40 protein-coding genes, 1 pseudogene and 1 riboswitch (2 of these 42 cut by a window edge) are annotated in these 57671 nt (G+C 75.2%); of the genes and pseudogenes, 19 read left to right on the top strand and 22 right to left on the bottom strand.

Features of this window, described 5'->3' with window-relative positions; all coding sequences use genetic code 11:
- Positions 1-1080, top strand: the 3' portion of a protein-coding gene (locus tag ACFVUY_RS04735; protein WP_380348387.1) for an acyl-CoA dehydrogenase family protein. It extends 198 nt beyond the left edge of the window; only the last 1080 of its 1278 coding nucleotides appear in the window; the start codon falls outside the window, past its left edge; it ends in the stop codon at positions 1078-1080.
- A 488-nt stretch (positions 1081-1568) separates the two neighbouring features.
- Entirely contained in the window at positions 1569-3308 is a 1740-nt protein-coding gene (locus tag ACFVUY_RS04730) for a sensor histidine kinase (protein ID WP_387727348.1), read from the top strand.
- A gap of 163 nt (positions 3309-3471) precedes the next feature.
- Here the strand turns inward: ACFVUY_RS04730 and ACFVUY_RS04725 are convergent, their stop codons facing one another.
- The 8 genes from ACFVUY_RS04725 to ACFVUY_RS04690 form a co-directional block, all read right to left on the bottom strand.
- Positions 3472-3930 carry a MarR family winged helix-turn-helix transcriptional regulator gene (locus ACFVUY_RS04725; RefSeq protein ID WP_387727346.1) on the bottom strand — a complete coding sequence of 153 codons (459 nt, stop codon included), beginning with the start codon at positions 3928-3930 and terminating at the stop codon, positions 3472-3474.
- A gap of 203 nt (positions 3931-4133) precedes the next feature.
- Complete coding sequence (locus ACFVUY_RS04720) at positions 4134-6110, bottom strand: hypothetical protein (RefSeq protein WP_387727344.1); 1977 nt, start codon at positions 6108-6110, stop codon at positions 4134-4136.
- Positions 6111-6112: 2 nt separating this feature from the next.
- Positions 6113-9745 (bottom strand): DUF5682 family protein, encoded by a 3633-nt coding sequence (locus ACFVUY_RS04715; RefSeq protein ID WP_387727342.1) that lies wholly within the window; start codon positions 9743-9745, stop codon positions 6113-6115.
- A gap of 4 nt (positions 9746-9749) precedes the next feature.
- Entirely contained in the window at positions 9750-10916 is a 1167-nt protein-coding gene (locus ACFVUY_RS04710) for an AAA family ATPase (RefSeq protein ID WP_387727340.1), read from the bottom strand.
- Positions 10913-16036 (bottom strand): hypothetical protein, encoded by a 5124-nt coding sequence (locus ACFVUY_RS04705; RefSeq protein WP_387727338.1) that lies wholly within the window; start codon positions 16034-16036, stop codon positions 10913-10915. The genes ACFVUY_RS04710 and ACFVUY_RS04705 overlap by 4 nt, the downstream gene beginning before the upstream one ends.
- A complete protein-coding gene (locus ACFVUY_RS04700; protein WP_387727336.1) occupies positions 16033-16890 on the bottom strand; it encodes a DUF4132 domain-containing protein in 858 nt (285 codons plus the stop codon). Before ACFVUY_RS04700 ends, ACFVUY_RS04705 begins: the two co-directional genes overlap by 4 nt.
- Before the next feature lie 224 nt (positions 16891-17114).
- Entirely contained in the window at positions 17115-17897 is a 783-nt protein-coding gene (locus ACFVUY_RS04695; protein WP_387727334.1) for an ABC transporter ATP-binding protein, read from the bottom strand.
- A 27-nt stretch (positions 17898-17924) separates the two neighbouring features.
- A complete protein-coding gene (locus ACFVUY_RS04690) occupies positions 17925-18956 on the bottom strand; it encodes an ABC transporter substrate-binding protein (RefSeq protein WP_387727332.1) in 1032 nt (343 codons plus the stop codon).
- A 107-nt stretch (positions 18957-19063) separates the two neighbouring features.
- Here ACFVUY_RS04690 and fhuB point away from each other — a divergent pair, with 107 nt between their 5' ends.
- The 5 genes from fhuB (at position 19064) to ACFVUY_RS04665 (ending at position 24424) form a co-directional block, all read left to right on the top strand.
- Complete coding sequence (gene fhuB, locus ACFVUY_RS04685; RefSeq protein WP_387727330.1) at positions 19064-21241, top strand: Fe(3+)-hydroxamate ABC transporter permease FhuB; 2178 nt, start codon at positions 19064-19066, stop codon at positions 21239-21241.
- A gap of 19 nt (positions 21242-21260) precedes the next feature.
- On the top strand, positions 21261-22385 hold the full coding sequence (gene fes / locus ACFVUY_RS04680; protein ID WP_387727328.1) for an enterochelin esterase: 1125 nt from the start codon (positions 21261-21263) through the stop codon (positions 22383-22385).
- A 67-nt stretch (positions 22386-22452) separates the two neighbouring features.
- The gene (locus ACFVUY_RS04675; RefSeq protein WP_387727326.1) at positions 22453-23268 is read left to right on the top strand and encodes a helix-turn-helix domain-containing protein; all 816 of its coding nucleotides are present in this window, start codon (positions 22453-22455) and stop codon (positions 23266-23268) included.
- On the top strand, positions 23265-23462 hold the full coding sequence (locus ACFVUY_RS04670; RefSeq protein WP_387727325.1) for a DUF397 domain-containing protein: 198 nt from the start codon (positions 23265-23267) through the stop codon (positions 23460-23462). Before ACFVUY_RS04675 ends, ACFVUY_RS04670 begins: the two co-directional genes overlap by 4 nt.
- A 25-nt stretch (positions 23463-23487) precedes the next feature.
- A riboswitch (guanidine-III (ykkC-III) riboswitch) is annotated at positions 23488-23555 on the top strand.
- 11 nt (positions 23556-23566) lie between these two features.
- The gene (locus ACFVUY_RS04665) at positions 23567-24424 is read left to right on the top strand and encodes an MBL fold metallo-hydrolase (protein ID WP_387727323.1); all 858 of its coding nucleotides are present in this window, start codon (positions 23567-23569) and stop codon (positions 24422-24424) included.
- Positions 24425-24456: 32 nt separating this feature from the next.
- Here ACFVUY_RS04665 and ACFVUY_RS04660 read toward each other — a convergent pair whose 3' ends face one another.
- The 4 genes from ACFVUY_RS04660 to ACFVUY_RS04645 form a co-directional block, all read right to left on the bottom strand.
- Positions 24457-25005, bottom strand: coding sequence for a Uma2 family endonuclease (locus ACFVUY_RS04660; RefSeq protein ID WP_387727321.1), 549 nt, complete (start codon positions 25003-25005; stop codon positions 24457-24459).
- A 70-nt stretch (positions 25006-25075) separates the two neighbouring features.
- Positions 25076-26479, bottom strand: coding sequence for a DHA2 family efflux MFS transporter permease subunit (locus ACFVUY_RS04655; protein ID WP_387727319.1), 1404 nt, complete (start codon positions 26477-26479; stop codon positions 25076-25078).
- Positions 26476-26661, bottom strand: a complete 186-nt coding sequence (locus tag ACFVUY_RS04650; RefSeq protein WP_359904308.1) for an MbtH family protein — start codon at positions 26659-26661, stop codon at positions 26476-26478. The genes ACFVUY_RS04655 and ACFVUY_RS04650 overlap by 4 nt, the downstream gene beginning before the upstream one ends.
- Positions 26658-34043, bottom strand: coding sequence for an amino acid adenylation domain-containing protein (locus ACFVUY_RS04645; RefSeq protein ID WP_387727317.1), 7386 nt, complete (start codon positions 34041-34043; stop codon positions 26658-26660). Before ACFVUY_RS04645 ends, ACFVUY_RS04650 begins: the two co-directional genes overlap by 4 nt.
- Positions 34044-34162: 119 nt before the next feature.
- Here ACFVUY_RS04645 and ACFVUY_RS04640 point away from each other — a divergent pair, with 119 nt between their 5' ends.
- On the top strand, positions 34163-35365 hold the full coding sequence (locus tag ACFVUY_RS04640) for a M20 family metallopeptidase (RefSeq protein ID WP_387727315.1): 1203 nt from the start codon (positions 34163-34165) through the stop codon (positions 35363-35365).
- Positions 35366-35509: 144 nt separating this feature from the next.
- Here the strand turns inward: ACFVUY_RS04640 and ACFVUY_RS04635 are convergent, their stop codons facing one another.
- From ACFVUY_RS04635 to ACFVUY_RS04605, 7 genes and pseudogenes are all read right to left on the bottom strand, one after another.
- A complete protein-coding gene (locus tag ACFVUY_RS04635) occupies positions 35510-36310 on the bottom strand; it encodes an AMP-binding protein (protein ID WP_387727313.1) in 801 nt (266 codons plus the stop codon).
- Between the two features lie 14 nt (positions 36311-36324).
- Complete coding sequence (locus ACFVUY_RS04630) at positions 36325-36558, bottom strand: phosphopantetheine-binding protein (RefSeq protein WP_387727311.1); 234 nt, start codon at positions 36556-36558, stop codon at positions 36325-36327.
- Between the two features lie 140 nt (positions 36559-36698).
- Positions 36699-37316, bottom strand: a pseudogene (locus ACFVUY_RS04625) (isochorismatase family protein); the annotation flags it as partial.
- 71 nt (positions 37317-37387) lie between these two features.
- The gene (locus ACFVUY_RS04620) at positions 37388-39067 is read right to left on the bottom strand and encodes a (2,3-dihydroxybenzoyl)adenylate synthase (protein ID WP_387727309.1); all 1680 of its coding nucleotides are present in this window, start codon (positions 39065-39067) and stop codon (positions 37388-37390) included.
- Entirely contained in the window at positions 39064-40275 is a 1212-nt protein-coding gene (dhbC, locus tag ACFVUY_RS04615; RefSeq protein ID WP_387727787.1) for an isochorismate synthase DhbC, read from the bottom strand. The genes ACFVUY_RS04620 and dhbC overlap by 4 nt, the downstream gene beginning before the upstream one ends.
- 192 nt (positions 40276-40467) lie before the next feature.
- A complete protein-coding gene (locus ACFVUY_RS04610; protein ID WP_387694520.1) occupies positions 40468-41214 on the bottom strand; it encodes a 2,3-dihydro-2,3-dihydroxybenzoate dehydrogenase in 747 nt (248 codons plus the stop codon).
- Between the two features lie 603 nt (positions 41215-41817).
- Entirely contained in the window at positions 41818-43056 is a 1239-nt protein-coding gene (locus ACFVUY_RS04605) for a CapA family protein (protein ID WP_387727307.1), read from the bottom strand.
- 383 nt (positions 43057-43439) lie between these two features.
- Between ACFVUY_RS04605 and ACFVUY_RS04600 the strand changes: the two genes are divergently transcribed.
- The 4 genes from ACFVUY_RS04600 to ACFVUY_RS04585 all read left to right on the top strand — a co-directional run bounded on the left by ACFVUY_RS04600 (position 43440) and on the right by ACFVUY_RS04585 (position 47582).
- Positions 43440-44222 carry a universal stress protein gene (locus ACFVUY_RS04600; protein ID WP_387727305.1) on the top strand — a complete coding sequence of 261 codons (783 nt, stop codon included), beginning with the start codon at positions 43440-43442 and terminating at the stop codon, positions 44220-44222.
- Positions 44223-44371: 149 nt separating this feature from the next.
- The gene (locus ACFVUY_RS04595) at positions 44372-45721 is read left to right on the top strand and encodes a M48 family metalloprotease (RefSeq protein ID WP_387727303.1); all 1350 of its coding nucleotides are present in this window, start codon (positions 44372-44374) and stop codon (positions 45719-45721) included.
- Between the two features lie 87 nt (positions 45722-45808).
- Positions 45809-46231, top strand: coding sequence for a MarR family transcriptional regulator (locus ACFVUY_RS04590; protein ID WP_359904334.1), 423 nt, complete (start codon positions 45809-45811; stop codon positions 46229-46231).
- Positions 46232-46421: 190 nt separating this feature from the next.
- Complete coding sequence (locus ACFVUY_RS04585) at positions 46422-47582, top strand: PP2C family protein-serine/threonine phosphatase (RefSeq protein ID WP_387694519.1); 1161 nt, start codon at positions 46422-46424, stop codon at positions 47580-47582.
- Between the two features lie 178 nt (positions 47583-47760).
- On the opposite strand, the gene ACFVUY_RS04580 is transcribed toward ACFVUY_RS04585, so the two are convergent.
- Together ACFVUY_RS04580 and ACFVUY_RS04575 are read right to left on the bottom strand one after the other, a co-directional pair.
- Positions 47761-49266 carry an ABC transporter substrate-binding protein gene (locus tag ACFVUY_RS04580; protein WP_387727301.1) on the bottom strand — a complete coding sequence of 502 codons (1506 nt, stop codon included), beginning with the start codon at positions 49264-49266 and terminating at the stop codon, positions 47761-47763.
- A 4-nt stretch (positions 49267-49270) separates the two neighbouring features.
- Positions 49271-49858: a hypothetical protein gene (locus ACFVUY_RS04575; RefSeq protein WP_387727299.1), complete on the bottom strand. Its 588-nt coding sequence runs from the start codon at positions 49856-49858 to the stop codon at positions 49271-49273.
- A gap of 108 nt (positions 49859-49966) precedes the next feature.
- Here ACFVUY_RS04575 and ACFVUY_RS04570 point away from each other — a divergent pair, with 108 nt between their 5' ends.
- The 7 genes from ACFVUY_RS04570 (at position 49967) to ACFVUY_RS04540 (ending at position 57209) form a co-directional block, all read left to right on the top strand.
- Positions 49967-50653 (top strand): hypothetical protein, encoded by a 687-nt coding sequence (locus ACFVUY_RS04570; protein WP_387727297.1) that lies wholly within the window; start codon positions 49967-49969, stop codon positions 50651-50653.
- A 6-nt stretch (positions 50654-50659) separates the two neighbouring features.
- A complete protein-coding gene (locus tag ACFVUY_RS04565; RefSeq protein WP_387727296.1) occupies positions 50660-52723 on the top strand; it encodes an ABC transporter permease in 2064 nt (687 codons plus the stop codon).
- Positions 52724-53475: 752 nt separating this feature from the next.
- Positions 53476-54279: an ABC transporter ATP-binding protein gene (locus tag ACFVUY_RS04560; protein WP_387727294.1), complete on the top strand. Its 804-nt coding sequence runs from the start codon at positions 53476-53478 to the stop codon at positions 54277-54279.
- Between the two features lie 31 nt (positions 54280-54310).
- Complete coding sequence (locus tag ACFVUY_RS04555; protein WP_387727292.1) at positions 54311-55009, top strand: ATP-binding cassette domain-containing protein; 699 nt, start codon at positions 54311-54313, stop codon at positions 55007-55009.
- 154 nt (positions 55010-55163) lie between these two features.
- Positions 55164-55496 (top strand): type VII secretion target, encoded by a 333-nt coding sequence (locus tag ACFVUY_RS04550; RefSeq protein WP_387727290.1) that lies wholly within the window; start codon positions 55164-55166, stop codon positions 55494-55496.
- Between the two features lie 2 nt (positions 55497-55498).
- Complete coding sequence (locus ACFVUY_RS04545; RefSeq protein WP_387727785.1) at positions 55499-56758, top strand: amidase domain-containing protein; 1260 nt, start codon at positions 55499-55501, stop codon at positions 56756-56758.
- Between the two features lie 4 nt (positions 56759-56762).
- Positions 56763-57209, top strand: a complete 447-nt coding sequence (locus tag ACFVUY_RS04540) for a hypothetical protein (RefSeq protein WP_387727288.1) — start codon at positions 56763-56765, stop codon at positions 57207-57209.
- A gap of 373 nt (positions 57210-57582) precedes the next feature.
- Here ACFVUY_RS04540 and ACFVUY_RS04535 read toward each other — a convergent pair whose 3' ends face one another.
- A protein-coding gene (locus tag ACFVUY_RS04535) for a GNAT family N-acetyltransferase (protein WP_387694466.1) crosses the window boundary here: on the bottom strand, positions 57583-57671 show its final stretch. 685 nt of this gene lie beyond the right edge of the window; only the last 89 of its 774 coding nucleotides appear in the window; the start codon falls outside the window, past its right edge; the stop codon is at positions 57583-57585.

Here is a 57671-nt window from a genome sequence, read left to right as displayed (position 1 = left end):
GGGCACGTCGCCAAGACCGTGATCATCGAGGAGCTGGCCCGGGTCAGCGGGGCCGCCGGCTCGATCGCGCAGGCCTCCCAGCTGGGCGTGGCCAAGGTCCTCCACTACGGCTCCCAGGCCCAACGCCGCAAGTGGCTACCGAAGTTCGCCTCCGGGGAGTGCCTGCCGACCATCGCCGTCACCGAACCGGAATCCGGCGGGCACGTGCTCGGGATGACCGGCACGGCGGTGCGCGACGGCGACGAGTACGTGCTCAACGGCCGCAAGTGGTTCGTCGGCAACTCCCACATCGGGGACGTGCACGGTGTGGTCCTGCGCACCGGCCAGGGCAGCCGGGGCCTGTCCGCCTTCCTGGTCGAGAGCGACCGGCCCGGGTTCCGCACCGGCTCCCCCGGGTCGCAGAGCGGGCTGCACGGCTTCAGCTTCGGCGAGATCCTCCTGGAGGACTGCCGCGTCCCGGCCGGCAACCGGCTCGGCCGGGAGGGGCAGGGGCTGGACGTCGCCTACTCCTCCTCCACCCTCTACGGCCGGATCAACCTCGCCGCCGTCGCGCTCGGCATCCACACCGCGATCGTCGAGGACACCGTCCGGTTCGCCGGAGGACGCGTCCTGTACGGCCAGCCGCTCAGCCAACTCCCGAACATCATGCTCAAGCTGGGCGAGATGCAGTCCCGGCTGATGACCGCCAGGCTCGCCGCCTACCACGCCTCCCACCTGCTCGACCACGGCCGCGCCTGCGACGCCGAGCTGATGAACGCCAAGCTCATCAACACCGAGTACGCGCTGGACTCCGCGCGCAACGCCATGGAGATCCACGCCGCCCGCGGCCTCCAGCCCGAGTTCGGCATCGAGCGCTACCTGCGGGACGCCACCCACGTCTACCCGCCGGCCGGCACCTCGGACGTCCAGCGGCTGCGGCTCGGGCAGTTCGCCTCGGGCACGTACGGCAAGCAGTGGTCGGCGGAGCTGTCCGACCTGACCAGCTGGGCCTGGAGCGAGCTCGCCGCCCAGCGGGAGGCCTCGGTGGAGAAGCCGCCGGGGAGGGGCGGACGGGTGCTGCCGATGCCACTGGCGGGCTGAGGCCCCGCCCGCCACGACGACACTTGACCTGTTCCTGGCGAATTCCTCGGAGGGTTGCCCTCGCCCTCCGGGAACCGTCGGCACCCTCGGGGCGAGGGCCGCGAGCTGCGGCGATGCACCGGAGGCCCCTCCGGCCCGAACCCCGTTCCGACGCCGGTCCGACGCCATCAGCCCCTCGGATCAGGCCAGTTGATATTGCGTCGACGCCGCCCGGGGCTGATAGCGTTCCGTGCCGTCGACGGCCGTGCTGCACCGCGCCGGAGCAGTGACAGCACGTCACCGGCTCCGGCACCCCCGGCCCCGACTCCCTGAAGCCCGGCCGCGCCGTACGGGATCGACCCCGCCGCTCGGACCCACCGGTCCGGACCGGCGTCCCGGTCCCGCGACTCGGCCCTGCAGCAAGGAATCAGATGCCAGGCATACCGGCCCCCCGCACGGGCCACCGAGCCGGCCGGTCCGGCTCGCTCCGCGGCCCGCTCCTCTCCCTCGTGCTGGTCCCCAGCCTGGGCCTCGCCGCCGCCTGGGGCTACGCCGTCCACCTGCTCCGCGACTCCGGACAGCGCACCGCACTGCTGGCCGGCAGCGCGGCCGTCGCCCTGGTGCTGCTGATCAGCCTGGTCCGTGGCATCCGGACCGCCTGGGCCCTGTCCGCGCGGCTGTCCGGGCTGCGGGCCGACACCTTCGCGCTCGCCCAGCAGGAGATCCCCGAGGTCGTCGGACGGCTGCGCGCCGGGGAACAGGTGCCCGCCCCGGCCGTCTGGGCACCGTCCCGGCGGGCCGGCGACGACGTCCAGCAGACCTCGGAGGGTCTCGCCGCCGTCCGCCAGGCCGCGATCGCCGCCATCGTCCACCAGGCCCAGGGGCGCGAAGGGACGAAGAAGGTCTTCCTCAACATCGCCCGGCGCACCCAGATCCTGATCCACCGGCAGATCAGCATGCTGGACGCGCTCGAACGCGAGCACGAGGACCCGGAACTGCTGCGCGAACTGTTCGCGGTCGACCACCTGGCCACCCGGATGCGGCGCAACGCCGAGAACCTGGTCATCCTCGGCGGCGCCCTGCCCGCCCGGCGCTGGCGCAATGCCGTGCCCATGGTCAACGTGCTGCGCAGCGCCGTCTCGGAGACCGAGAGCTACTCCCGGGTCGTCGTCCAGGGCGTGCCGCGCGTCTCGCTCGACGGGCAGGCCGTCGCCGACGTCATCCACCTGGTCGCCGAGCTGATCGAGAACGGCACCACCTTCTCCCCGCCCTACACCCAGGTGCAGGTCTCGGCGCAGGAGGTCACCGAGGGCCTGGCGGTCGAGGTCGAGGACCGCGGGCTCGGCATGACCGAGCAGGAGTACCAGCGGTTCAACGCGTACCTGGCCGACCCGCCCGAGCTGGACGTCTCCGCGCTCGGCGACGACCTGCGGCTCGGCCTGTTCGTCGTCGCGCGCCTCGCCTCCCGGCACGAGGTCCGGGTCTCGCTGCGGCCGTCCCCGTACGGCGGCACCCGGGCGGTGGTGCTGGTGCCCTCGGCACTGCTGGAGCAGGCCGGACACCCGGCCGCGGTGCCCGGGCTGCCGTCGGGGGCCCGGATCACCCGGGCTCCGGTGTCCGAGGGGCCTCCGGGGCAGGCGGGGCAGGCGGGGCAGGCGGGGGCCGAGGACGGCTCGGGTTCCGGTTCCGGTTCCGGCTCCGACGGCCAGTCCGGCTCCGGTTCAGGTCCCGGGCCCGACGGCCTCGGGCCGGGACCGTCGGACGCGGCGGCAGAGGGGCTCGGCGGGCCGCTGGGCGGGGTCCAGCAGGCTCCGGGGCCCTTCGGCCTCCCCGGGGCTCCCCCTGTCTCCTGCGCCACGGACGGCCCCCGCACGGACGCCGCAGGGCTCGGCGATGTCACCGGTGTTGCTGGTGTCCCCGGGGTCGCGGGTGTCGCCGGTGCCGTCCGCGCCGATGCGCCGCCCGCCAACGGGGGCCTGGCGGTCGGCGCCGAGATCCCCGGGCTGCCCGGCGCCGTGGTCGTGCCCCGGCCCGTACTGCCGCGCATGTACGACCTGTCGGGCAGCCCCACGGGGGGACACCCGGCCGGACTGCCCGCCGTCAGCCGCGCCGACGGCCCCGGGACCGGCCCGGGGACCGACCCGAAGGACGGCACGGGCGATGGCCCGGACCGCGGACCGCGCGCGCCCCGGATCCCGCCGCGGCGGGCCCTCGACACCGGGCCGGACGTGCCCCGGGGCGAACAGTGACGACGCGGCACATCGGACCCCTGCACGATCACCACCGGACGCCGAGCGGTCCCGCCGCCCTCCGGCTCACCCCGCTCCCGCGCACGAGACCCGGAGCCGCCGGACGGCGGCGAGGCCCCGGCCCGGGTGGCCCGCCGGCCCGAGCGAGCGGGCCGATTCGGCCTCAGGCCTTGGTGTGGACCGGGTGGAGCTCGGCGAGCGACCCGACCAGCGGGGCCAGCTCGGGGACCTCGGTGGCCTCGGTCAGCGTCGCCTCCAGGGCGGCGTCGTGCACCGGCCGGGCGGCCGTCAGCAGGTCACGGCCCTCGGCCGTCAGCTCGGTGTAGATGCCGCGCCGGTCGTCCGCGCAGAGGAAGCGGCTGAGCAGGCCCCGGTCCTCCAGGCGGCTCACCAGCCGGGTCGTCGCGCTGCTGCTCAGCGCCGCCGCGCGGGCCAGCTGCTGCATCCGCATGTGCCAGCCGTCCTGGCGGGAGAGCGCGTCCAGCACCGTGTACTCGACCACCGAGAGCTTGAACTCGGCCTGGAGCGCCTTCTCCAGTGCGGTGTCGATCATCCCGTGCAGCGCGGCGAGCGTCCGCCAGCCGCTGGCCCGGACCTCGGCCGCATCGTCGCGGATTCCCATGGCTCGCCCACCCTTCCGTCGCGCTGCTCGTGCCGTGTGCCGGACGAGGCCCCGTGCGAGGTCTCGTAGCGGCTCTCGTACGAGGTCTCGTCCTGTGTCTTCCTACGACAAGTATGCCAGTTGGCGCGGAATACCGGTCTGTGCAAATAGTTCGACTTATAGCCCGGCCGCCCCTCCCCTGCCCGCCTGCCGTGGAAGTCCCCTCACCCCTCCCCGGACCAGGCCGCCGCGCACAGCGCCGTGGCCAGCTCCTCGGTGTAGGAGGCCGCCGCCAGCCAGGCGGCGGCGAAGGCCTCGTGGTCGTCCGTGACGATCCGGCCGAAGACGTCGCGCTGCCGGTTGGCAGCGGTGGCCCGCAGAGCATCGAGGAGCTCGGCGGCCGTGGCCAGCCCGGCGGCGCGCAGCAGCGCGCGGTCGGCCGCCGCCGAGGCCTCGCTCGGGGCGAGGGCGTGCCGGCCGGTGGTGACCGTCTGCTCGACCCGGCGCCCGAGCACGTGGACGGGCGGGCCGGACGGCGCCGGGGCCGTCGGCCCGTCCGCCGGCCCACCGACCGGGCCGGGCCCCGCGAGGTCGGCGGTCTGGACGCGTTCGAGGCCGAGGTTGACCCGGCCCGCCCGGGCCGCGGGCAGGGCGAGTCGGTCCGGCGTGCCCGGGGGCGTGCCGATCGCGAGCAGGCGCAGCTCCGGACGGTCCGCGCGCTCCAATCGGCCGATCACCCGCAGCCGCAGGCCGGGCGCGGTGGCGAGCAGCGCGAGGTTCGCCCGGAACGGCAGGTCCGGGTGTTCGTGCGCCGGGCGCAGGACGATCACCGGACCGCTCGAGCCTCCCGGACCGCCGTCCGCCGGGCTGTCCTCTGCCGGGCTGCCCGCGGCCCCCTCGGCCGGACCGCCCGCCGTGCAGCGCGCCAGCAACTGGGGCGTCCCGCCCGGGCCGGTGGGGGCGGTGCCCAGCAGGGTGACGTCCAGGAACAGCAGGTCGCTCCCGGCCGGGCGGCTCTCGTACGGCCGTTCCTGCGCCGCGAGCGCCCGGGCCACCTGTGCGGGAGCCGGTTCGGACCAGAGCCGGGCGGCCGGCTCCGCCGTCCACGCCGCGCCCGCCGCACGCACCGCCCGTACCGAGGCACCGGCGCCCAGTCGGCCGCCGGTGGACCTGGTCGCGCCCTGGACGGCCAGCCCGGCCCGGCTCAACTCGCGGTGGCTGAGCGCGGCATCACCCAGGCGGACCGTCCGGTTGCCCGCCCCGACCGCCTGCGGGGCGGCGGCCGACATGTCGTCGTGCGGCATCACCTCGGCGATCGTGCTCAGGCGCCCGTTGGCATCCACCGCCCAGCTGACCGCGCCCGCGTGCGTCGCCGTCAGCACCGGCTCGGCGAACAGGCCGTAGAGCCGCAGACCCCCCGCTTCCCGGTAGGCCTGGCGCGCGGTGCCGCGCAACTCGGCAATCGGGGCGACGCCGGCGGCCAGGGCGGTGGTGAGGCCGAGCAGTTCGCGCAGGCCCGCCACCAGATCCACCAGGCGGTGGTCCGGCGCGCCGGAACGCGCCGCCCGGACCCTCGTCGCGACGGTGACCGCCGCCGAGGCCGGGCGGTGCAGGCCCGCGAGGCGTGCCCGGTGGGCGGCGCGCAGCAGCTCGGCCTGGGAGACGGCGCCCGCCCCGCTCACCCCGGCGGCCAGGACGGCGGCCGCGGCCGCGTGGAGGTGGCGGACGGCAGCGAGTTCGGCGGTGGTGAGCGGGGCGGGGGCCGGTTGACCGGTCGGCGCCCCGGGGGTCTCCGGGGCTCCTTCTCGGCCTTCCGCGGCCACCGACCCGGTGCCGCCCTCGGGCGCGGGCCCGGCCTCGACCTCGGGCTCGGGCTCGGGCTCGACCTGGGGCTCGGGCTCGGCCTCGGCGAGCGGGCAGAGGGTGACGGCGGCGGCCCGGTGCACGCAGGCCGGGGCCAGCAGGCAGCCGCAGCGGACGTCGGCCTCCACCGCGACCACCCCACCCGGAGCGTGCAGCACCAGCAGCGTCTCCTCGTCCACCTCCACCCGCCACTCGTCGCCCTCCCGGGCCACCGGCCGCTCCGCCAGCTTCGCCGCCGCACCGTCCAGCCGCTTCTGCAGCCGGGCGCTCAGCCCGGCCACCACCTCGGCGACCACCTCGGGCCGCACACCCGGCCAGTCGCTCGTCCGCGCCGTCACGCTCATCGCACCTTCTCCCCCACCCAGCGGGCCAGTTCCAGCGGGCTCAACGCCGCCACGGGCATTCCGGCCGCGACCAGTTGGCCCGCGACCGCCTTCGAGTAGCGGGCCGTCCCGGTGTCGTCCAGCGCCGCACAGCCGAGCAGGTGCACGCCGGAGTCCACCAGCGCCCGGGTCTGGGCCAGCAGCCCGCCGATCGGCCCGCCCTCCTCGAAGTCGCTGATCACCGCGATCAGCGTGCGGGACGGCACCGTCACCAGCTCCCGCGCGTAGCGCAGCCCGCTCGCGATGCTGGTGCCGCCGCCGACCCTCACCTCCAGCAGCAGGCTCAGCGGGTCGTCCACCCGTGCCGTGAGGTCCAGGACCTCGGTGGAGAAGGCCACGAAGTGGGTGCTCAGCGAGGGCACCCCGGCCAGGATCGAGGCCGTCAGTGCGGCCCACACCGTGGAGGCCTCCATCGACCCGGAGACGTCCACGACCAGGATCAGCCGCCAGTCGTTGGCCTGCCGCGCCCTGGTCCGGAAGACCGGGCGCTCGGGCACGATCAGGGTGCCGCCGTCCGGCCCGGGCCGGGCGGTCGCGAGGTTGGCCCGGATGGTCCGGTCCAGGTCCAGCCCGCCGCCCGGGCGGCGGGACGGGCGCGGCACGGCGATCCCGGTCAGCGCCGGGCGCAGCCTGGTGGCCAGCTCCCGGTTCAGCTCGTCCACCAGCCGCCGCACCAGCGGGCGCAGCCGGGCCACCCGGGCCTCGGGCAGACCGCCCGCGTGGTCCAGCACGGTGCGCAGCAGCTCGACGGACGGGCGGACGGCGGCGGGGTCGATCGTCTCCAGGACGTCGGTACGTCCCTGGGCGACAGCGGCGGCCAGCACCTCCTCGCGCACGCCGGGGCCGAACAGCGACTCCAGCTCCTCGGCCCACTCCCGCACGCCGGGGTACGGGGCCTCGCGGCCTCCCCTGCCGCCCCGGCTGTCCAGGCCCGGGCCGGAGCCCTCGCCGTGGCCGGTGCCGTACAACTCGTCCAGGGCCGCGGCGAGTCGGGCACCGCGACCGGTCAGGCCGCCGTCGCCGGGGCGGCCGAGGAGCAGCCGCCAGCGCTCGGCGGGGGCGAGGGCGCGGGGCCCGGTGGTCGTGGTGGTCGTGGCGGAAGTCGTGGTGGTCGTGGCGGCCATGGCGGGGAGCCTGGTGGGAGGCCGCTCCGCGGCCGTGGCCGGCGGCGCGACCGCCGGGGTGTCGGCCGCCGCCGGGGGCAGGAGGCCGCGGCGGGAGAGGGCCGCCCGTGCCGCGAGGTCCGCCCGCACCCAGTCGGCGAGCACGGCCGGGCCGGCCTCCTCGGGCAGCGCGGCGAGCCGGGCGCCCAGGCTCTCCTCGACCAGGGCCAGCAGCCGGTCGCGGGCGGCCGGACTGAGCGTGTCGAACCCGCCGCGCAGGGCGGGCAGCCGGTCCAGGAAGGCGTCGTCGGGCAGCGAGGTGACCCGCTCCAGCACCGGCTCCAGTGCCTGCGGCGCGGAGTCGAACAGCCCCTCCGCCGCCGTCAGCAGGCCGACCAGCGCCCGCCCGAGCGCCTGTCGCGTCTTCGGACCGGTCGCACCGTCCACCCAGGAGGCGGCCCGGCCGCCCAGCACCTCGGCCGGCTCCTGCCCGAGCAGCACCCGGACCGCACCGGCCGCGCCCCGTACCAACGGGCTCCCCCGCTCGGCGAGTTCGGCCAGCGTGTACGCCAGCCGCACTCCGCCGAGCCGGTCCGCCCGCCGCACCAGCTCCACCAGCGCCCGCGCGTCCTGCGGATCGTCCGACCCGCCCACGCCCTCCAGCTGCCGCACGGCGGCAGTGGTGAGCACCTCCCCGGCCGCGGCGAGCACGGGCCGACCCGCCGGAACGGCGGACGCGGGGGCGGACGTCTCCCCTCCGACCGGGGCGTAGCCGGGGAAGTGGCCCGCGGTCAGCCGGTCGACGAGCGCCAGGGCGTCGAGGAGGTCGGGCAGCGTGGCGGAGGCGGGGAGGACGGTGGTGAGTTGGGCGAGTCGGGTCTCGGCGAGGGCGGGGAGGGCGCAGGAGGCGGCGGCGGTGAGGCCGTCGATGATCTCGCGCGGGGTCGGCTGATCGGTGAGGCCGGCGCGCAGGGCGCCCTCGGCGGCCTGCGCGGGGGTGACGCCGCGGGTGCCGGCGACGGTGAGCATGGCGGCGCTGGCGGGCGTCCAGTGCAGGCGCCAGCGGGTGCCGAGGGTTTCGGTGCCGCCGGCGCCGGTGGTGGCGACGGACTCGGCGTAGGGGACCTCGCAGGCGGTGAGCCGGTGCAGGAGGATCTCGCGGCGGCGGTCGAGGTCACTGCGCAGCGGGTCGAGGCGCAGGTCCCGCGGGCCGGGGTCGGCGGGGCCGGGCAGGCCGAGGCCGGCGAGGAGCGTCTCGACGGCGGGGGCGAGTCCGCTGCGGGGGGCGGCGGGGGTGGGACGGCCGGTGCGGGTGCCGACCAGCACCTGTTCGAGGGCGCGGGCGACGGCCCGGCCGCGGCCCAGGGGTTCGCCCTGGGCGAGCACGGTCTGCACCGCTTCGACGAGTTCGCCGCGGCCGGGGGCGGCGTGGCCGCGCAGCCGGGCGAGGTCGCCGGCCAGGCGGACGATCTCGCGGGCGTCAGCCGGGCCGCTGGGGTGGTCCTGGCTGCGCAGGGCGGCGCAGATCCGGACGGCGGTGGTGGTGAGCGCCTCGGCGAGGCGTTCCGGGTCGCCGCCGGCGTCCAGGACGGTGTGCTGCCACTCAGGGTCGCGGATGCCCGCCGGGTAGCCGGAGCGGGCGTCGAGCAGCGGGTAGGTGTACGGGATCAGGGACAGGACGTGCCCGGGGTCGTCCGGGTGCGGCGGCTCCTCGGCGGCGAGGGGGCCGTCCAGCAGGGCGGGGGCGTGGAAGGCGCCGATCACGGCGGCGACCCGGCGCCCGCCGGCCGCGGCGTCCTGGATGCGGGCCCGCATCCAGGCCTCGCGGCGCAGGTCGTACGGGTCGACGCCGGGGCCGCTCTCGGCGTCCCGGCGCAGCGCCCAGCCGACCAGCAGGGCGGCGCGCCGGACGGCCTCCGGGGAGGAGCCGGGGGCGGCCGTCTCGACCAGACGGTCCCACAGGTCGTCGTCGGCGTCCCGGCCGGTGAGGCGGTGGCGCAGCGCGTCGGCGACGCCGGGCGCTTCCGGGCCCCCGTCGGTGCGCCTCGACTCCCCGGCCCGCTCGCCGGCCCGCGCGGCGGCGCGGTGGGCGAGCGGGAGGTCGCAGGCGATGGCCTCCACGCCGTTGTGCCGGGCCCAGCGCAGGGCGGCGAGTTCCGGGGAGAAGTCGGCGAACGGGTAGAAGGCGGGCCCGGCCGCCTCCTCGGGCCCGGTCGGGGCCGCCGCGAGGGCGACCGGGGCCAGGGTGGCCTCGTCGGCGAGCCGGCCGAGCCAGGGCTGGAACTCGGCGGGCAGCTCGACCAGGACGGCGTCCGGCCGGGCGGCGTCGAGCAGCGCGGGGACGACCGCGCTGAGGGACGGCGCGTGGTGGCGCACACCGATCAGGTGGGGCCCGGGGCGGCCGGTGCCGGAGGCGGCCAGTCGGTCGGCCTCGGCCCGGACCGTCCGGTCCGCGTCGTCCGGGCGGGGAATCTCCGCGCTGCTCATCGGATCAGGCCTCCAGTGCCGAGCGGAGGTCCCACAGGGTGCGCCAGGTGGCGGCGCCCTGTTCGGCGCGGCGGCGGACCGGGCCGTCCCAGTAGCCGAGCAGCCGGGCCGCGTCGGCCGGCTCGTCCTTGCGGACCACGCCGAGGAGCTGGCCGGGCAGCCGGCCGAGCAGGTCCCCGCCGTCGGGCAGGTAGGCGGCGCTGACGCCGAGCGAGGTGGCGACGGAGACCGCCTCGGCGGTGCTCATCACGGTGGACGGGCGTTCGACGTCCCAGCCCTCGGTGGAGCGGCCGGTGCGCAGGTCGCGGAACGCGGTGACCAGGGCCTCCAGGACGGCGTCGTCCACGGCGTAGGCGGCGCCGGCCCGGGCGACCGCGGCGGTGGACTGGCGGCGGACCAGGTCGACCTCGGCGGCGAGGCTGCCGATCGGGCCGACCGTCTCGAAGTTGAAGCGCCGCTTGAGCGCCGCGGACATCTCGCTGACGCCCTTGTCCCGCAGGTTGGCGGTGGCGATCAGGGTGAAGCCGGCCGCGGCGTGCAGCTGCCCGTCCGGGGTGCCCGCCAGTTCGGGGACGGCGATGCGCCGTTCCGAGAGCAGCGAGACCAGGGCGTCCTGCACCTCGGGCAGGCAGCGGGTGACCTCCTCGACCCGGGCGACCGCGCCGGCGGTCATCGCGGTGAGCACCGGCGAGGGGACGAGGGCCTCGCGGCTGGGCCCCTTGGCGAGCAGCAGGGCGTAGTTCCAGCCGTACTTGAGCTGGTCCTCGGTGGTGCCGGCGGTGCCCTGGACGGTGAGCGCGCTGGTGCCGCAGACGGCGGCGGCGAGCAGCTCGGAGAGCATGGACTTGGCGGTGCCGGGCTCGCCGACAAGCAGCAGGCCGCGCTCCCCGGCGAGGGTGACGACGCAGCGCTCGACCAGGGCGCGCTCGCCGACGAACTTCGGCTCGATGACCAGGCCCTTGCGCCCGGCCTTGAGCTTCTCGCCGCCGCTGCCCATCACGAAGGTGACCACGGCGCGCGGGGTCAGCCGCCAGCCGGGCGGGCGCGGGCCGCTGTCGTGGGCGGCCAGGAACTCCAGTTCGGCGGCGTACTTCTCCTCGGGCGGGACGGTCTGCCGGTCCGCGGCGGCGACGGTGGCGGTCGCGCCGGGGGTGGTCTCGGTGGCGGTCATCGGCGGGCCTTCCTGCGCTTGCTGGTCTGGAGCTCTTCGTAACCGGGGGCGTCGCCGTCGACGGTCCGCTGCCAGGCCCGGGCGAACAGCTCGGGGACGGGCAGGGGGACCAGCGCGGGCCGGTGGGTGTGCAGTTCGTACAGGGCGGCCTTCCAGGTCTCGGCCGGCAGCGCCGGCGCCTTGGCCTCCTGCCAGCCGCCGGGCAGGAAGAGGCTGCGGCCGGCCCGGGCCCGCTTGGCCTCCAGCACCAGGCCGGTGGCGGCGAGTTCGGCGCGGGCCTTCTTCAGCCGGGCGGGCTTCCAGCCCGTCCAGCGGGCGGTGTTGCGGTCGGTCGGGTCGGGCAGGGCGAGCAGTTGGAGGTAGAGCGTGGCGGCGTCCTCGCCCAGGTCGTGGGTGCGGGACACCTCGGCGACCAGTGCGGGGACGGACAGCTGCGGGTTCTGCAGCCAGGCGGGGCCCTCGCCGGGGGCCGGCGCCACGGCGGCGGTGGCGGCCGCAGTGGTGGCGGTGGCGGCAGTGGTGGCGGTGGCGGCGGTGGCGACCAGCCGCTCCGGCTCGCCGCGCAGCACGGCTTCGAGGGCCGGCCGCTCGATGCGGTACCAGTGGCTCTCGGCGAGTCCGCCGATCAGTTCGAGCAGCGGGTCGTCGGGGCCGCTGAGGGCGGCCGGGCGCAGCCAGATCCGCTCGTACTGCTCGTGGTGGGGCATCAGGACGAGTGCCGGACCGCAGCGGACCAGGCCGTCCGGTTCGGCGCCGCCCTCGGCGGGCAGGCCGAAGTGGGTGCGCAGGACGGCGGCCAGCGGCTTGCCCTTGACGGTGCTGGTCACGTGGAGGTCGAGCAGCAGCTCCGGGTCGGCCAGGCGCTCGCGCAGCGCGGTGGCGGCGGCGGGCAGCAGTGGGCGCAGCGGGCTGTCGGCGGGCAGGTGGTAGGCGAGCCAGCGCAGTGCGGCGACGGTGGAGGAGATCGCGCCGGGGTCCGGCACGGCGGAGCCGTCCTCGGGGACCAGCCGGGGACCGGAGCCGTCCTGGCGAATGACCCGGAAGGGGGTGCGGCTGGTCAGCCACGGGGTGCCGGTGAGGTTGAGCACGGCCTCGACGGTGTCGATGGACACGCCCTGGACGGTGGCCAGCGCCTCCTCGGGGAGGGTGACGAGGCGTCCGAAGCGCCGGATCCACTCCTCGGCCCCGGCGGCGAGGTCGGGGCCGTCGGTCCACAGGGTCTTCGGGTCCGCGGGCAGCAGGGCGCCCCAGACGGCGGCGAGGCCCGTCTCGTCGTGTCCGCGCAGCCACGTCCGGGCGGCCTTGAAGTCGGCGGCCTTGAGGCCGAGTTCGGCGGGCACGGGGATGTCGTTCCAGTACAGCAGGCCGGACGGCGGGCTGAGCAGCAGCGCGGAGCGGGCGGTGCCGATGCCGGTGAGTGCGCTGAAGGCCTCGGCCCCGGCCTGGTCGTACGGGACGGCGCCGCGCAGGGCGGCGACCCGCCAGAACTTGGCGACCCAGGCGGCGTCGACCAGTTCCTCGGTGCCGCGCTCCTCCAGCGTGGTGAAGTGCGCGACGGGGCCGAACTCCCCGCTCGGGTCGTGGTCGACGGCGAGCCAGTGCACCCAGCCGTCGGCGGACTGCCGCTGGTGGCCGATGATGACGACGGTGCGGCCACCGTGCCGCAGCACCTCGCCCTCGCGGGGCGTGACCGGCCGGGTGCCGGTGGCGTTCGGCGCCGCCGGCACCTGCTCGGCGAGGACGATCTCGCGCAGGGTGGCGCCGCGGTCGGCCAGCGGGCCCCTGGTCAGCTCGCCGAGCAGCAGGACCAGCGAGGAGCGGTGGGCCGGGTCGGTGAACGGCGAGGCCACCGCGTGGGCCAGCGCGTGGACCCGGCCGAGCAGTTGAAGCCAGCCGTAGCTGACACTGCCGTTGCGCAGGGTGACGGTGACGGGGGTGCTCCAGCCCTCGCCGTCGGCGGCGGGCGGGGCGGCCAGCACCCCGGTGACGGCACGCAGGTTGTTGAGCACCCACCAGTGCGCGGCGGAGCCCCAGTTGTTGCCGAAGCCACCGATCTCGGGCAGCACGGCGCGCACGGCGTCGCGCAGTTCGTGGTCGCGCCCGTGCTCGGGCTGCCACTCGGTGTTCTGCTTCGTGCTCGGGCGCTCGGCCTCCGGCTGCGGGGCGAACCGGGCGATCCGGTCCAGCAGGTCGGCGGCGAGGCGGGAGAGGCCGGCGACGCCGGCCAGCAGCCGCTGGTCCGCGATGCCGGGCAGGATCGCGCCGACCTCCGGGACGGGCAGGGTGCGCGGGGTGCGCCGGGCGAGCGGACGGCGCACGCCCTGGACGGTGAGCCAGCACTGCTCGTCCTCGGGGACCGGCTCGGTGTCGGTCGGCCAGGCGGCGTCGATCAGCCGGGCGGCCTGCTCGGAGGTGACGCCGCGCAGCACCGTGGAGCCGGCCTCGTCACGCGGGCGCAGGGCGTGCCAGTGCGGGAACGGCGGAACGAGCGGGGTGCCGGCGGCGGAGAGCTCACCGGGGTGGCAGGGGTGCAGGTCGACGGTGCGGTCGGCGCTGCCGGTGAGGTCGGGCAGGTTGAGCGAGAAGTGGTCGCCGGAGGTGTGGCTGACCACCGGGGCGGCCGCGCCGGGCAGGCCGAGCCGGCCGACCGGGACGGTGTCCGAGCGGTATCCGGTCAGCGGCAGCACGATGCGCTGCCCGTCGGCCGTGAAGGTGGTGACGGCCTTGTGGGGCTCGACCCTGACCCAGCTGCCGAGCACGGTGCCGTCGGTGCCGAGCGGGGTCCGCTCCAGGCCGGGCTGCAGCGGCAGCAGCCAGGTGCTCTTCCGGACGAGCCGGCCGGCCTGGGCGGTGGCAGCGATCACCGGCGGTTCGGCGGCGCGGCCCAGGGCGCCGGTGGCCGGGTCGAGTTCGCGCAGGACGGCCTCGCCGTCGGAGGCGTGGCGCACCGTCCAGTAGCCGGTGCCGTCGCCGAGAACGGGGTGCTCGTCGGGCATCCGGGTGTCGCCGGCGTGCAGCGGGCGCTCGCCGCTGGTGCGGCCGCCGCCGGGCAGCTGGAGCGAGGGATGCTCGGGTTCGCGGTCGCCGTAGTAGTAGCCGGCGATGGTCTCGCCCTCCAGCTCGAACCGCTCGTCCGGGCGGCTCGACCAGTAGGCGAGCTGCTTGCCCTCGTGGGACCAGACGACCAGCAGTTCGCCGTCGACCAGGCGCAGCCGGATCCGGTTGCGCTGGTGCAGTTCCTCGGGCAGCCGGAGGGTGTGCTCCAGCACGATGCCCTCCGGGCCGACCACGACGGCCCGGTCGAGGCGGGCGAGGATCAGGTGCGGCCAGGCGTCCTCGACGACCAGGCCGCTCAGGCCCGCGCCGCCCAGGCTGGGGACGGGGTGCCGCGGGGCGTCGTCGGCGGGCGGGTCGGCGATCTTGCCGAGTGCCTCCTCCAGGGCGGGCCAGCCGAGTTCGTCCAGGATGCCGGCCCGGAGGGCGTCGGTGAGCAGCGCGGCGACGTCGAGGGCGGCGACCCGGTCGGCGACGGCCGGTGCGACCGTCCGGACGGCGGTGCGGTGCTGGCCGAACGCGCGGACCAGGTCGGCGGCGGCGGCCAGGCCGCGGGCGGCGAACAGCTCCTCGGAGCGCTCCTCGGCCCACTCGGCGAACAGCTCGTTCAGCAGCGGCAGGGCGGGCACCTCGCGCTCGGCGGCCGTCTTCCAGGCGGCCGGGGCGGCTCGGCGCAGCAGCGGCCGGTAGCGCTCGTCGGCACCGACGGCGGCGAGGGTGGGACTGTCGGGGCCGCACTCCGAGACCCAGTCGTGCAGCTCGATGCCGAGGCCGTCCGGCGGACCGGCCACCGGCACGCCCGCGGTGAGCAGCAGGTCCAGCAGGTCGATCCTGGTCCGGCTGGCGCGGATGCCGGTGTGGAGGTCCACCGGGACGGCGTCGGCCCTGAGCCGCTCGACCATCCGGCCGGCCAGCGCGAGGGTGTCCGGGCAGCTGGGCCGGCTGCGCCAGCCGCGGCCGTGGTGGTTGCACCAGCGCTGCAGCCAGGCGGCGGCCGGTTCGGCGCCCTCGGGGCGGGGGCCGGTGAGCAGGTCCTCGGCGCCGGTCTCGGCGAGCAGCGCCAGCCAGGCGGTGTCGTGCCCGGCCGGTTCGGAGGAGGACGGGTCGGGCAGCAGTTCCAGCAGGCGGGTGCGGACCGCCGCGTCGCCGCGGCCGAGCTCGACCAGCGCGCCGTGCCAGGACTTCCAGAACGCGGCGGGCGCCCGAGTGACCGCCGGGGAGTCCAGCAGCTCGGCGAGCAGCGCCCGTTCGTGCTCGGCGCGGTCCAGCCCGGCGGCCTTGATCAGCGCGCGGGCGTCCTCGGCGACCCCGGCGTACGGGGCCATGCCCGCCGCGGAGCGCTCGGTGCACAGCTGGCGGAAGCGCTGCCAGGCGGTCAGCGGGTCGAGCCGCTGGGCGAGCTCCTTGACGTACTGGCGCAGGGACTTGACGGTGAGCGCGCCGGCCAGGGCGAACTCCAGGAAGACGGCGCGCAGCCGCTCCTCGTCCACCGCCAGGCCGTGGGTGCGCTCGGCCTCGCGGGCCTTGCCGAACCAGGCGGCGGCGTAGGTCCGGTTCTCGTGGCGCAGGAAGATCCGGCCGACCTCCTCGCAGAAGGTGGGCAGGAAGTGCGGGACGGCCCGGCCGAGGCGGACGGACAGCTCGTCGAAGCCGTCCTTGGCGGCGCCGGGCTTGGAGGCGGCCTGGCGGGCGAGCCGCTCCAGCTCCTTGACCAGGGCGAGCGCGTGGTGGCCGTTGGCCGGGTCGTGGACCAGGGCCCAGGCGGGGAAGCCGAGCGCCTCCTGGCGGACCTGGCCGACCTCGGCGGGCGCGGCCTCCGGCACCAGGCCGAGGAAGTCGAGGGCGAGGTCCTCGGCCGGGCCGAGCGCCCCGGGGACGAGCCGGACGATCCGGCGCCCGTCGAGCGCGGGGTGGGTGTAGCCGCGGGCGGTGAGGACGTCGGCGGCGCTGTCGGGGCGGCCGGCCCCGGGCAGGGTGCCGGGCGGCAGCACGGCACCGGCGTCGAGCAGTTCCTCGGGCGTCGCGGTGGTCGGGTGCGCGGTGGTCGGGTGCGCGGTGGCGGTCATGCGGCTTCCTCCCCCTGGATCGTGCGGCCGGCGTACAGGGCGGCGGCCATCCGCATGCCCTCGGACCAGGCGACCGGTCCGACCTCGGTGAGCGGCAGGGCGCGGCCGTCGGGGCCGGCCCAGCTGAGCGCGCCGGTCTCGCACGCGTCGTACTCGTAGTAGTCGCCGACCCAGACCCGGGCCTCGACGGTGCGCCCGCCCTCGGTGACCGGCTGGACGGCGGAGCCGCCGCGGACCCGGCAGCCGAGCCGGGTGCAGCGCCCGACCAGCTCGCGCAGCTCGCGGTAGCGACCGCCGGCGTAGGTGGTGACCTCGGTGTCCGCCGGCGATTCCGCGGGCCGGTGCCAGACCTCGCGGTAGAGCTGCTGGACACGCTGGGAGACGCCGAGTTCGACGGCGAACTCGCGCAGCTCGTCGAGGTCCTGGAGCAGGACGGGGTGCGGTATCAGCACCTCGCCGTCGGTGAGGCGCACGGTGTCGCCGTCCAGGTCGACCAGGCCGAGGCCGCGCTCGGCGTCGACGCCGCGCAGGAAGCCGGCCACGGAGCCGTCCGTGGTGGTGACCACGAGGTCCTTCAGGACGCCCTGCCAGGCCTCGTCCGGCCACACGGCGGTGAGCACGGCGGCGGGCACCGGCAGCGAGCGGACCATCCAGCGCTCGACGTCGTCCAGGCAGCCGCGCTCGTGCGCGGCCAGCCACTCGGCGAGCTGCTTGAGCTGGATGACCACGCGGTCGTCACCGAGCTTCGACGGCAGGGACTTGAGGTCGCGCCCCGCCGCGTTGCGGCACGCCACCCTGCCCTCCCCGTCGAGCGCGACGCGGTACCCTCCCGCGTCCGTCTCCACCCATGCCACGGCCGTACTCCTCCCACCGGGAAACACTTGTCGATCGCCTGCTGACCAGCGATGCGAGGAACGTAGCGAGGCCCACTGACAACGCGACGGGCGGGGTGAACTCGGGCCGTGACATGCAAAGTTCAAACCACTCGAACGAGTGATCGAGGAGACGAAAAAACGGGGCAGCTGCTCGAAAGCAGCCGCCCCGCCCGTCCCTCCGCCCCGCCCGCCCCTCTGTCCCGTCAGACCGACGGCGCCCGGGGCACGATCACCGGCGCACCGTCGCCCGGCGCCGCGAGCACATGGCTGTCGATGTCGTACAGCGCCCGCACCAGCGGCGCGTCCACCACCTCGCGCGGCGGCCCGCAGGCCAGCACCGCGCCGTCCCGCAGCGCGACCAGCAGGTCCGCGTAGCGGGCGGCCGCCGCGAGGTCGTGCAGCACCATCACCACCGTCCGCCCGCCCGCCGCGACCCGGCGGACCAGCTCCAGCACCTCCACCGCGTGCCCGAGGTCGAGCGCGCTGGTCGGCTCGTCGAGCAGGACCACCGGGGTGTCCTGGGCGAGCACCATGGCGAGCCAGCAGCGCTGGCGCTGGCCGCCGGAGAGCCGGTCGAGGCGACGGTCGGCGAGGTCCTCCACACCGGTGGCGCGCAGGGCCTCGGCGGTCAGCCGCTCGTCCTCCGCCGACCACTGGCGGAACAGCCCCTGGTGCGGATGGCGGCCGTAGCGGACCAGCCCGGCGACGGTGACCGCCTCCGGGGCCTGCGGGCTCTGCGGCAGCAGCGCGACCCGGTGGGCGGCCTGGCGCGGGCGCAGCCGCCACACGTCCTCGCCGCCGACCAGGACCCGCCCGCCGTCCGGGCGGTGCAGCCGCGCGACGGACCGCAGCAGGGTGGACTTCCCGCAGCCGTTCGGGCCGACCACCGCCACCACCTGTCCGGCCGGGACGGTGAGGTCGACGCCGCCGAGCACCGGGCGCCCCGGCCCGTAGCCGGCACTGAGCCCTTGGATGGTCAACTCCATGGCAGCTCCCCCTGGTTCGACGTGCGCTCAGTTGCCGCCGAGCGCCTTGGCGAAGTCGCCGATGACGACGTCGGCGGCGAGCGGGCCGCCCCGGGTGGACCAGACCGAGCCGTCCACGGTGACGGCGTGGTTGTTCTTCACCGCGCCCAGCTCCTGGTAGGCGGGCTTGGACTGGACGTCCTTGAGCGCGGCCTTGCCGTCGTCGGTCAGGGTGGACAGGAAAAGCCAGTCGCCGTCGATCTCGTTGAGCTTCTCCAGGCTGAGCGCCGGGCTGTGCGCGTTGCCGTCCTTGTCCTGCGCGGCCGGGCGGGTCAGGCCCATGTCCAGGGCGACGCCACTGGCGAACTGCTTCTTCTCCATCCAGCTCGGGCCGGTGGGGTTCCAGCGCACGATGGAGACGGCGGCGCCCTTGTTCTTGGTGAGCTCGGCGCCCGCCTTGGCGGCCTTGGCGTCGTAGTCGCCGATCACCTTGTTGGCCTGGTCGAGCTTGTTGACGGCGTTGCCGATGCCGCGGAAGGCGAGCTTCCAGTCGTCGGTGGGCGCCATGGTGACCAGCGTGGCGGGGGTGATCTCGCGCAGCTGCTTGAGCACCTGCTCGTCCTGCATGTCGCCGGCCAGGATCAGGTCGGGCTTGGCGGCGATCACCTTGTCCATCACGGGCTGGAGCAGGTTCCCGACCACCGGGATCCCTTGCACCTTGTCCTTGAGGTACGCGGGCGGCTCGGCCAGCCCCTGGCCATTGGTGATGCCGACCGGCTTGACGCCCAGGGCGAGCACCGCGTCCAGGTCCTCCTGGGTGAGGGTGACGATCCGCTTGGGCTCGGCGGGGACCTCGACGGCCTTGCCGGTGGCGTCCTTGACGGTCCGCTTGCCGCCGCTCCCGCCGCCCGCCGCGTCCGCCGCCGGGGACGCGGCCGCGGAGGAGCCCGAGGCACCCGAGGAGGACGAGGAACCGGAGGAGCCGCAGCCGGTGAGCAGGAGCGCGGCCGCCCCGGAGACGGCCAGCGCCTGGGCCGCACGGCGGCGGACGGGGCTGAGCGGGCGACGGGCGAACGGCATGGGTGCCTCCGGGCAACGGTGGTACGGAAGTTGAGCGGCGTCCGAGAAGTTCGACGGGACGGGGGTGCCCCACGGGACGAGCTCGGCCATTAGGTTAGCCTTACCTTATGACATTCTCGCAAGCCGGCGTCCGCGCGGCGCCCCCCGCCACCGCGCCGGATTCGCCGCCACCGGGCCGGCGGAGCCGTCGGCCCGAGGGTGCCCGCCCCACCTGGCCCGCCGTCACGGCGGCGGCGGTCCTCCTGCTCGCCCTCGCCGCACTCTCGCTGTCGGTCGGCGCCGGCGAGGTCGGCCCCGGGCGGGTGCTGGACTACCTGCTGAACCACGACGGCGCCCGCGCCGACGGCCGGCTCGCCCTCGTCGTCGGCGACCTGCGGCTGCCGCGCACCCTCACCGCCCTGCTGGTCGGCGCCGCGCTCGGCGTCGCCGGGGCGCAACTGCAGTCCGTCACCCGCAACCCGCTGGCCGAGACCGGCCTGCTCGGCGTCAACGCCGGCGCCTCGCTGGGCGTCGTGCTCGGCATCGCCGTGCTCGGCGTGCAGACCTCCTTCGGCTACCTCGCCTTCGCCTTCGGCGGCGCGGTGCTCGCCAGCACCGTGGTGCTGCTGGTCGCCAGCAGCCGGGGCGGCGGATCGCCGATGCGGCTGGTGCTCGCCGGCTCCGCCGTCGCGGCGATCTTCCGCGGGCTCACCGACGTGCTGATCGTCAACTCCCCCGAGGCGTACGAGCGGTACCGGGTATGGGTGCTCGGCTCGCTCGCCGGGGTGGAAGGCTGGACGACCCTGCGCCAGCTCGCCCCGGTGCTCGGCGCCGGGTTCCTGCTCGCCGCCCTCACCACCCGTCCGCTGACCGCGCTCGCCCTCGGCGACGACCTCGCCCGCGGCCTCGGCCACCGCCCCGGCGCCACCCGGGCCGCCGTCGCCGTCGCCGTCACCCTGCTGACCGCCTCGGCGGTCGCGCTGGCCGGGCCGATCGCCTTCCTCGGGCTGCTCTCCGGCTTCCTCGCCCGCACCGTCGCCGGCCCCCGGATCGGCCGACTCACCCTGCTCGCTGCGCTGTTCGGCGCCACCGTGCTGACCGGCGCGGACGTGCTCGCCCGGGTGGTGGCCCGACCCTTCGAGGCGCCGGTCTCGGTGATCGTCGCACTGATCGGCGCCCCGGCCCTGATCGCGATCGTCCGCTCCCGGCACTCCGCCGCCCTGGCCATGGCCGACCCCGCCGAATCCGCGCCGGCCGCGGGACGCGGCGAACCTGCGCCGCCCAAGCCGGACTTGACCCTGCGGCACGGCACATGGTCGCTGCTGCTGCCGCGCCGGGCGTTGCTGGCCTCGCTCGGCCTGGCCGGCGCCCTACTGGCCGCCGTCGTGGTCTCGGCGCACGCCGGACAGAGCGAACTCGACCTCACCCGCACCTTCCAGGCCGTGTTCGGCTACGGCGACCGGCTGGACGTCCTGCTGGTGCAGAAGTTCCGGCTCGGCCGGATCGTCGCCGGACTCGCCGCCGGCGCCGCCCTCGGCCTGGCCGGCTGCCTCACCCAGACCCTCGCCCGCAACCGCCTGGCCACCCCCGAACTCCTCGGCGTCAACGACGGCGCGACCGCCGCCGTGCTCATCTCCGCCAGCACCGCGGGTACCTTCGGCGCCTGGTGGGCCGGACCGCTCGGCGCGCTGGTCGCCGTCCTGGTGGTCACCCTGGCCTCCGGCGGACTCGGCGCGCGCGGCTACCGGATCCTGGTGGTCGGGCTCGCCATGTCGGCGCTCGCCTCCGCCGTCATCCAGGTCGCGATGGCCCGGCGCTCGCTCAACTCGGCCGGATCGCTGTACATCTGGACCAACGGCAGCCTCAACGGACGCGACCTCACCGTCGCCACGCCCGTCCTGATCGGACTCGCGGTGCTGGTGCCGATCGCGCTGGCGGTGGCCCGGCGGCTGGCGGTGCTGCGCTTCGACGACAGCGTCGCCTCCGCACTCGGCGTCGACCCGGGCCGGGTCCGGCTCGCCTGCCTGCTGCTGGCCGTCGCCCTGGCCGGGCTGGCGGTCGGCGTCTGCGGGCCGGTCGGCTTCGTGGCCCTGGCCGCGCCGGTGATCGCCGGACGGCTGGCCGGGCCCGCACGGGTGCCCGTGCTCGGCTCCGCCCTGACCGGCGCCCTGCTCGTCGTGCTCGCCGACACCCTGGGCCGAGTGCTGTTCGCCGGGGTGGAGATCCCCGTCGGCATCGTCACCACCGTCCTCGGCGGTCCCTTCCTGCTCTGGGTGTTGCTCGGCCGCAAGGGCAGCCCCGCCTAAGCCTCTTGGAGTCACTGCTGTGGAAACCCCGCTCGTCGCCCTCTGCTCCGACGACCCCGCCTACCGCCTGGTCACCTTCACCCATCACAACGGCGACTGCGACGGCGTGCTCGCACTGCTGCACACCGTCACCGACAAGGACCGCCACGCCGGGGACCTGACACCGCATCTGATGGAGCGTCAGCCGGATGGGACGTGGGCGATCACCTACCGGCTGCGCGAGGACCACCGCGCCTCCTACCAGCTGTACCCGTTCCACGGCGAGGCCCCCGGCACCACCCGGCCCGACTGGCTGCGCGTCCTCGACCAGGCCCGCCCCGACCCGTACGACACCGAACCCCGGCTGCCCGCCCGCGACGGCCGCCACCCCGCCTCGGTGCTCAGCCTGCCCGCCGCGCCCGCACAGCCGTACGTCGCGCGGCGCGACGGCGTGCCGCGCGGACGGACGCTGGAACACACGGTGGCCGGCCGGCGGATCGACGTCCACCTCCCCGCCGGACACCGGGCGGACGGCGGCCCGTACCCGGTCGCGGTGCTGCTGGACGGCGAGATGTGGGGCGAGGTGCTCTCCGTCGGCGACACCCTCGACAACCTGACGGCCGACGGCGCCATCCCGCCCACCGTCACCCTGCTGGTGCACACCATGGGGCCGAAGCGCCCGGACGACCTGAGCTGCAACCCGGCCTTCATCGACCTCCTAGCCGACCGCCTGCTGCCCTGGGCCGCACAGGAGTTCGGCGCGAGCGGCGACCCGGCCGCCACCGTGATCGCCGGCCAGAGCGCGGGCGGCCTCACCGCCGCCTACGCCGCCTACCGCCGCCCGGAACGCTTCGGCAACGCGCTCTCCCAATCCGGCTCCTTCTGGTGGCCCGACGAGACCGAGTTCGACGCGGGCAGCGAATGGCTGACCCGCCGCCTCGCCGCCGAGGAACGACGGCAGGCCCGCTTCTGGATCGAGGTCGGGCTCCAGGAGTGGATGCTCCTCGCCCAAAACCGCCACCTGCGCGACGTCCTCACGGCCCGCGGCTACGACCTCGCCTACCGCGAGTTCAACGGCGGCCACGACTACGCCTGCTGGCGCGGCGGCCTGGCCGACGGGCTCGCGCACCTGCTCGGGTCACCCGAGGGGATGGTTTCGGGCTGATTCGCATACCTCCAGGCCATCGGGCGTCTAGCGTCGTGCTCCACACCGATTGGCCTGGGGGTACCCGATGAACGCGTCCTCGTCCGCCACACCGCCGCCGATGTCGTGGCAGTACTGCGGCGACCAGCTCAAACTGTGGCGGGCTCGTGCCGGAGTCAGCCGCGAGGATCTGGCGGCCCAGGCCGGGTACGGCATCGAGAGCCTGCGGTCGATGGAGGCGGGCCGGCGCAAGCCGTCGCGGCACCTGTTGCAGGTGGCCGACGAAATGTGCGGTGCGAAGGGGATCCTGGTGGCGGGAGCGGACTACCTGAAGCCGGAGAAGTACCCTCACTTCGCCGAGGAGTACATGCGCTACGAGGCCGATGCCATCGCGCTCCACTGGCACGAGACCGTGCTCATCCCCGGTCTTCTGCAGACCGAGGAGACTGCGAGAGCGCTACTCAGCGCCAACTGGCCTCCACTCGATGACGAGGCGCTCGACGAGCGTGTCATTGCTCGGCTCGCACGACAGGAATTGCTGAAGACACAGACCAAGTCGTTCAACTTCCTGATCGGCGAAGCGGCACTGCAGAAACCCCTCAGCACGAAAGCCGCGCACAAGGACCAGCTACTTCATCTGCTGGCCGCCGGTGAAGCACGCCACATCGTCATCCAGGTCGTACCCGGTGCGGGAGCACACCCGGGCTTGAACGGCCCCTTCATCCTGCTCGACAGCGCCGAACATCAGCGCCTTGCGTATGAGGAGGGACAGGCCATGGGGCTGCTTCACTCCGCCCCGGACAAAGTCGCCTTCCTGAGCCAACACCATGCAATGATCCTTCAGCGGGCCCTCAACCCCGAGGCCTCGGCTGAATTCATCGCCAAGCTGGCGGAGGAACTATGAGCACCGAACTGGCCTGGTTCAAGTCCAGCCACAGTGGCACCCAGGGTGGTGCCTGCGTGGAGATCGCCCTCACTCCGGACGCCGTCCATGTCCGCGATTCCAAGGACAAGACCGGCCCCCAGCTCACCTTCACCGCCGAGGCCTGGGCCGACTTCGTCCAGCTCGCCCGAGACGTCACTCCTCTGGACCGCTGAATCCATCGCTCGTGCTAGCGTCCCCGGGGCGGTGCAGCGGCGCCGGCCCCGGACGAGACGTGCGCCGTACCCGGCCTGCCAAGACGACGCACTGTGGAGGCGTCATGGCCGCTGCCGGTGCACCGATCGCCCGTCCGCTGGACGTGCGGTGGATCCACGGTTCCCCGTCCGCCAAGCACAACACGGACCCGGACATCCAGGTCCACGAGTACGACGAGCACACCGTCATCCTGCGGCAGAACAAGGCGATCAACTACGAGGCCCCGTTCCTGTTCCTGCTCTTCGGGGCGGAGCGGGCGGTGCTGATCGACACCGGGGCGACGGCCGAGGCCGCGTACTTCCCGTTGCGCGCGACGGTCGACGCGCTGGTGGAGGCGTGGCTCGCCCGCAATCCCCGGGACGGCTACAGGCTGCTGGTGCTGCACACCCACCCGCACGGCGACCACGTCGCGGGTGACGGCCAGTTCGCCGACCGGCCCGCGACCACTCTGGTCGGTGCCGATCTGCCCACCGCCTGGCCGTACTTCGGCTTCGACCGGGACGAGGAGGCCGTGGCCCTGGTCGACCTGGGCGGCGGGCGGGTTCTGAAGTGCCTGGCCACGCCGGGGCACCACGAGGCGGCCGTCACGTACTACGACCCGTGGACGGGCTTCCTGCTCACCGGAGACACCGTCTATCCGGGGCGGCTGTACATCAACGACTGGCCGGCCTTCCGACGGACCGTCGAGCGGCTGGTGGCGTTCGCCGGGAGCCACCCGGTGACGTACGTGCTCGGCTGCCACATCGAGATGACCCGCGACCCGGGCGTCGACTACCCGATCCGCACCACCCACCAGCCCGACGAGCCTCCGCTCCAGCTCACCCCCGCCCACCTGGACCGCATCCGGGCGGCCGTCGCCGAACTCGGCGACCGGCCGCGCCGGTACCGGCTGGACGACCTCATCCTCTGGCCGCACGAGTGAACGGGGGTGAACTCCCCGGGCCCCGCGGCCGATCAGTCCCGGTAGGGGACCAGCCGGGTCAGGTCCAGCTCGAATTCGAAGGGCGCGGGGATGCGGAGCTTCTCGCCGAACTCCCTTTCCGTCCTGGTGTGGTAGCGGTCGCGGTTGGGTTCGGAGAACAGGGTCACCGTCTTCTGCCGGGGGTCCACGATCAGGTAGAGCGGGAAGCCCATCCGCGGGTAGTCGCGGACCTTCCCGCTCCAGTCGTTGTCCGGGTTGGACGGCGAGCCGATCTCGACCGCGATCAGCGCCAGGTCGGCGGGGATCTCGCGGCCCAGCTCGATGATGTCCTCGGGCAGGTAGGTGAGGTCCGGGTTGCGGACGGAACCGACCTCCGGCGAGGAGAGGTCACTGTTCCCCGTCGGGAAGTAGCCGGGAGGACAGTGCGCCTCGAACTGGCGCTGGACGATCGCCAGGTTGAGCTGGTGAATCGATGATGGTGACGTCTGCATGACGATGATGTCACCGGACAGCTCGACCTTGTAGCCGTCCGGCAGGCTGCGACGGGCCTCTTCGAGCAGACGGTAGTGCTGAGGGTTCATGGGCTCTCCTCCGGTGCTCCGACCACCGTAGGGCAGTAGGAGCACCGGAGGACCATGGACCGCACCGGCGTCATTCCTCCGGGGGTGGGCCCGGGGCGTCGGCGGGGAGGCGGGCGGCCAGCAGCGCGCCGGCGGCGACCAGGGCGGCTGTCAGGAGGAGGGCGAGGCGGTACGGCCCGACACCCGTGCCGTCGCCGAGCGCACCGATCAGCGCGGCGGTGGCCGCGATGCCCAGCGCCCCGCCGAGGGTGCGCAGGATGGTGAACAGGCCCATCGCGCGGCCCATGGCGGGCGGCGGGACGTCGGCGAAGCCGGCGATCTGGACGGTGAGGACGGCGGTGCCCAGGATCAGGCCGACGCAGAACATCAACACCCGTACGCCCCAAGGGTTCTCGGCGAAACCGAGGGAGGCGAGGACGACCGCCGCCAGCAGCAGGCATGGCAGGGCGAGCCGGCGCGGGCCGAGCCGGGGCAGCAGGCGGTCGACCACCTGCGAGGCGGCCATCAGGCCGATCGCCTCGGGGAAGACGCTCAGCCCGGCGTCCAGGGCGGTGGCGCCGCGCGCCGCCTGGTAGAGCAGCGGCAGCACGAACAGCGCGCCCATCAGCCCGGCCGAGGTCAGCAGGGCGAGCCAGCTCGCCGCGCCGAAGGTGCGGTCGGCGAGCAGCCGCAGGTCCACCAGCGGTTCGGGGGCGCGGAGTTGGTGTCGTACGGCCGCCCCCAGCAGGGCCAGGCCGAGCAGTCCACCGAGGGCCACGCCCGGGGAGGTCCAGCCGTGCGCCGGGCCGAAGCCGAGGGCGTAGGTCAGCAGGCCGAGGCCGGGCGTGGCGAGCAGGAATCCGGTGGTGTCGAAGCGGCCGGCCGGGGGCTCCTGTTCGCCGCGCAGGCCGACCAGCCCGATGAGCACGGCGGCGATCCCGATCGGCACGTTGACCAGGAACAGCCAGTGCCAGGAGAGGTGTTCGGTGAGGAAGCCGCCGAGCGGCGGCCCGAGGGCGGGCATCAGCGCGGTCGGGACGATCAGGATGCGGCCCAGGCCCGCCCGCTCGTGCGGGGCGAAGGCCCGGAACAGCAGGGTCATCCCGACCGGGGTGAGCAGCCCGCCGGCCACGCCCTGGACGGCCCGGGCCGCCGACAGCGTACCCAGACCGGGTGCCGCCGCGCAGAGCGCGGAGGCGAGCGTGAAGGCGGCGAGCGCGCCGAGGAAGACCCGCTTGACGCCGTACCGGTCGCCGAGCCAGCCGGCCACCGGCAGGCCGAGGGCGAGGCCGACCAGGAAGGCGGTCTCCACGGCGTTGGCCGCCGAGACGGGCCGGCCGAAGTCCTCGGCGATGCTGAACAGCGCCGGGTTGACGATCGTCGAGTCCAGGCCGTTCATGCACATCGCGGCCGTGTAGACGACCACCACGGCGGCGCGCCCCGCGAGCAGGGGGCGCGCCGGGGCCTCGGCGCCGGGGGTGGCGGGTGGGGTCACAGGGTGGTCCAGTTCGCGGTGATCCACTCCAGGGCGGCCGGGCGCTCGCACGGGCCGTGGGCGATGCTCCAGCCGGCCGGGACGGCGGCGAAGGCGGGCCACAGGGAGTGCTGTCCCTCGGGGTTGACGAGCGCGAGGAACTCGCCGTCGGCGTCGAAGGGGTTGGCGGGGGCGTCACTCATCGGTGGTCTTCTCCATCGTCGGTCTTCTTCGGGAGGTCGGCGAGGTGGTCGGCGATCACGCTCGCGATGTGCGCGATCGGGGCGGGCAGGGTCATGTCCTTGTGGGAGCAGGCCACGTTCGTGTTGGCGATCCGGCCGGACACGTACAGCTCCCAGAGCTCGGGCACCAGGGTCTCGTCGATGGTGTCGACGGTGGCCCGGAAGAACAGCACGTCGCCGTCGAAGCGGCGGTGGTCGTAGCCGCGCACCAGGTGGTTGGTGTTGAGGTAGATCTCGTTCAGCGCGGCCACGGTGGCCTCGTCGAGCCCGGCGAGCGGACTGCCCTCGCGGCGCAACAGCTCGGTGACGGGGCCGAGTTCGAGCGGACGCCCGTCGAGGTCCTCCGGCCCGAAGCCACCCATGGTGAGCAGCGCCTCCAGCGCCTCGGCCCGGTCCGGGACGGGCAGCTCGCGGAACCCCTCGGCGGGGTAGGCGTCCAGGATCGCGAGCAGTTCCACGTCCTGGCCGAGTTCCTGGAGGCGGACGGCCACCGCGTGCGCGATGATCCCGCCGGTGGACCAGCCGAGCAGCCGGTACGGGCCCTCGGGCTGGACCTCGCGCAACCGGTCGGCGTAGTGCGCGGCCAGCTCCTCCAGCGTCGCGGGCAGCGGGAGTCCGGCGGTGGCGGCGCCGACGCCCTGGGCCTGGAGGCCGTAGATCGGCACCTCGCCGGGCAGGTTGCGGATCAGTCCGGTGTAGCACCAGCTGAGGCCGCCGGCCGGGTGGACGGCGAACAGCGGGCGCTGCCGGCCGGGGGCGACGGGCCGCAGCGGGAGCAGCACGTCCAGGGCGTCGGTGTCCGGTGCGCCCGCGGCGAGGGCGGCATCCAGGGCGGCCACGGTGGACGCCTGGAACAGGGCGCCGATGCCGACCTCCAGTCCGAGCACCTCGCGGATCCGCCCGGCGAGGCGCACGACCAGCAGCGAGTGCCCGCCGAGCGCGAAGAAGTCGTCCTCGACGCCGACCGAGGCCACGCCCAGCACCTCGGCGAACAGTTCGCACAGCTGCTGCTCGCGCGGGGTGCGCGGCGGGCGGCCGGCGCCCGCGGCGGGGGCCTCGGGGGCGGGCAGGGCCCGGCGGTCGAGCTTGCCGTTGGCGGTCAGCGGGAGGCGGTCGAGCAGGACGACGGCGGACGGCACCATGTGGACGGGCAGTCCGGCGGCGGCGTGGGCGCGCAGCTCGTCCGGGGCGGCGCCGTCGGCCACCGCGTAGCCGACCAGCCGCTTGTCCCCCGGCACGTCCTCCCGGACCACCACGGCGGCGTCGGCGACGGCCGGGTGCGCGGCCAGCACGGCCTCGATCTCGCCGAGTTCGATCCGGAAGCCGCGCAGCTTGACCTGCTGGTCGGCGCGGCCGAAGTACTCCAGCACGCCGTCGGCGCGGCGCCGGGCGAGGTCCCCGGAGCGGTACATCCTGGTGCCGCGCTCGCCGAACAGCTCGGCGTACGGGTCGGCGACGAAGCGGGTCGCGGTCAGCTCGGGGCGGCCGAGGTAGCCGCGGGCCAGGCCCGCCCCGGCCACGTACATCTCGCCCGTGACGCCGGGCGGGACGGGCTGGAGGTGCTGGTCGAGGACGTAGACCCGCAGGTCAGGGATGTTGACGCCGATGGTGCTGCTGCTCCCGGCGGCGGCGCTCGCCCGGTCGAGGGCGATGTACGAGACGTGCACGGTGGTCTCGGTGATGCCGTACATGTTGACCAGCACGGGGGCGTCCTCGGCGTGCCGGTCGTACCAGTCGTCCAGCCGGGCGAGTTCGAGCGCCTCACCGCCGAACACCACGTAGCGCAGGGCGAGTTCGCTGCCGGGACGGTCCCGGTCGGCGGCACTGAGCTGGTAGAAGGCGGACGGCGTCTGGTTGAGCACGGTGACCCGCTCGCGGGCGAGCAGCTCCAGGAAGGCCGCCGGGTCCCGGCTGACCAGGTGCGGGACGACGACCAGCCGGCCGCCGTGCAGCAGGGCGCCCCACAGCTCCCAGACCGAGAAGTCGAAGGCGTAGGAGTGGAACAGCGTCCACACGTCCTCGGCTCCGAAGCCGAACCAGTGGTCGGTGGCGCCGAACAGCCGGACCACGTTGCGGTGGGTGACGGGCACGCCCTTGGGCCGGCCGGTGGAGCCGGAGGTGTAGATGACGTAGGCGGTGTCCTCGGCGCGCAGCGGGCGGGTGCGCTCGTGCTGGGCCAGTGGGACGGCCGGGTGGCACTCGGACTCCGGGCCGTCGACCAGGAGTTGGCGCACCTCGTGGGCGGGCAGCCGGGGCGCGGTGGCCCGGTCGGTGAGCAGGGCGGCGGGGGTGGCGTCGGCCAGCATGTAGGCGAGCCGGTCGGCCGGGTAGTCGGGGTCGAGCGGCAGGTACGCGGCGCCGGACTTGGCCACCGCCAGTAGGGCGACGACCAGTTCGAGCGAGCGCGGCAGGGCGAGCGCGACGATGGTGCCGGGGCCGATGCCCTCGGCGGCGAGCAGCCGGGCCAGCCGGTCGGCGCGGGCCCCGAGTTCGGCGTAGTCGAGCTGCTCGCCCTGGTAACCGACCGCGACGGCGCGGGGGTTGGCGGCGGCGGCCGCCTCGAACAGCTCGGGCAGGGTGGCGTCCGAAGCCGTCTCCACCGACGGGCCGTTCCACTCGACCAGGGCGCGCCGCCGCTCCTCCTCGCCGATCAGCGGCAGCCGGCCGATCGGGGTGTCGGGGGCGCTCGCGGCAGCGGTGAGCAGCCTGGTCAGGCGCTCCGCGAGCGCGGCCGCGGTGGCGGCGTCGAAGAGGTCGGTGCGGTACTCCAGGAAGCCGCCGATGCCGCCGCCGGGCAGTTCGCCGGCGTTGAGGGTGAGGTCGAACTTGGCGGTACCGCTGGGGATCGCGGCGATGTCGGCGGTGAGGCCGCCGCCCAGGGCGATCCGCTCGTCCGGGCGGCTCTGCCAGGCGAGCATCACCTGGAACAGCGGGTGCCGGGCGAGCGAGCGGGCCGGGTTGAGCTCCTCGACCAGCCGGTCGAAGGGCAGTTCGGCGTTCTCGTGCGCGGCGAGCACGGTGGCGCGGACCCGGGCGAGCAGCTCCCGGAAGGTGGGGTCGCCGGACGTGTCGGTGCGCAGCACCAGCGAGTTGACGAAGTAGCCGACCAGTGCGGCGGTCCGCTCGTCCTCGCGGCCGGCCACCGGGGTGCCGACCGGGACGTCCGTGCCGGCGCCGTGCCGGGTGAGCAGGGCGGCGAGACCGGCCTGGACGGCCATGAAGACGGTGCTGCCGGCGGCCCGGGCGAGCCCGGCCAGGGCGCTGTGCGCCTCGGCGCCGAGCGCGAAGGGAACGGTGGCGCCCCGGTGGCCCGCCACGGCCGGGCGGGGGCGGTCGAGGGGCAGCTCCAGCTGGTCGGGCAGTCCGGCGAGCGCGGCACGCCAGTGGTCCGCCTGCCGGACGGCGAGCGCGCTGGGCGCCTCGGTGGTGCCGATCCGCTCCCGTTGCCAGGCCGCGTGGTCGGCGTACTGGACGGTGAGCCGCGGCAGTTCGGGGTCCAGTCCGGCGATCCTGGCGGTGTAGGCGGCGGCCAGGTCGCGCAGCAGCGGGGTGGTGGAGGCGCCGTCGCCCGCGATGTGGTGGAGCAGCAGGAGCAGGGTGTGCTGGTCCGCACCGCCGGTGGGCGGGGTGGATCCGCCGGCCGCGGCGGGCCCGGTGAACAGTGTGGCGCGCAGCGGAGGTTCGGCGGTCAGGTCGAAGGCGTACCGGACTGACTCGGCCAAGTCGCCGTTTCCGTCGTGGAGTTCGATGCCCGCAGCGGGCAGGATGCGCTGGTAGGGGCTGCCGTCCGCCTCCTCCCCGTAGACGGTGCGCAGGACTTCGTGCCGGGCGACGAGGTCGCCGAGGGCGAGGGTGAGGGCGTGCCGGTCGAGCGGGCCGGTGAGGGTGAGCGCCAGCGGGATGTTGTAGGTCGGGCTGGGGCCTTCGAGACGGTGCAGGAACCAGAGGCCGCGCTGGGCGGGCGAGAGCGGCATCCGCTCGGTGCGCGGCACGGGCACCGGGACGGAACGCCGCTCCTCGGGCTCCGCGGCCGGGCCGGCCGCCCCGCCGAGCAGGGCCGCGAGGCCGGCCGGGGTCGACTGCCGGAACACGTCGGCGAACCCGACCGGGGCGGCGAAGGTGTCGCGCAGCCGGGCGGCCAGGCGGCCGGCGAGCAGCGAGTGGCCGCCGAGGTCGAAGAAGGAGGCGTCCCGGCCGGGCGCCTGCGGCAGACCGAGGACCTCGGCGAACAGGCCGCAGACCAGTTCCTCCTGGGGCGTGGCCGCCGCCGCGCCCTCGGTGGTGACGGCCGGCTCGGGCAGGGCGCGGTGGTCGAGCTTGTCGTGAGCGGTGCGCGGCAATTCGTCCAGCAGCAGGACGGCCGCCGGGACCATGTGCGCGGGCAGCCGGGCGGCGAGCGCGGCGCGCAGCCCGTCCGGGTCGGGCCTGCTGCCGCTCTCCGGGACGGCGTAGCCGAGCAGCCGCTTGCCCTGCGGTCCGGGGCGGGCGATCACCACGGCCTGGGCGACGCCGGGCAGTTCGGCGAGGACGGCGGCGATCTCGCCGGGTTCGATCCGGAAGCCGCGGATCTTCACCTGGTCGTCGGCCCGGCCGAGGAACTCCAGGGTGCCGTCGGGGCGGCGCCGGGCGAGGTCGCCGGTGCGGTACATCCGGCCGCCGGGCGGGCCGAACGGGTCGGCGAGGAAGCGTTCGGCCGTGAGGTCGGGGCGGCCGAGGTAGCCGCGGGCCAGGCAGGCGCCGGCCACGTACAGCTCACCGGTGACGCCGTCGGGAGCGGGGCGCAGCGAGCCGTCCAGGACGTAGGCGCGCGAGCCGCGCACCACCCGGCCGCGCGGGGCGCCGTCCGGACCCGGGGTCCAGGCGTAGGCGTCGACGGTGGTCTCGGTCGGGCCGTAGAGGTCGACCGGGTGCAGACCGGGGACGGCGGCCAGGCGCTGCCAGAGGGCGGGCGGGGTGGCCTCGCCGCCGACCACGAGGACGGACGGGCGGTGCCGTCCCTCGTCCAGGATGCCTTCGGCGAGCAGGACTTCGAGGTAGGAGGGGGTGAGGTCGAGGTAGTCGATGCGCTCCCGGTCGAGGTGGGCGGCGAGCGCGGCCGGGTCGCGGTAGGTGGCGTCGTCCAGCAGGTGGAGCTCGTGGCCGTGGACCATCCAGAGCACCGGGTCCCAGGAGGCGTCGAAGGCGAAGGAGGCGCTGTGGGCGACGCGCAGCCGGTCCCGGCCGGTGCGGCGCACGGCGGGGGCGATGTGGTCCTCGCCGAGGCCGGCGTGCAGGTTGGCCAGCGAGGCGTGGGTGACCACCACGCCCTTGGGGCGGCCGGTGGAGCCCGAGGTGTGCAGCACGTAGGCGGGCTGGTCGAGTCGCGGGGCGGGCAGGGCAGGCACGGGCTCGCGGTCGGGGCCGGGCTCGCGGTCGGGGCCGGGCTCGCGGTCGGGGCCGGGCTCGCGGTCGGGGCCGGGCTCGCGGTCGGGGCCGGGCTCACCGTCGGCCCCGGGCTCACCGCCGGGCCCGGCGTCGGCCGGTTCCGGCCGGACGGTGGGCAGGTCGGCGGGCAGGCCGAGCCCGGCGAGGGCCTCGGCGGTGCCGACCGCGCAGACCGGGCGGGCGTCGGCCAGGACGGCGGCCAAGCGCTGCGCGGGGTGGGCGAGGTCGAGGGAGACGCAGGCGCCGCCCGCCTTGAGGACGGCGAGCATCGCGACCAGGGTGTCGGTGCCGCGCGGCAGGGCGATCGCGACCGGCGCCCCGGCCCGGACGCCCAGGGCGGTCAGGCGGAGGGCGAGCCGGTCGGCGGCGGCGTCGAGCTGCCGGTAGGTCAGCGCGCTCGAACCGGAGCGGACGGCGACGGCGTCCGGGGTGCGGGCGGCCCGGGCGGCGAACAGCTCGGGCACGGTCCGCTCGGCCGGGGGCTCGGTGCGGCCCTCGGTGGCGCGGCGCAGGCCGTCCGGGTCGAGCAGGTCGATCCGGGCGATCGGCGTCCGCGGGTCGGTGAGCAGCAGCTCGGCGAGGGCGTCGAGGTAGCGCAGCAGGCCGTCGCGGTGGGCGGCGACCGAGGCGGGCCCGTAGCGGGCCGGGTCGGCGTCGACGACCAGGCGCAGCGCGCCGTCCGGGCCGGGCGAGACGTTCAGGGCGAGGTCGTCCACCGGGCCGGCGGCGAGGTTGCGGACGGTGCCGGGCAGGCCGGCCAGGTCGAGGTCGCTCTCGAAGGCCTTGATGTTGACCATCGGGCCGAACAGGGCGCGGCGGTCGCCGGTGCGGCCGAGGTCGCGGCGCAGTTCCTCCAGCGGGTAGCGCTGGTGGCGGCGGACGGCGCGCAGCTCGCGGACCACGGCGCGCAGCAGTGTCTCGGCGCTGTCGGCGGGGCGCACGGCGAGGCGCAGCGGGAGCACGTTGGCGGCGGCCACGGGGGTGCGCAGGGCGGCCGGCCCGCGCCGGTTGGCGAGCGGCAGGCCGAGGACCACGTCCTGGGCGCCGGTCAGGCGGTGCAGGTATCCGGCGGCGGCGGCGAGGAGCAGTTCGGCCCAGGTGGCGCGGACGGCGTCGGCGGCGCGCTCCAGGCGGTCGCGGGTGCCGGCGGGCAGGTCGGCGGTGAGGCGGACCGCCTCACCGGGCACGGCGTCCCGGTCGGCGGCGGGCTCGGCGGGCTCAGCGGGATTACCGGACCGGGCGGGCTCGGGGGTTCCCGGGAGGGCGGCCGGGGTGTCGGCGCCGGCCATCCGGGCGGACCAGTGGGCGCGGTCGGCCTCGTACTGCGCGCTCCCGCGGTACGCGGCCTCCTCGGCGGCGGCCTCGGCGAGTCCGGCGAAGGGGCTCGGGGCGGGTTCGGCTCCGGTGACGCGGGCGGCGTAGAGGGCGGCGATCCGCTCGCCGAGGAGGGTCAACGCGTAGGCGTCGACGGCGAGGTGGTGGATGCGGCGGTACCAGATCCGGCGGTCCTCGGCGAGGCGGATCAGCGCGTGGGTGAACAGCGGGCCCTCGGCGAGGTCGGCCGGGCGGGCGAGGTCGGCGCGCATCCAGGCCTCGGCCTCGGCGGCCGGGTCTGCGGCGGCCCGCAGGTCGAGGCGGTGCAGCGGCCAGCGGCGGCCGGGGCGCAGCCGCTGGCGCGGTGTGCCGTCCGGGCCGGTGACGACGACGGCGCTCAGCGCCTGGGCCTCGTCCACCGCCTGCCGCAGCGCTTGTTCGAACCGGTCCTCGTCGAGCGGGCCGGTGATCTCGACCGCGTCGCCGGTGTTGTAGACCGGGCTCGCGGGGTCGAGGGCCTGGGCGTACCAGATCGCGGCCTGGGCGGCGAGCAGGGGGACCTCGGCGGTCTGGCTGTCGGCGATCTGGGTTTCGACGGCAGGCATGGGGTGGAGAGCTCCTCGGGGATCCGGAACGCCTTACTTAGGTTAGCCTAATCTAACTTCATATGATCTGGTCAACGGCCCCGCACGGACGGGCCCCTGACAACCCGGAGACGCCACCCATGCCCCCGACCGAGCCGCCGACCACTCCCCCCGCCGAGGCCAAGCAGGCCGTGCGCGACCGCGTCCACGCCCACCGGGCCGAGCTGCTCGCACTCAGCCGCCGCATCCACGCCCACCCCGAGACCGCCTTCGAGGAGCACCTCGCGGCCGCCTGGTGCGCCGAACTGCTGCGCACACACGGCTACTCGGTCACCGCACCCGCCCACGGCCTGGCCACCGCGTTCGACGCGCGCCTCGGCAGCGGACCGGTCACCGTCGCGCTGGTCTGCGAGTACGATGCACTGCCCGAACTCGGCCACGCCTGCGGGCACAACCTGATCGCCGCCGCCGGGATCGGCGCCGCAATCGGGCTCGCCCCGCACGCGGACCGGCTCGGGCTCACCGTCCGGGTGATCGGCGCCCCCGCCGAGGAACGCGGGGCCGGCAAGGCGCTGCTGCTGGAGGCCGGGGCGTTCGACGGGGTGGACGCCGCGATGATGGTCCACCCCTGCCCCGTCGAGATCGCCGACTTCCGCTCCTTCGCGCTCGGCACGCTGTCCGTCCGCTACACCGGGCGCGCCGCCCACCCGAGCCTCGACCCCCACCGGGGGCGCAACGCCGCCGACGCGCTCACCGTCGCCCAGGTCGCCATCGGGCTGCTGCGCCAGCAACTCCCGCCGCAGTGGCGGGTGCACGGCATCACCACGGCGGCCGGGACGGCGCCGAACCTGATCCCGGACAGCGCGAGCGCCGAGTACGAGATCCGGGCCTCGGCGGCGGAGGACCTCGCCGAGCTGCGCTCCCGGGTCGAGGACTGCTTCCGCGCCGGGGCGCTCGCCACCGGCTGCGAGGTGGAACTGACCCGGCCCGAACCGGACTACCTGGACATGCGCTCCGACGCCCGGTTGCTGGCACTGTGGCGGGCCAACGCGGCGGCGCTCGGCCGGCCGGAACCGGTCGAGAGCGGACCCTTCGCCTGTACGGACATGGGGAACGTGTCGCACGCGGTGCCGTCCATCCATCCGGTGCTGGACATCACCGGCGGCGCGTGCGCCCCGCACGAGGCGGCCTTCGCCGAGGCGGCGCTGGGCATGGAGGCGGAGCGGGCGGTGCTGGACGGCGCGGTGGCGATGGCGTGGACGGCGGTGGACCTGGCAGTCGGCCTGGCGGTGGACCCGGCGGCGCGTCCGGCGACCGAGGCCGCGGCGGGCGGGGTGCGCTGACCGACGGGGTGCGCTGACCGACGGGGGACGGCCGACAGCTTTCAGCGAACAGATGATGAAATCTGTCATCTGAACTCTGTTCGCTGAAAGTTGTTACCCGAAGTCCGTCGACTGCCGCACGCCGTAGCGCCCGGCCGCACGCCCTCACCCGCCTAGCAGCACCCCCGGCGCCACCCGCACCGCCGTCACGCCCAGCTTCCGCACCAGCTCCCCGACCTCGCCCTCCAGCCACGGGTCGGCCAGCACCACGGCGGCACCCGTCCGCAGCGGCCACAGGTACTCCCAGAGCGGCAGGCCCAGGTGGAGCACCCGGTCGCCCGGCCCGAGCGGGTGCTCGGCCTGGAGCTCGCGCACCCGGCGGTCCGCCTCGGCGTGGGTGAGCCGCACGGCGGTCGGGCGCCCGCCCGGGCCGTACCCGACGCAGAGCAGGTGGTGCGGGGTCAGCGCCCTGGGCGGGTCGGTGGGCAGCTCGCCGTCCGTCTCCAGCCCGGCCAACGCCCCCGGCACCCCCTCCCCCAGCACGCAGACCGGCGCGTTCTCCGCCAGCAGCCGCTCCCGCCGCCCGGGCGTGTCCGCCGGGTCCAGCGGGAGGTACGCCGCGCCCGACTTCGCCACCGCCAGCAGCGCCGTCAGCAGCTCCGCCGGACGCCGGAGGCCCGCCAGGCCGACCACCGCGCCCGGGCGGGCCCCGCGGGCGGCCAGGGCGCGCGCCAGCCGGTTGGCCGCGGCGTTCAACTCCCGGTAGCTGACGGTCTCCCCGTCCGCGAGCACCAGCGCCGGCGCGTCCGGCGTCCGGGCCGCCTGCGCCTCGACCGGACCCACCGCGGTGGTCGCCGGGTACCGCACCGTACGCCGGGGCAGTGCGGGCAGCTCCGGCGCCGCCGACAGCAGCGCCTCGCGCGGCCCCGCCGCCGACAGCACCGCCGCCGCCGTCTCCGGCACCATCACCTCCGGCACCATCACGCCGCGCCCAGCAGTTCGGCCCAGGCCTCGATCGCCGGGCGCTCCGCGAGCTGGACGAATGCCACCTCGGCGCCCGCCTCCTGCCAGCGCCCGGCCAGGGTCATCAGCCGGATGGAGTCCAGCCCCCAGTCGACCAGGTTCTCGTCCAGCGGGATCTCCGCCGGGTCCTCGCCGAGCAGGTCGGCGACCTCGGCCCGGATCCGCTCCACCGTGAAGCCCCCGCCCGTCACTTCCCGCTCACCCCTTCGAGTTCCGCAACAACCGCGACACCAGCGACGCCCGTGACGCCCGTGACGCCCTGGACACCCTGGACACCTGAAACGCCCTGGACATCCGAAACGCCCGGAGCGGCCGGAGCGAGCGCCCCGAGCACGGCCTTCGCCGTGGTGACCGTCCCGCAGCGCCCGGCCACCCAGGCCAGCGCGCCGCGGTGCTCCTCCGGGCCGAAGTCGGCGACCGCGTCGGCCACCACGAAGGCCTGCACGTCCCGCATCCAGGCGTCGCACGCGGTGGCCTGCACGCCGATGTGCGCGTACACGCCGGTGATCACCAGCTGGTCCCGCCCCTGCTCGCGCAGCAGCTGCTCCAACTCGGTGCGCACGAAGGCGCTGTACTTCCACTTGGTGAGCACCGTGTCCACCGGTTCCGGGGCCACGGCCTCGGCGATCGCGGTGGCCCGCGGGTCGTCCGGGATGCCCGGGCCCCAGAAGTCCTGCTGCAGCCCGCGCTCGGCCGGGCTCTGCCCGCCGAGCTGCGCCGAGTACACGACGGGGACGCCGGCGGCGCGCGCCGCACCGGCCAACTCCGAGACGTTGTCCCGGAGTTCGGGAACCGGCTCGGCCTCGGCGTCGAAGGCGTCCAGGAAGTGGTTCTGCAGGTCGTGCACCAGCAGCACGGCGCGCGCCGGGTCCACCGTCCAGGAGACCCGGTTGGCGGGCAGTTCCTCGGCGGCGGGCATGGGATAGCGGGGAATGCGGGGCAGGCCCACGGTGGTGTTCCTTAGCTAGACGTGGCGGTGTGGGGCGGTCGGCGGGCGGTCGGCAGCCGATCCGCGGGCGGTCAGCGGCCGGTCAGCGAAGCCGCGATCGCGGCGCGCAGGTCCTTCTTGCTGACCTTCCCGATCCCGGTGGCCGGGAAGGCGGCGACGAACTCGACCCGGTCCGGCACCTTGTACTCGGCGAGCCCGCGTTGCCGCACGAACCTCTTCAACTCGACGCTCTTCGGCGGGTTTTCGCGGTGCCCGGCACGCAGCACCACGTAGGCGCAGGTGCGCTCGCCCAGGTACGGGTCGGGCATCGACACCACCGCCGCGTCGTGCACCGCGGGGTGCGCGAGCAGGTGGTTCTCGATCTCCTCGGCGGCGACCTTCTCGCCGCCCCGGTTGATCTGGTCCTTGGCCCGGCCCTCGACCACCAGGTGGCCGGTCGGGGTGCGCCGGACCAGGTCCCCGGTGCGGTAGAACCCGTCCGCAGTGAAGGAGCCGGCGTTGTGCTCGGGCGCGTTCCAGTAGCCGCGGATGGTGTAAGGCCCGCGGGTGAGCAGGTGGCCGGTGGCGCCGTCGGGCAGGTCCCGGTCCTGGTCGTCCACCACCCGGACCTCGTCGTCCGGCGAGATCGGCCGGCCCTGGGTGGTGGTGATCAGCTCCTCCGGGTCGTCCAAGCGGGTGTAGTTGACCAGTCCCTCGGCCATCCCGAACACCTGCTGGAGCGTGCAGCCCAGCACCGGCCGCACCCTCCGGGCGGCCTCCTCGCTGAACTTGGCGCCGCCGACCAGCAGTACCTCCAAACTCTCGTACCCGCGGGCGCCGCGCTCGGCGGCGTCCAGCCAGAGCAGTGCGAGCGGCGGCACCAGCCCGGTGATGGTCACGCTCTCGCGCTCGATCAGCGGGAAGGCCGTCTCCGGGGCGGGCTGCGGGCAGAGCACCACGCGGCCGCCGGCGTACAGCGTGCCGAGCGAACCCGGTGAGCTGAGCGGGAAGTTGTGCGCGGCGGGCAGCACGCACAGGTACACGCTGTCCCGGTCCTGCCCGCAGAGCTCGACCGACCCGCGCAGCGAGTAGATGTAGTCGTCGTGGGTGCGCGGGATCAGCTTCGGCACGCCGGTGCTGCCGCCGGAGAGCTGGAGGAAGGCGACGTCGCCGGGCCCGGGCTCCCCGCCGAAGGCCTCCGGTCCGGGACCGTCGCAGGGCACGTCCGCGAGCCGGACGTGCTCGCCCGGGTCCTCGCCGGCCACCAGTACCAGCCGCAGCGCGGGGTTCTCCGCCTGTACCCGGGTGGCGAGTTCGCGGTAGTCGTGACCGCCTTCGACGGCCGGCACCACATAGGCGACCGCCCCGGTGAAGGAGCAGAAGTACCCGATCTCGGCGTACCGGTGGGCGGGCAGCGCGAAGACCGGCAGCGCGCCGATCCGGAACAGCGCGAAGACGACCTCGAAGAACTCGGCGGCGTTGGGCAGTTGGACCACCACCCGGTCGCCGGCCCGGATGCCTCGGGCGAGCAGCCCGGCGGCCATCCGGTCGGACCGGAGGTCGAGTTCGGCGTACGTCCAGCGCCGCTCGGCGGCCGCCACCGAGTGACCGCCCGGGTCGACGACGGCGGTCCGCCCGCCGTGCGCGGCGGCGCGTTCGCGCAGCATCCGCCCGAAGGTCTCGCCGCGCCAGTACCCGGCGTCCCGGTAGCGCTCGGCGAACTCGGCGGGGTACGGGGTGAAGCCTGCCCGTGCGGTCTCCAGCGGCGTCACCGGGCCACCCCCGCGGCGTCCAGGAAGGTGCGGAACTTGGCGCTGGTCTCGGCGAGTTCGGCCTCCGGCCGGGACTGCTCGACCACGCCCGCGCCGGCGTACACCCGCAGCGTCCGCTCCTGCGCCTCGGCGCAGCGGATGGTGACCACCCACTCGCCGTCGCCGGTCGCGTCCTCCCAGCCGACCATGCCGGTGTAGAGGCCGCGGTCGAAGGGCTCGACCTCGCCGATCACCCGGCGTGCGACGTCGGTCGGCGTGCCGCAGACCGCCGGGGTGGGGTGCAGTGCGCAGGCCAGTTCCAGGGCGGAGACCGCGGGGTCGGCCAGCTCGCCGCGGATCGTGGTGGCCAGGTGCCACATCGCGGCCGTCCGTACCAGGGTGGGCCGTTCGGGCACTTCGAGGGTGCGGCAGTACGGCCCCAGCGCCTCGCTGATGGCGTCCACCACGACAGCGTGCTCGTACAGGTCCTTGGGCGACTCCAGCAGCGCGGCGGCGCGCCTGACGTCCTCACCGAGGTCCTCGCTGCGCGGGACCGAGCCGGCCAGCGGGTTGGCCAGCACGGCCGTTCCCCGCCGGGAGAGCAGGAGTTCGGGGCTGGCGCCGATCAGGGTGCGGCCGCCGCCGGACGGGACGGCGAAAGTGTAACCGCCCGGGTCGCGCCGGGCCAGCCGCTGCAGGATGGCGGGCAGGTCGAGCGGCTCGGCGGCGCTCAGCTCCAGCGTCCGGGCCAGGACCACCTTGCTCAACTCCCCGCCGCGCAGCCGCTCGACGGCCGCCGCGACACCGGCGCCGTACGCCTCCGGCGCGGGCACCGGGGCGATCCGCCAGTCGATCCGCTCGGCCGCCGGCGCGGGCAGCGCGATCAGCGGGTCGTCGCGCAGCGCCCCGGCGGTGCGGACCCGGGCGGGCACGGCGAGTTCGACCCGGCTGTCCCGGTCGAACGCCACCGCGCCGACCACCAGCGGCCGTTCGACCCCGTCCCGGCCCGCCCCGGCCAGCGTCTCGGCGACCCGCACCGGCAGCGGCCGCCCGTCCTGGGGCACCCGGGCGTGCACGCCGGAGCCGAGCAGGGTGCGGGTCGGCGAGGCGAAGAACGCCTCGTCGGAGCCGGCCCGGTACTGGCCGAGCAGTCCGCTGGCCGCGCCGATGACGGCGTGGTCCGGGCCCTCGGCGAGGGCGGTCGCCGGGGCGTCGGGCCCGGCGGGTATCGGCCCGGCAGGGGCGTGGTGCACCGTGGTCACGGCGGTCTCTCCAGTCTGGGACGGTTCTACGGGGGACGAGGAGGAACGGGAAGGCGGGAGCGGGGGGCGGGGAGGAGCGGGAGCGCGGGCGAGGAGGAGCGGGAGCGCGGGCGAGGAGGAGGGACGGGCGGGGCTCCGATCGGCACCGCCCAGCCCCAATCAGGCACGCAGGGTCGCGCCGCCGTCGACGTACAGGTCGTGCATGGTGATGTGCCGCGCCCGCTCGGAGGCCAGGAACACCACCGCCTCCGCGATGTCGGCGGGGGCGGCGATCCGCCCGAGCGGGATGCCGACCCGCCAGGCGCCCGGGTCGCCCTCGATCACCCGGCGCTCGGCCGCCTCGGCGTCCTCGCCCCACAGCGCGCGCTGCATCTCGGTGTCGGTCGAACCGGGCGACACCACGTTGCACCGCACCCCGGACCGGGCGAGTTCCAGCCCCAGGCAGCGGGTGAACATGGTGGCCGCCGCCTTGGACGCCGCGTAGGCGGCCATCCCGGCCCGCGGCACCCCGGCGGCGTTGGACCCGACGGTCACGATCGCCCCGCGCCCGCGGTCCGCCATCCGACGGCCGACGGCCCGACCGGTGTGGAAGACGCCGGTGGCGTTGACGGCGAAGGTGTCCGCCCAGTCCCCGTCGGAGAGTTCGACCACCGGTGCGGTGCGCAGGATCCCCGCGACGTTCACCAGCGTGCCGATCGGCCCGAGTTGGCGTTCGATCAACTCCACGGCGCCGTCCACGGCCTGGGCGTCGGACACGTCGAGCACGTACGGACGCACGGTCGGCAGCTCGGCCACCAGGGCGTCGAGCCCCCCACGGTTGCGGTCCACCGCCGCGACGACGGCTCCCTCGGCCACCAGCGCCCGCACCACGGCCGCGCCGATGCCCTGCCCGGCCCCGGTGACCATCGCGACGGCACCGGCGAATTCGGACTGTTGCTGCACAGGACATCCCCTCCGACCAGCAAGATTAGGCAAGCCTAACCTAACACAGCTGTTCGTCTGCATCGAGAGCCTGTGCGAACGTCAACTCGCTCCCGCCGGTCCCGCGGCGGCCATTCCGCACCGCGAACGCGCCCCCGAACACGAGAAAGCCGCCCGCCCCCGGACCGGGGCGGACGGCCTCTGCGTCTGCGTCTGCGGCTGCGGCCTCGATGTCCCGCGGCCTCGATGTCTCGCAGCCTCGGCGTCTGCGGCAGTGGCGCCGGTCGTGCCCGTGGTGCCGGTGGACGTGGTGGCAGTGTCCGGCGGGTCCCTACGGCAGGCGGCTCGCGAAGATCAGGTCGAAGCCGTCACAGCCCTCACCGTCGAGGTGTTCCGCGCGGCGCGGGCCTGCGCGCAGGGCGACGCGCCGGGAGGCGAGGTTCTCCGGGCGGACACGGGCGATCAGGGGTTGTGGACGCAGGTGGCCGGGTCCCGGTGGACGGCGAGGACGGCGTCGATGTCGCCCTCGGCGGGGCGCAGCAGGGAGAGCCGTTCGGTCGTCAGTTCCTCGTGCCCGACCAGCGCGGGCTAACGCGGGACGGCGGGGGTGGTGGCTGCCTTCGCGGGACCCGAAGGGGCCTTCGCCGGAGCGGCGGGGGTCGTCGCCGGAGCGGTGGGGGCCGTCGAGCCGGCAGCCGGGGCGCCGGGGCCGGCCGGGGCCGGGGAGAGGCCGGTGCAGCCGCGCAGGCCGTCGCGGCGCTTGAGGGCGGCCTCGGCGGTGGCGCCGCTGACCGGCTCCGGGATGCCCTTGTCGTCGATGGTGGCCGGGGTGAAGGCCTCGCCGGTCACCTTGCCGTCGGCGGTGAGGGTGAGGGTGGTGACGCCGGTCTCGTTGGAGTTGGGGTAGTTGGAGGTGCCGTACCAGAGGAAGTTGCCGAAGCCGTAGCCGATGTAGGTGTTGCCGAGCATGCCCGAGCCGACCATGGTGTGCGCGTGGGTACCGACCACGGCCGTGGCGCCCGCGCCGGCGAGCTTCTTGGCGATGGTGGTCTGCGGACCGGTCGGACAGGCCTTGCCCTCGTCGCCCCAGTGCAGGTAGACGAGCACCACCGGAGCCTGCTGCTTGGCCGTCTCCACCGCCTTGACCAGCGCCGGCACGTCCAGGGCCGAGGCGATGCCCGGCTTGTTGGCACCGGCCCGCCACTTCTGGTTGGTGAGGTCCTCGACCTGGCTGGCGGCGACCACCGCGACCTTCACCCCGCGCACGGTGGTGACGTACGGGGCGTACGCCTCCTTGGCGTTGCGTCCGAAGCCGACCACCGGGATCGGCGAGGAGTCCTTGGCGGCGAGGGTGTCGGTGAGGCCGTCGGCGCCGAAGTCCACGGCGTGGTTGTTGGCCATCGAGACGACGTCGACGCCCGAGTCCTTGAGCACCGACAGCGCCTTGGGCGAGGTGCGGAAGGTGTACGTCTTCGGCTCCGGGGCGCCGCGCCCGGTGATCGCGGTCTCCAGGTTGAGGACGGACAGGTCGGCGTCGGCGAGGGTGCGGGAGATCGGGCCGAGCGCGGGCTCGGGCGGCTGGACGGACAGCCGGGCCTCGGTGCGGCCCTCGAAGTGGACGTCCCCGGCGAACGCGACGGTGATGGTGCCGTCGGGCCGGGGCGGGGCACTCTTGCCCGGGGCCGTGCCGGTGGGCGAGCCGCCCGGCGCCGAGGACGGCGGGACGGGGGCGGCGGAGGCCGGGGCCGGTTCGGGGTCGTCCGGCCCGCAGGCGGCGACGGCGGTTATTCCGACGAGCAGCGCGACGGCGGCCGCGACACGGCGCATGAGTGGATCCCCCCGAGGATGATGCAAGAGCGGTCAGCCTACGCCACCGAATCACCACCATCCGGACCCGAGCCCGCAACATTCCGGCCACAAGGGACACCCCCGGGCCGGGGTGGGCATCGACGGCCGGACATCGACCGGCGGACACCGCCGGCCGCGCATCGACGGCCCGGCATGACCGGCCCGGCATCGAGGGCCCGGCATCGAGGGCCCGGCATCGAGGGCCCGGCATCGACGGCCGGTCGCCGGACGGACCCCTGGCCCGACCGTCCCAATGGCCCCGGCCGACCCGGCCACCGTGTCCCTGGCGCGGAGGCGGGCGGGGCGCGCAGCGTGGTGTGCAGGGAGCGAGTCCCGCGCCGAAGGCCGGGAGGTGTGGCGTGATGGGCAGCAATCAGATCTCCGCCGTGGGCGGCAGTCCCCCGTCCCTCACCCGGGAGCACCGGATCGTGGTCGGGATCGACGGCTCCGGGCCGTCGAAGGCGGCCCTGCGCTGGGCGGTCGGCCAGGCCGTGCTGACCGGCGCGGCGGTGCACGCGGTGGCGGCCTGGGAGTATCCCTCGCTGTACGGGTGGTTCGCGCCGATGGTGGACGACGGCTTCGAGCGGACCGCCCGCCGCACGCTGAGCGCCGAGATCAACGAGATCCTCGGCCCGGACCGCTCGGTGGAGGTCCGGGAGAGTCTGGTGCTCGGCCACGCCGCCGAGGTACTGCTGGAGGCGGCGGAGGGGGCCGACCTGCTGGTGCTGGGCAGCCGGGGCCGGGGCACCTTCGCCCGGACGCTGCTCGGCTCGGTGTCCACCCGCTGCGCCGTGCACGGCGCCTGCCCGGTGGTGATCGTCCGCGCCGACGGGACGGTGGCCGCCCCGTCGGCGGCCGCGGCCGGCGGCGAGGGCGTCGAGCAGTCGGCCCCCGGCGCCGTGCGCACCAAGGACTGGCAGCTCAGCCTGCACGTGGTCGAGGACGAGGACACCACCCGGGTGCACGCCGTGCTGAACGCCGACGGCGACGTGCTGCACAGTGACGCCCGTTCCCGCCGCAACCCGCGCGACGCCCCGGCCCCCGCCGTCGGCGACGAGTTCGCGGTCGGCCGCGCCCTGGTGGACCTCGGCCACCAACTGCTGCGCTCCGGTGTCCACGGCGCCACCGGGCCCACCGAGGAGTGAACCGCCGCCCGCGGGCGACCGCCGGGCCGCGGCATGCGCATCGCCCCGTCGGGTACGCCATGCTGAATCACCGCTGGACCGCCGCTGGACAATCGCTGAACCGCCGTACCGCCCCTCCCGCGACCCGACCGGAAGAGCCGCACCCCGCCATGGACACCACCCCGGCCCCCGAACCCCCGGCCCCCGAACCCCCGGCCGCCGAACCCCCGAACCCCGAGGCCGCGATCCCCGAGGCCGTGGCCTCCGGGGCCATGCCCTCCGGGACCGAGGCGTCCGGGACCGCGACCTCCCAGTGCGCCCCGCCCGGCGAAGCCCCCGCACCGGACTTCACCCCCGTCGAGCGCGCCCGGGGCCGCGCGCTGCGCCGCGCCCAGCTGCCGTGGGCACTGGGCGGACGGCTGGCGGGCCTGGCGCTGACCCTGCTGCTCGGCCTCACCCCGGCCGGTGCCGCCCTGGTGACCGCCGTCGGCGGGTGGTTCGGCGGCTCCCGGACGGCCGGGGTACTGGCCGGCGCGGCGGCCCTGGTGGTGCTCGGCCAGGCGCTGCAACTGCCGTTCGGCGCCGGGGCGCGGACCGTCCGGGCCCGGTACGGGCTGGTGACCCAGGGCTGGGCCGGCTGGGCGCTGGACGCCGTACGCGGCCTCGCGCTCACCCTCGTCCTCGTCCTCCCGCTCGCGCTGGGCCTGTTCGCGCTGACCGCCTGGTCGCCGCAGCGCTGGTGGCTGCCGGCGGCGGGCGTGGCGGCGCTGCTGACGGCCGCGCTCTCCTTCCTCCATCCGCTGCTGATCGAGCCGGTGTTCAACCGCTTCTCCCCGATGCCCCCCGGGGAGCTGCGCACCGCGCTGCTCGCACTGGCCGAGCGGGACGACGTCCGGGTGCGGGACGTCCTGGTCGCGGACGCCTCCCGTCGCACCACCGCGCTCAACGCGTACGTCTCCGGGTTCGGGGCGACCCGCCGGATCGTCGCGTACGACACGCTGCTGACCACCGCGGAGCCGCGCGAGGTGGAGCTGGTGGTCGCGCACGAGCTGGGCCACGTCAAGCACCGGGACGTGCCGGTCGGCACCGCACTGGGCGCGGTCGGCGCGGCCGTCGCGGTGGCCGTCCTCGGCCTGCTCGCCACGTGGCCGCCGCTGCTGGACGCGGCCGGGGCAACGGACGCGGCGGACCCCCGGGCGCTGCCGCTGCTGGCGGCGCTCGCGGCGCTGCTGGGCGCGCTGTCGGGGCCACTGCAGTGCGCGGTGAGCCGCCGGATCGAGGCCAGGGCGGACCGGCACGCACTCGAACTGACCGGGGACGTCGAGCAGTTCGTGGCCATGCAGCGCAGACTGGCCGTGGCGAACGTCTCGGATGTCGACCCGCCGAGGGTGCTTGAGCTACTGTTCGCCACTCACCCGAGTGCGACCAGGCGGATCGCCGCCGCCCGCGCCTGGCGGGCCGCACCGGAGCAGCGAGCGCCGGGGCGGCGGGCAGCGGGGCGGCGGGCGGCAGGGCGATGAGCGCCGGAGCGGCGAGCACCGGAGCAGCGTGCGATCCCGGGCAAATCCGTTGTATAGTGCAACAAATATCGAGGAGATAGGAACGCCGTGCCCGGCCGCCAGTCGTCCATCGAGACCATCCAGCGCGAGCTGACCGCCTTCGCCCGCCGCGCCCGGCACAAGGCCTCCCAGCTGCACCCCGACCTCTCCCTGGTCACCTACAGCATCCTCGACCTGATCACCGAGCGCGGCGGCTGCCGGGCCGCCGACGTGGCCGCGCACTTCATGCTCGACAAGTCCACCGTCAGCCGCCAGGTCACCGCCCTGGAGAAGCTCGGCCTGCTGGCCCGCGAGACCGATCCGGACGACCAGCGCGGCCAGATCCTGCGCGCCACCGAGGCCGGCCTCACCCTGCTGCGGGACGCCAACGAGCAGCGCCGGCTCTCCTTCACCGCGCGCTTCACCGACTGGTCCGACGAGGACGTCGCCCGCTTCGCCGACTACCTGGCCCGGTACGGCCAGGAGGGCTGACCTGGGGGAGTCACCCGGAACACCGGCCGGAGGGGCCGGTCGAAGGGGCCGGCCGAAGGGGCCGGCCGAGCCCTTCCGGGTGCGCTCCGCCGCCTCCACGGTGTACAGAGGAGGAGTGCCCCTCCGGCAGCGTCCCGATGCGCCGCACCGCTCGAACGCGACGCATCCCCCCGACCGCCGCCGCGCCTGGCTGCCCGACCGCCGGGTGCTGACGGCGCTCACCCTCGCGCTGATCGTGCTGATCGCCGTGGTCGACATCCTCTCCCCGCCGGACATCCACCTCGGCCCGCTGCTGATCGTCGCCCCCGCCCTCACCGCCTCCTTCGCCGGACCCCGGGCCACCGCCGCGGTCGCCGCACTCGCGTTCGCCGCGCTGACCGTCATCGGCGCCGTCCGCGACAGCCTGACCAGCGCGAACATCGAGACCCAGCTGAGCGCGCAGCTGATCGTCTCGGTGCTGATCGTCGGCCTGCGGGTGCTGCGAGAGCGGCACGAGCGCGAGCTGGCCCGGGTGCGCTCGGTGTCCGAGGCCGCTCAGCGGGTGCTGCTGCGCCCGCTGCCGGAACGGATCGGACCGCTGCACCTGGCCTCCGTCTACCTGGCCGCCGAGGCCGAGGCACAGGTCGGCGGCGACCTGTACGCGGCCGCCCGCACCGCCACCGGCACCCGGCTGCTGGTCGGCGACGTCCGCGGCAAGGGACTGTCCTCGCTCGGCGACGCGGCCCTGCTGCTCGGCGCCTTCCGCGCCGCCGCCCACCTGCACGCCGAACTGCCCGATCTGGCGGCCTACCTGGACGGCAGCGTCAGCTGGGACCTCGCCCAACTCGCCGAACAGTCCCGACGGGACCGCCGCGACCGGCGTGAGCGGCAGGGCCTGCAAGCGTTGTCCGCCCTGCCCCTCCCCTCGCCCGAGGAGCCCCCCGAGGAGAGCGGCGAAGCCGGAGAATCCTTCATCACCGCCGTCCTGCTCGACATCCCCGACGACGGTTCCCCGGTCCGCCTGATCGACTGCGGCCACCCGCCCCCACTGCTGCTGCGGGCCGGCGGCATCACCACCCTCGCCGCGCACCACCCCTCCCCGCCGCTGGGCCTCGGCGAACTCGCGCCGGCGCGGTACGAGGCGGAGACCTTCCCGTTCCGGCCCGGCGACCGGCTGCTCATCTACACCGACGGCGTGATCGAGGCCCGCGACGCCCAGCGGCGTTTCTACCCGCTCACCGAACGTGTCACCGCCTGGCACTCCGAGCGCCCCACCGCCCTGCTCCAGAGCCTGCGCCGCGATCTGCTCGCGCACGTCGGCGGCAGGCTGGACGACGACGCGGCCATGGTGGTGGTCGAGCGGCTGCCGTGAGGGCGGGCGACCGACCACGACAAGTAACGGATGACGGATAACAGATGACAGATTTCGAAATCTGTCATCTGTTATCCGTCATCCGAAAGCTGTTCCCTGAAAGCTGTCAGCTGAAGTCCGTCGGCTGCCGGCTGTCGGCTGTCGGCTGTCGGCTGTCGGCTGTCGATCGGACCCTGCGCTACGGCTTGTACGGCAACTGCGGCACGTCGAAGCAGTTCGCGGTCATCGACGGCACCTGGGTGACCCAGCCGCCCTGCCCGCCCTGGGCCGAGTCCTGCCAACGAGCGGCGTTCAGGCACGCCCGCGTCGGCCCAGTGGGAGGCGGCTGTGGGACGAAGGAGGCGGGCAGAATCAAGCCGTGCGCGTCGTAGGGCTCGGCGCGGTTCATGAACGCCTCGACGCAGGAGCGCGTCGGCGCGGCGCCGCAGGAGTCCAGCGCGTCGGTCAGCCACTGCGCGCCCGCCCAGCCCTCCAGCTCCCAGGCGGACAGCAGGGCGGCCCGGTCCGGGTGGTAGCGGGCCATCGCGGTCCGGAAGTCGTGGACCGCCGGGTACTGCTCGTCCTCGTAGTTCAGGCTCGACGAGGTCGCCCACAGCGCGTTGCGGCAGTCCGGCGAGGAGGCGTAGTCGGTGCGCACCGTCTCCGACCAGTTCTGCACGTTGGTGACCTTCGCCGCCACCGTCACCCCGGCCTCGTCCAGCGCCCGGCACAGCGCCGCGTTGCCCCGGGAGTCCATCGCGTCGAACAGCAGCTGCGAGCCGTCGGCGTGCACCGCCGCGGCCACCGCCTGGAAGTTCGGCAGCGCGAAGTCCACCGTCTGGAGCAGCACCCGGTACCCCTCGGCCTCCAGCCCGGCCTTCAGCTGTCCGGCGTAACGTGTCGAGTCGGCCTGGTTGTAGGCGACCACGGCGGCGCTGGTCGCGCCCAGTCGCTGTTTGAAGAACCGGAAGACCTCGGTGCTCTGGTAGAGCGTGCCGTTCCAGCCGACCGACCGCCCGTCGCGCGGGGCGGCGCTGCCGTAGATCCCGTAGAGGTGCGGCCAGCGGTCGTACTCCGTGCCGATCGGCTGGCCGCCGACGTCCGGTACCGCCTTGCCGCTCACATACGGGGCGCCCGCGTAGTCGAGGACGCTGCCGCTGACGAAGGCGAAGACGTGTTCCCGGTCGATCAGCCGGTGCACGCAGTCCTGGTTGCCGACCCCGCTGCCGCCGTCGTCGCAGGTCACCAGCCGGACGGTGCGCCCGTGCAGGCCGCCGCGGTCGTTGAGGGCCTGGAAGAAGGCCTGGGCGCCGTAGCGCGGACCGCTGAACACCTCGCTGCCGACCGGGCTGGTGAGCGAGGTGACCAGCCCGATCCTGATCTCCGTGGCGGTGACGCCGGTGTCGGAGGCGGGGTTGCCGCTCCCGGCCGCGCCGGTGGCTCCGGTGGCTCCGGTGGCTCCGGCAGGGGACGCGAGGGTCGGGCGGGTCGTGAAGGCCTCGGCCGGCAGCCGGGTGCCGCAGCCGGTGAGCAGCGCCGCGAGCAGGGCGACGAGCAGCGCGGCGAGGGGCAGCAGGAGGACCGCGAAGCGGCCAGTGAGGGCGCCGCGGGAACGGTCCGGGCGGACCGTCCCCGGGACATGGCCGGGCCACCGGCGCGGGAGCGCGTCGTCGGCCCGGCGGCGCGGCGGGGCGGTCGGCCGCATCCGGTCAGCTGCAGCCGGGGATCGGGGTGGCCGTGGGCCCGCCGGCCTGGACGAGCAGACCGCACAGGGTCGAGCGGGACACCTTCCAGGTGCCGTTGTCGAGGACGGACTGGCCGGTCGCGCTCGGCTCCACCACGTTGCCCTGCAGCGAGAGCGCATAGGTGACGGTCGCGTCGCTCGCGTCGGTGAACGCGACGTCGGCGACCTTCGCCTGCACCTGGCCGACCCTCGGGTCCTGGGCGAAGCCCTGGAGCGCCGGGAGCAGTTCGTCGCCGCCCTGGAGCAGCTGGGCCTTGTCGGCGATCGGGGTGTCGGGGTCGAAGAACTTCTCCCAGTTGGTGGTGATCTCCCCCTTCGCGGCGGCCGGGTCGGCGGGGGCCGTGCCGGTGGCGGTGGCCGTCGCGGGGGCGGACTCGGTGGCGGTCGCCGTGACGGTGGCACCCGTCGCCGCCGGGGAGGTGGCCGCGGAGCCGGACGTGCCGTCGCTGCCGCACGCCGCCGCCGTACCCGCGAGCAGCAGGACGAGCAGGACGCTCGCCGCCCGCCGGGCCCGGCCGCCGTCCTCGGGGGTGCCGCTTCGCGTCACGTGCATGGTGGTCTTCCCTCTCGACTGCGCCGCCCGGGCCCCGCTCTCCGTGTCCCGGATGCTGTTCCAGGCCGATCCTGGAAACGTCTCAAGTGACACCATGAAGGCGGATCCATGGATGAATCACAATCCGACGGAGAAATCACCCGTAACGCCCCGGAGGGTTCGCCCGTCCGGCGCGGCGGCCGCCCGCTGCGCGCCGTCCGGCACGGGTTCCTCCGGGACGGGTTCCGTCGGACTCGGCCGCTGCGGACCGCCCGGGAGTGGGCGGGCTGGCTGCTCGCCGCGGCCGGCGCCGTGCTGTGCGTGCTCGGCTGGTACGGGACCTCCGGTGAGCGCTTCGTCGAGCAGCAGGTCCCCTACCTGGCCTCGTCCACCATCCCCGGCGCGGCACTGATCGTGTCCGGGACCCTCCTGGTCGCACTGCGACCGCCGTCCCCGCCGGAGCGCACGGATCTGACCGACCGACGGGTGGAGCGGCTGTACGACCTGCTGGTCGAACCGGACGCCGGGCCCGCTCCACCGGACCCGGCCGACCGTTCCGGACAGGCCGACCGTTCGGGGCAGGCCAACGAGGCCGGCGAGGCCGATGTCACCGATGACGCCCGGTGGCTGGCCGTCCCCGAGGGCACCCGCTACCACCGGCCGGACTGCCCGCTGGTCACCGGCAAGGACCTGGCCGCACCGGTGGACGCGAACGCCGTCCGGGCCCGGGGCCTGACGCCCTGCCCGCTCTGCTCGCCGTCCGCCGCCGGGCCGGGCCCCACCCGTCCGGGCGAATCCGCCCCGCCGGACGGCTGACCGCCCATGAGCCCGTCGCCCCTCGACGCCGTCACCACCGTCACCGCCCTCGCCTACTCCTCCGGCTCGTTCGACCTCACCGTCGACCTCGCCCTCGCCGGACTCACCGTCGGCGCCGCCGCCGCGCTCAGCGGCATCGGCCTGGTCGTCTGCCACCGCGCCACCGGCGTGCTCAACATCGCTCAGGGCGCCCAGGCCATGGCCATCGCCTACCTGCTGCGCGACCTCGTCGTGGTGCGGCACTGGCCGGTCTGGCCCGCCGTCGCCTGCTGCCTGCTGGTCGTGGCCCCCGCACTCGGGGTACTGCTCGACCTCCTGGTCTACCGCCCGCTGCAGCGGCGCGGCGCCGGCCCGGCCGAGACCATGGTGGCCGGGATCGGCGTGTTCGTGCTGCTCATCGGCCTGGCCGTCCTGTTGTGGGGCCCGGCGCCACTGGCCGGCGCGCCCTCCGCGCTCGGCGGCGCCCCGATCCGGCTTCCCGGCGGGCACAGCCTGCGGCCGGACACCGTCGCCCAGCTCGCCGCCATCCTCGTCCTCGGCCTCGCCGTGCTCGCCGCCACCCGATGGACCGGCCTCGGCCTCCGGCTGCGCGCCGTCGTCGACGACCGCCGCCTCGCCGCCCTCACCGGGGTCGACGCCGACCGGGTCTCCGCCGCCGGCTGGGCCTTCGGCACCTTCACCGCCGGGCTGGTCGGCATCGCCCTCGCGCCGTACCTGCTGCTCGACCCGTACGGGCTGCCGCTGCTGGTGATGGAGACCATGGCCGTCGCGGTCGCCGCCCGGCTGCGCAGCATCCCGGTCGCGATCGCCACCGGGCTCGGGCTCGGCATCGCCCAGGCCGAGCTCACCCGGCTGCGGCCGTCCGGACAGCTGCTGCCGCTGGTCCAGGCCATGCAATCCAACCTGTTCGTGATCGCGCTGCTCGCCACCGCCCTGCTCGCCGGACCGGGCATCACCGGCGAACGGACCGGAGCCGGGACGGCGCCGCCGGCCGCTCACCGTACGAAGAACGCGGGCGGGGGCGCGGGCGCGGGCGGGGCCCGTGACGGAGGCCGTGGCAGTAACAGGGGCAGGGGCAGTGGCGGAGGCGGTGGACGGCTGGCGGGCGCCGTCTGCCTGGTGCTGCTCCTGCTGCCGCTCGGCTTCCGGGGCAATGACCTGCGCAACGCCCTGCTCGTGCCCGCGCTCGCGCTCGTCCTGCTGTCCATCGTCGTGGTCACCGGCTACGGCGGGCAGATCTCGCTCGGCCAGGCCGGCTACGCGGGCCTCGGCGCCCTCGGCACCGCACTGCTGATGTCCGGCCGGGTCCCCGGCCTTCCGCCCCTGCCCGCCGTGCCGGCGCTGCTGCTCGCCGTCCTCGTCACCGCCCCGCTCGGGCTGCTCGTCGGGTGGCCCGCGATCCGCCGACGCGGACTCGCCCTCGCCCTGGTCACCTTCGCGGTGGGGACGGCGATGAGCCGGTTCGTCTTCGAGCAGCCGTACGCCACCACCGGGCTCGTGCTCGACCGCCCCGCCTTCCTGGCCGGGGACCGCGTCTTCTACCTCGCCGAGCTCCTCCTCCTCGGCCTCGGCCTGCTCACCGTCCGCACCCTGCACCGGGGCCGCCTCGGCCGGGCACTGACCGCCATGCGGGACCACGAACCGGGCGCGGTCGCGGCCGGCGTGGACGTCCCTGGCCTCAAGCTCCTCGCCTTCGTCGCGGGCGCCGCGCTGGCGGCTCTCGGCGGCGGACTGATGGGTCTCGCCGGACGCGCCTTCGACCCCACCGCCTTCGACCCGGTGCGCGGCCTCCTCTGGTTCGCCGCCGTCATGGTCGCCGGCGCCGACAGCGCCCTCGCCGCCGTCCTCGCCGCCGCCCTCCTGATCGGCCTCGACGCCGGCACCGTCGCCGGAGTCTCCGCCGTCGCCGTCGGCGTCCTCGCCGCCACGATCGGCCGCCTCCCCGGCGGACTCGCCGCCCTCCCCCTCCCCGGCCGCCGCCCGCCCCCGACGGCCCCTCTCCCCGCGTCCTGCCTCACCCCGACCGGCCGCCGACTACGGGCCCTCATCGCACGGGACGGACGACGATGACCCCCGACTCCCCCACCACGCAGGCCGTCGGGCGACCCGGCGGAACCTTCGGGGGCCCCGGCCGCGAGGAGGACCACCGAGCCGCCGGGCCGGGTGGCAGATGGGCAGTTCGGCGGGCGGGCGCACGGCCGGCCGGGACGGCTCCCGCACAGCACACCGGGACGGCGAGGACCGGCAAGCCCCTCGGCCACGGACAGCTGTTGTCGCAGGGCCCGCAGAAGGAAGGGACGGCTGTCGCCGTCGGACCACGGCAGGCAGTGCCCGACGGGCCAGGGCACGCACGCTCCGGAACAGCGGCGCGGCGGCGGCGAGCTGCGGCGGGCCCACTCAGCCCCATGTGGTTGCCGCCGACCCCACGGCGGATCACCGCGCGAGGCGGGACGGCCGTGATCGCCAGGTCCCCCCTGCGCCCAACCCGACTGCGTCCAACCCGTCAGGCGGTACCGCAGGGCCGTCAGAGCCACCCGGCGAAGCCACCTGCGAGTCACAGCCACGAGCGACCCGTGACTCGCGGAACTCACGGGACTCACGGGCCGGGCGGTGTCCAGCGGATGCGAGCGATGGGCACCGCAGCGAGGGCGGTCCCGCGGTTCTCCGCTCACCCGCTGCTCACCCGCTGCTCACCGCAACGGACAGTGCAGCGCACGGGCCGATCGCGGGCAGGGGGCCGGCCGCACGGGCGCATCGTCATCCGCAAGTGCAACGCGAACGCGAACGCGCACGGCGCAGATCACCGCACCGGAGGAACTGCCATGACCACCCCGCCCCCCAACGGCAGGCCGCTCCGCAGCGCACGGGGCACGACCATGAGCGCCACTCCCCCCACCGCCCGACTCACCGCCCGACTCACCGCGCGGGGCATCGTGCGGCGGTACGGGGGGATCGAGGCGGTGGGCGGGGTGGACCTGGTGGCGCGGGCGGGGCGGATCACCGCGTTGATCGGGCCCAACGGGGCGGGGAAGAGCACGTTGTTCGACTGTCTGGCCGGGACGGTGCGGCCCGACGGCGGACGGGTGCTGCTCGGCGGGCGGGACGTCACCGGGCTTCCCGCGCACCGGCGGGTGCGGCTGGGGCTCGGGCGAACCTTCCAGCAGATCGCCGTCTTTCCGACCCTCTCGGTGGCCGACAACGTCCGAGTGGGCGCCGAGCAGTACGCCCGACGGGTGGACGCCCGGACGGCCACCGAGCGTTCGGCTAGCGCGCTGCGGTTGTTCGGCTTGCAGGAGATCGCCGCCGAACCGGCCGGTTGGCAGCCCACGGGGGTGTTGCGCCTGGTGGAGCTGGCACGGGCGTTGGCGGGCGAGCCCCGGGTGCTGCTGCTGGACGAACCGGCGGCGGGCCTCGACGCCGCGCAGACGGCCCGCCTGGTGTCCGTCCTGCGCGGCCTCGCCGAGCGCGGCATGGCGCTGCTGCTGGTCGAGCACGACGCCGAACTGGTCGCCGAACTCGCCGATGCCGTCTACGCCATGGCGCAGGGCCGGGTGGTCGCCGCCGGACCGGCCGCGGCCGTCCTGGCCGATCCCCGGGTCACCCGGGCGTGGGGAGCCGCCACATGATGCCGAACCGCCCGACCTCCGAGGTGGGTTGATGCCCGTCGAAGCCGCCCTTCGTGCCGCCCGGGTCCGCTACGGCCCGCTGGAGGCGCTGCACGGTGTCGACCTGGACTTCCCGTCCGCCGCCGTCACGGTCCTGCTCGGCCGCAACGGGGCCGGGCGGACCAGCGCACTGCACGCCCTGGCCGGGGTGGTGCCGCTGGCCGGCGGGCGGGCGCTCTGGCGGGGCCGGGACATCGGCGGGCTGTCGGTGTACCAGCGGGTGCGGCGGGGTCTGGCCGTGGTCCCGGCCGTTCGCGGGGTGTTCGGTTCGCTGACCGTGGCCGAGAACCTGCTCCTGGGCGGGCCGGGGCGCGCCGAGGTGCTGGAGCTGTTCCCGGAGCTGATCGCTCTGCTGGGCCGCCGGGCCGGCGTCCTGTCGGGTGGCGAACAGCAACTCGTCGCTGTCGGGCGGGCCTTGGCGGCTCGGCCCGCTCTGCTCCTGCTGGACGAGCCGGAGCGCGGCCTGGCCCCGGCCGTCGCCGCGCGGCTGCACGCCCACCTGCTGGCCGGCGCCGCCGACGGCCGTACGGTCGTGCTCGCCGCGCAGTCGCTGCCGCACACCCTGGCCGGGGCCGCGGTGGTGCACGTACTGCACCGGGGCGAGGTGGTGTTCTCCGGCGAGCCCGGGGAGATCCTCCCGGGCGGCCTCCTCCCGCCCGGTCCGGACGAGGCCCGGTTTCCGCGCCGGTGACCGACTGCCCACTATCCGACAGGAAGCAAGGCGACCAGCCCTGTTGAATTACTTTCTCATGACTTTCGGATGACCTTTCCCTTCCAAACCGGTCGTTACGATGGCCGCACCCATGTCGATCGGGATCGACATAGCCGGGTAGGGGGACCTGACCGTGAACCACATCCACGTCCAGACACATGCGTTGCGACAGTCGGCGAACGGCCTCACGGAGGCCGCCAAGACCTTCGGCCCCGTCGGGCACTGGCTCGACAACAACCACACGGCCGCCGACGCGATGTCGGCCTGGGAATCCGGTCCGGCGCTGAAGGACTGCGCCGACGCCTGGCAGGCCCACGTGAAGTCGGTCGTCGATCAACTCCATCTGTACTCCTCACAGTTGCACGAGTCGGCGCAGTCCTACGACCAGGCCGACCAGGAGTACGCCCGCCGCCTCGACGCCGCACTCGGTGACCTCGGGGGCACGGAACCGGGGCAGCAGCCGTGACGATGACCATCGCGGCGCTCAAGGCCGCCAACAGCATCGACGTCGATGCCGCCGCCGGCTCCTGGCTCGCCCTGTCCAAACAGGCGTGGCAGGCCGTCAACGACATCCATGCCAACGGCGTCGACCCGCTCAAGGAGAACTGGAAGGACAAGGTCGGCGAGGCCGCCGGCCGCAAGCTCCAGGAGCAGGCCCAGATCCTGGAGGCCGGCGCGGACATCATGCGCGGCGTCGTCATGATCCTCGACGGGCTGAGCGCCGGCATCACCCGGGCCAAGCTCACCCTGAACTCCGCCCTGGACATGGCCCAGCAGTACGGCCTCACCGTCGACGAGACCACCGCCACCGTCCAGGGCAGCGGCGGCGCGGCGGCCTCTAACGACAACGCCGTCCAGGAGGTGGACGCGATGCTCCAGGAGGCGCTGCGCGAGGCCGCCCAGGCCGACAAGCTGGCCTCCGCCGAACTGCGCAAGCTCGCCGCCGCGACCTGCGAGACCGACCCGCGCAAGGCGCTGGACCAGCTCCAGCGCGAAGCCTCGCAGACCGAACTGTCCATGTACACCGGGGGCATCCCCAGCGGGCAGGACCCCCGGCTGGTCGCCGACTGGTGGAAGGCGCTGACCGACAACCAGCACAAGCAGCTGATGCTCTCCGACCCCGTGACCCTCGCCAACCTCCCGGGCATCCCCGACGACGTGAAGGTGGGCCTGCGCGGCGGGCCCAACGCCAAGTACGACCGGGTGAAGACGGTGCAGTGGGCGCTGGAGCACTGGAACGACACCACCATCGACGTCTTCGACGACAACTGCACCAACTTCGCCTCCGAGGCGCTGCGCCAGGGCGGCGTGCACGCCAAGTGGGACCAGTGGTGGGGCTGGCGCGGGGACGACACCTGGGGACGCAGCGACGACGCGGGCGGCGACTGGCTCGACCAGCGGCTCGACTATTCGAAGAGCTGGGCCGGGGCGCAGAACATGCACGACTTCATGCTGCGCCACGGCGGTCAGGAGGTCCCGCCGGGCGAAGTGAAGCCCGGGGACATCGTCTACTACGAGGAGGACTCCGACCAGGACTCCCAGGACAAGAAGGGCGTCGTCCACCACACCGCGGTGGTGACGGCGGTGACCCCGGACGGGGACATCCGCTACACCCAGCACAGCGGCGGCCAGCAGAACGCGAGCATGGGCGGCCGGATCGACAGCTTCCAGGAGCAGCGCGGGCACCAGAAGCTGCACTTCGTCCGCGTGAATCCGGACTGGTACTAGGCGTATGAGTGAAGAACAGCGCTCCCCGCGGTGGCTCCGGGCGGGCGGCCCGCTGCTGCTCGCCTGCCTCGGGTGGGCGTGCGGCGTGCCGACGCTGGTCGCGGACGGCGACATCCACGGGCTCGTGAGCCGCTGCCAGGACAGCCCCGGCGCCCCGGCGCCCGTACTGCCGCTCGCCTGGGCGGGGTTGGGGCTGGCCGTCGTCTCGGTGTGCTGGGGCGGCTGGCAGCTCGTCACCGCCGTGCGCCGCAGGACGTTCCGGATCGGCCCGGGGCACGCCCTGCTGTGCGTACTGCTGCCGCTGGCGGTGATCGGGGTGCCGTTCCAGTACGCCCTGGTGCAGACCGCCGTGCACGACACCGGGGCCCAGCGGAGCAGCTGCTTCGGGCACGGCCCGCTCACGGACGCGGTCGATCCGGCCGCGGTGCCCCGGACACGGCTCCCGGCCTGATCGCCGCCGGGTGACCCGGCGCACGAGGCCGAACCCGAACCCGAGACCGAGCCGGAGACCGAGGCCGAGCCCGAGACCGAAGCTGAGAGCGAAGCCGCCGAGGGCGGCGGGCACGACGGCCGTCGTGCCGAGGACGCGCGGGTGGTAGAGGTCGAACACGCCGAGGCTCCTCCCCGGGGACCCGGACGGTCCCCGCTCGTGGTGCCCCAACGATGACCTCCCCCGCATGTACCGAACGGCACATCCTGAGCAGCGGCACCCCCGTGCTCCCCTGCCGATCGGCCCAGTTTCCCAGGTCCCGGCCCCTCCGGCCCCGGCCCCCTCGACTCCCGGCCCCCTCGGCTCCCGCCCCCTCGGCCGCCCTCGGCGGGGCCTACGGCTGGTGCACGTAAGGGGTCGTCGTGCTCACCCAGGCGAAGCCGAGGCGCTGGAGGATGGGCCGGCTCTGGTCGCTCGCGTCGA

Origin of the sequence: Kitasatospora sp. NPDC058063 (assembly GCF_042885395.1) — a bacterium.
GTDB lineage: Bacteria > Actinomycetota > Actinomycetes > Streptomycetales > Streptomycetaceae > Kitasatospora > Kitasatospora lactacystinica.
The sequence above is the reverse complement of the archived record's forward strand: the minus strand, read 5'-3'. Positions and strand labels throughout refer to the sequence as shown.

What these genes read in the sequence shown, in the direction of transcription:
- ACFVUY_RS04640 (WP_387727315.1), top strand. Translation starts at nt 34,163, where the DNA reads ATGCCCCCGACCGAGCCGCCGACCACTCCCCCCGCCGAGGCCAAGCAG.
- ACFVUY_RS04665 (WP_387727323.1), top strand. Translation starts at nt 23,567, where the DNA reads ATGGCCGCTGCCGGTGCACCGATCGCCCGTCCGCTGGACGTGCGGTGG.
- ACFVUY_RS04605 (WP_387727307.1), bottom strand. Translation starts at nt 43,056, where the DNA reads ATGCGCCGTGTCGCGGCCGCCGTCGCGCTGCTCGTCGGAATAACCGCC.
- ACFVUY_RS04555 (WP_387727292.1), top strand. Translation starts at nt 54,311, where the DNA reads ATGCCCGTCGAAGCCGCCCTTCGTGCCGCCCGGGTCCGCTACGGCCCG.
- ACFVUY_RS04610 (WP_387694520.1), bottom strand. Translation starts at nt 41,214, where the DNA reads ATGGTCACCGGGGCCGGGCAGGGCATCGGCGCGGCCGTGGTGCGGGCG.
- ACFVUY_RS04635 (WP_387727313.1), bottom strand. Translation starts at nt 36,310, where the DNA reads ATGGTGCCGGAGACGGCGGCGGCGGTGCTGTCGGCGGCGGGGCCGCGC.
- ACFVUY_RS04710 (WP_387727340.1), bottom strand. Translation starts at nt 10,916, where the DNA reads ATGACCGCCACCGAGACCACCCCCGGCGCGACCGCCACCGTCGCCGCC.
- ACFVUY_RS04715 (WP_387727342.1), bottom strand. Translation starts at nt 9,745, where the DNA reads ATGAGCAGCGCGGAGATTCCCCGCCCGGACGACGCGGACCGGACGGTC.
- ACFVUY_RS04545 (WP_387727785.1), top strand. Translation starts at nt 55,499, where the DNA reads ATGACCATCGCGGCGCTCAAGGCCGCCAACAGCATCGACGTCGATGCC.
- ACFVUY_RS04580 (WP_387727301.1), bottom strand. Translation starts at nt 49,266, where the DNA reads ATGCGGCCGACCGCCCCGCCGCGCCGCCGGGCCGACGACGCGCTCCCG.
- ACFVUY_RS04670 (WP_387727325.1), top strand. Translation starts at nt 23,265, where the DNA reads ATGAGCACCGAACTGGCCTGGTTCAAGTCCAGCCACAGTGGCACCCAG.
- ACFVUY_RS04690 (WP_387727332.1), bottom strand. Translation starts at nt 18,956, where the DNA reads ATGCCGTTCGCCCGTCGCCCGCTCAGCCCCGTCCGCCGCCGTGCGGCC.
- ACFVUY_RS04570 (WP_387727297.1), top strand. Translation starts at nt 49,967, where the DNA reads ATGGATGAATCACAATCCGACGGAGAAATCACCCGTAACGCCCCGGAG.
- ACFVUY_RS04600 (WP_387727305.1), top strand. Translation starts at nt 43,440, where the DNA reads ATGGGCAGCAATCAGATCTCCGCCGTGGGCGGCAGTCCCCCGTCCCTC.
- ACFVUY_RS04595 (WP_387727303.1), top strand. Translation starts at nt 44,372, where the DNA reads ATGGACACCACCCCGGCCCCCGAACCCCCGGCCCCCGAACCCCCGGCC.
- ACFVUY_RS04675 (WP_387727326.1), top strand. Translation starts at nt 22,453, where the DNA reads ATGAACGCGTCCTCGTCCGCCACACCGCCGCCGATGTCGTGGCAGTAC.
- ACFVUY_RS04565 (WP_387727296.1), top strand. Translation starts at nt 50,660, where the DNA reads ATGAGCCCGTCGCCCCTCGACGCCGTCACCACCGTCACCGCCCTCGCC.
- ACFVUY_RS04645 (WP_387727317.1), bottom strand. Translation starts at nt 34,043, where the DNA reads ATGCCTGCCGTCGAAACCCAGATCGCCGACAGCCAGACCGCCGAGGTC.
- fhuB (WP_387727330.1), top strand. Translation starts at nt 19,064, where the DNA reads ATGACATTCTCGCAAGCCGGCGTCCGCGCGGCGCCCCCCGCCACCGCG.
- ACFVUY_RS04705 (WP_387727338.1), bottom strand. Translation starts at nt 16,036, where the DNA reads ATGACCGCCACCGCGCACCCGACCACCGCGCACCCGACCACCGCGACG.
- ACFVUY_RS04560 (WP_387727294.1), top strand. Translation starts at nt 53,476, where the DNA reads ATGACCACCCCGCCCCCCAACGGCAGGCCGCTCCGCAGCGCACGGGGC.
- ACFVUY_RS04660 (WP_387727321.1), bottom strand. Translation starts at nt 25,005, where the DNA reads ATGAACCCTCAGCACTACCGTCTGCTCGAAGAGGCCCGTCGCAGCCTG.
- ACFVUY_RS04650 (WP_359904308.1), bottom strand. Translation starts at nt 26,661, where the DNA reads ATGAGTGACGCCCCCGCCAACCCCTTCGACGCCGACGGCGAGTTCCTC.
- ACFVUY_RS04725 (WP_387727346.1), bottom strand. Translation starts at nt 3,930, where the DNA reads ATGGGAATCCGCGACGATGCGGCCGAGGTCCGGGCCAGCGGCTGGCGG.
- ACFVUY_RS04575 (WP_387727299.1), bottom strand. Translation starts at nt 49,858, where the DNA reads ATGCACGTGACGCGAAGCGGCACCCCCGAGGACGGCGGCCGGGCCCGG.
- ACFVUY_RS04540 (WP_387727288.1), top strand. Translation starts at nt 56,763, where the DNA reads ATGAGTGAAGAACAGCGCTCCCCGCGGTGGCTCCGGGCGGGCGGCCCG.
- ACFVUY_RS04695 (WP_387727334.1), bottom strand. Translation starts at nt 17,897, where the DNA reads ATGGAGTTGACCATCCAAGGGCTCAGTGCCGGCTACGGGCCGGGGCGC.